General features: G+C 67.9%; 29 protein-coding genes. 21 read left to right on the top strand and 8 right to left on the bottom strand.

What is annotated here, in order from left to right:
* Window positions 1-375 precede the first annotated feature (375 nt).
* From AB0D28_RS25740 to AB0D28_RS25720, 5 genes are all read left to right on the top strand, one after another.
* Entirely contained in the window at window positions 376-699 is a 324-nt protein-coding gene (locus tag AB0D28_RS25740; RefSeq protein WP_084213234.1) for a hypothetical protein, read from the top strand.
* A 779-nt stretch (window positions 700-1,478) separates the two neighbouring features.
* Window positions 1,479-1,688, top strand: a complete 210-nt coding sequence (locus AB0D28_RS25735; RefSeq protein ID WP_030504821.1) for a helix-turn-helix domain-containing protein — start codon at window positions 1,479-1,481, stop codon at window positions 1,686-1,688.
* Window positions 1,689-1,691: 3 nt separating this feature from the next.
* Window positions 1,692-2,903 (top strand): site-specific integrase, encoded by a 1,212-nt coding sequence (locus AB0D28_RS25730; protein WP_357389789.1) that lies wholly within the window; start codon window positions 1,692-1,694, stop codon window positions 2,901-2,903.
* Window positions 2,904-3,913: 1,010 nt separating this feature from the next.
* Window positions 3,914-5,914: a hypothetical protein gene (locus AB0D28_RS25725; protein ID WP_357389787.1), complete on the top strand. Its 2,001-nt coding sequence runs from the start codon at window positions 3,914-3,916 to the stop codon at window positions 5,912-5,914.
* Between the two features lie 388 nt (window positions 5,915-6,302).
* Window positions 6,303-7,262: an HNH endonuclease signature motif containing protein gene (locus tag AB0D28_RS25720; protein ID WP_357389785.1), complete on the top strand. Its 960-nt coding sequence runs from the start codon at window positions 6,303-6,305 to the stop codon at window positions 7,260-7,262.
* A gap of 101 nt (window positions 7,263-7,363) precedes the next feature.
* On the opposite strand, the gene AB0D28_RS25715 is transcribed toward AB0D28_RS25720, so the two are convergent.
* The 5 genes from AB0D28_RS25715 to AB0D28_RS25695 all read right to left on the bottom strand — a co-directional run bounded on the left by AB0D28_RS25715 (window position 7,364) and on the right by AB0D28_RS25695 (window position 15,320).
* On the bottom strand, window positions 7,364-8,470 hold the full coding sequence (locus AB0D28_RS25715) for an AAA family ATPase (RefSeq protein WP_357389783.1): 1,107 nt from the start codon (window positions 8,468-8,470) through the stop codon (window positions 7,364-7,366).
* Window positions 8,467-10,275: a DUF1998 domain-containing protein gene (locus AB0D28_RS25710; protein ID WP_357389781.1), complete on the bottom strand. Its 1,809-nt coding sequence runs from the start codon at window positions 10,273-10,275 to the stop codon at window positions 8,467-8,469. The genes AB0D28_RS25715 and AB0D28_RS25710 overlap by 4 nt, the downstream gene beginning before the upstream one ends.
* Entirely contained in the window at window positions 10,272-13,415 is a 3,144-nt protein-coding gene (locus AB0D28_RS25705) for a helicase-related protein (protein ID WP_357389779.1), read from the bottom strand. Before AB0D28_RS25705 ends, AB0D28_RS25710 begins: the two co-directional genes overlap by 4 nt.
* A complete protein-coding gene (locus tag AB0D28_RS25700; RefSeq protein WP_357389792.1) occupies window positions 13,412-14,998 on the bottom strand; it encodes an NERD domain-containing protein in 1,587 nt (528 codons plus the stop codon). The genes AB0D28_RS25705 and AB0D28_RS25700 overlap by 4 nt, the downstream gene beginning before the upstream one ends.
* A gap of 88 nt (window positions 14,999-15,086) precedes the next feature.
* Window positions 15,087-15,320, bottom strand: coding sequence for a hypothetical protein (locus tag AB0D28_RS25695; protein ID WP_357389777.1), 234 nt, complete (start codon window positions 15,318-15,320; stop codon window positions 15,087-15,089).
* 99 nt (window positions 15,321-15,419) lie between these two features.
* Between AB0D28_RS25695 and AB0D28_RS25690 the strand changes: the two genes are divergently transcribed.
* The 3 genes from AB0D28_RS25690 (at window position 15,420) to AB0D28_RS25680 (ending at window position 18,303) form a co-directional block, all read left to right on the top strand.
* Complete coding sequence (locus tag AB0D28_RS25690) at window positions 15,420-16,247, top strand: sigma-70 family RNA polymerase sigma factor (RefSeq protein WP_357389775.1); 828 nt, start codon at window positions 15,420-15,422, stop codon at window positions 16,245-16,247.
* Window positions 16,248-16,500: 253 nt separating this feature from the next.
* Window positions 16,501-16,941, top strand: coding sequence for a very short patch repair endonuclease (locus AB0D28_RS25685; protein ID WP_357389773.1), 441 nt, complete (start codon window positions 16,501-16,503; stop codon window positions 16,939-16,941).
* 78 nt (window positions 16,942-17,019) lie between these two features.
* Complete coding sequence (locus tag AB0D28_RS25680) at window positions 17,020-18,303, top strand: ATP-binding protein (RefSeq protein WP_233579674.1); 1,284 nt, start codon at window positions 17,020-17,022, stop codon at window positions 18,301-18,303.
* A gap of 13 nt (window positions 18,304-18,316) precedes the next feature.
* Here AB0D28_RS25680 and dcm read toward each other — a convergent pair whose 3' ends face one another.
* Window positions 18,317-20,278 carry a DNA (cytosine-5-)-methyltransferase gene (gene dcm, locus AB0D28_RS25675; protein WP_357389770.1) on the bottom strand — a complete coding sequence of 654 codons (1,962 nt, stop codon included), beginning with the start codon at window positions 20,276-20,278 and terminating at the stop codon, window positions 18,317-18,319.
* Window positions 20,279-20,561: 283 nt separating this feature from the next.
* On the opposite strand from dcm, the gene AB0D28_RS25670 reads away from it, so the two are divergent.
* The 5 genes from AB0D28_RS25670 to AB0D28_RS25650 are packed head-to-tail and all read left to right on the top strand — an operon-like array spanning window position 20,562 to window position 27,793.
* Window positions 20,562-23,219 (top strand): Z1 domain-containing protein, encoded by a 2,658-nt coding sequence (locus tag AB0D28_RS25670; protein ID WP_357389768.1) that lies wholly within the window; start codon window positions 20,562-20,564, stop codon window positions 23,217-23,219.
* Complete coding sequence (locus AB0D28_RS25665) at window positions 23,216-24,208, top strand: PD-(D/E)XK motif protein (protein ID WP_357389766.1); 993 nt, start codon at window positions 23,216-23,218, stop codon at window positions 24,206-24,208. Before AB0D28_RS25670 ends, AB0D28_RS25665 begins: the two co-directional genes overlap by 4 nt.
* Complete coding sequence (locus AB0D28_RS25660) at window positions 24,205-26,097, top strand: hypothetical protein (RefSeq protein WP_357389764.1); 1,893 nt, start codon at window positions 24,205-24,207, stop codon at window positions 26,095-26,097. Before AB0D28_RS25665 ends, AB0D28_RS25660 begins: the two co-directional genes overlap by 4 nt.
* On the top strand, window positions 26,094-26,984 hold the full coding sequence (locus AB0D28_RS25655; RefSeq protein ID WP_357389762.1) for a hypothetical protein: 891 nt from the start codon (window positions 26,094-26,096) through the stop codon (window positions 26,982-26,984). Before AB0D28_RS25660 ends, AB0D28_RS25655 begins: the two co-directional genes overlap by 4 nt.
* Entirely contained in the window at window positions 26,981-27,793 is an 813-nt protein-coding gene (locus AB0D28_RS25650; protein ID WP_357389760.1) for a hypothetical protein, read from the top strand. Before AB0D28_RS25655 ends, AB0D28_RS25650 begins: the two co-directional genes overlap by 4 nt.
* A gap of 67 nt (window positions 27,794-27,860) precedes the next feature.
* On the opposite strand, the gene AB0D28_RS25645 is transcribed toward AB0D28_RS25650, so the two are convergent.
* Both AB0D28_RS25645 and AB0D28_RS25640 read right to left on the bottom strand, forming a co-directional pair.
* On the bottom strand, window positions 27,861-28,835 hold the full coding sequence (locus AB0D28_RS25645) for an aminoglycoside phosphotransferase family protein (RefSeq protein WP_357389759.1): 975 nt from the start codon (window positions 28,833-28,835) through the stop codon (window positions 27,861-27,863).
* Window positions 28,835-30,208: a tetratricopeptide repeat protein gene (locus tag AB0D28_RS25640; protein WP_357389757.1), complete on the bottom strand. Its 1,374-nt coding sequence runs from the start codon at window positions 30,206-30,208 to the stop codon at window positions 28,835-28,837. Before AB0D28_RS25640 ends, AB0D28_RS25645 begins: the two co-directional genes overlap by 1 nt.
* 849 nt (window positions 30,209-31,057) lie before the next feature.
* Between AB0D28_RS25640 and AB0D28_RS25635 the strand changes: the two genes are divergently transcribed.
* From AB0D28_RS25635 to AB0D28_RS25600, 8 genes are all read left to right on the top strand, one after another.
* On the top strand, window positions 31,058-31,795 hold the full coding sequence (locus tag AB0D28_RS25635; protein ID WP_357389755.1) for a GPP34 family phosphoprotein: 738 nt from the start codon (window positions 31,058-31,060) through the stop codon (window positions 31,793-31,795).
* Window positions 31,796-31,832: 37 nt separating this feature from the next.
* The gene (locus AB0D28_RS25630; RefSeq protein ID WP_357389753.1) at window positions 31,833-33,326 is read left to right on the top strand and encodes an APC family permease; all 1,494 of its coding nucleotides are present in this window, start codon (window positions 31,833-31,835) and stop codon (window positions 33,324-33,326) included.
* A 14-nt stretch (window positions 33,327-33,340) separates the two neighbouring features.
* The gene (locus AB0D28_RS25625) at window positions 33,341-34,039 is read left to right on the top strand and encodes a GNAT family N-acetyltransferase (protein WP_357389751.1); all 699 of its coding nucleotides are present in this window, start codon (window positions 33,341-33,343) and stop codon (window positions 34,037-34,039) included.
* A gap of 83 nt (window positions 34,040-34,122) precedes the next feature.
* Window positions 34,123-34,281, top strand: a complete 159-nt coding sequence (gene fxlA, locus AB0D28_RS25620; RefSeq protein ID WP_357389749.1) for an FxLD family lanthipeptide — start codon at window positions 34,123-34,125, stop codon at window positions 34,279-34,281.
* A 98-nt stretch (window positions 34,282-34,379) separates the two neighbouring features.
* Window positions 34,380-37,487 carry a lantibiotic dehydratase gene (locus tag AB0D28_RS25615; RefSeq protein WP_357389747.1) on the top strand — a complete coding sequence of 1,036 codons (3,108 nt, stop codon included), beginning with the start codon at window positions 34,380-34,382 and terminating at the stop codon, window positions 37,485-37,487.
* Window positions 37,484-38,764, top strand: a complete 1,281-nt coding sequence (locus tag AB0D28_RS25610) for a lanthionine synthetase C family protein (protein ID WP_357389745.1) — start codon at window positions 37,484-37,486, stop codon at window positions 38,762-38,764. The genes AB0D28_RS25615 and AB0D28_RS25610 overlap by 4 nt, the downstream gene beginning before the upstream one ends.
* Window positions 38,765-38,778: 14 nt before the next feature.
* The gene (gene fxlM, locus AB0D28_RS25605; protein ID WP_357389743.1) at window positions 38,779-40,839 is read left to right on the top strand and encodes a methyltransferase, FxLD system; all 2,061 of its coding nucleotides are present in this window, start codon (window positions 38,779-38,781) and stop codon (window positions 40,837-40,839) included.
* Window positions 40,836-41,960 carry a hypothetical protein gene (locus tag AB0D28_RS25600; RefSeq protein WP_357389741.1) on the top strand — a complete coding sequence of 375 codons (1,125 nt, stop codon included), beginning with the start codon at window positions 40,836-40,838 and terminating at the stop codon, window positions 41,958-41,960. The genes fxlM and AB0D28_RS25600 overlap by 4 nt, the downstream gene beginning before the upstream one ends.
* Window positions 41,961-42,071 lie beyond the last annotated feature (111 nt).

Raw genomic sequence — 42,071 nt, 5'->3', positions numbered from 1 at the left:
ACCCGCTACGACAAGTTAGCCGTCCGCTTCCAGGCCGTCCTGACCATCACCATCATCTGCGAGTGGCTCTGACCGGCTTATGAAACACGCCCTAGACCCACCACCGGCCACCTCATCAGACGCGGATACCTCGCCGCCGCCGTCGGCGGATCAACCGCCGCCGCCCTCTACGGCCTCGCCACCGGCACCGCCGTCCAGTTCGGCTACGAGCCATACCTGAAATGGACCCTCGGCTCCGCGCTCCCCCTCGCCGCCTGCGCGGCGATCATCGCCGCCACCGCTCCCCGCATCGCGGCTCCGCACCTGTCCAACTGGCTCGCGCGCACCCGTCCGGCGGCCCTGCCCGCCGCCGTAGCCGCCACCGGCATCTGCCTCATGCGCGCGGCGATCACCCTCACCCCACCGGTCGACCTGACCGGCATGCCCGGCCTCATCGGCAGCGCCGGAGCAGCACTGCTCGGCATCGCCACCGCCCTGACCACCAGCCGAAGCCGCACCACCCGCACCATCACGGTCCCCGGCCTCGCCATCGGCTACGCCATCGTCTTCACCAGCGACACCAGCAGCGCCCTGCTGGTCGGTTACCTCGTCGCCCTCACCTGGTGGGCCGTCCAACTCGCCGCCTACACATTGCGGCTCGCCTACCCCGGCGCCGGGCAGGCATTGCGCCGACTCGCGGGCAGCAGCCACACAGCCTGACGAGTCGTCAGAGCAAACACCGGCGCCAACCCTCGGGACTCACCGCTGTCCGGCCAATGACGGCGCCACCGGCGTGAGCACCAGGCAGCGCTCCAACAGATGACGGCCCGCCGAGATCGGCGGGCCGTCCATTCAATCCAGCCAGCCTGCCGAGCCTCTCGCTCGGCGGGCCAGCCACGCATGCCCTCTGACGCAAGGAGGTCACCGGTTCCACGCGCCCGGATATCGCAGACCACGACCAGCACCAACCCACACATCAGCCTGACCGAAAGGCAACTGACGATGAGAACACTCCAGAACTTCCCAATCTGCATCGAGATGACCGGGCGCACAAGCACCGCGACCCGGATCGCACGTTTCCACACCCAGCTCGGTACGGGGACGCACCGCGTCTCGCAACTGGCGAGCGAGGGCTCGACTGACGCCCTCTGCCCGCCATCCAGCGGTCCGCAGGACCAGGGGGACGCCGTCCGTCCGCGATCGATACAGAGCCTGCGATGCCTCTTCGAGGACAAGCCCAGCCCTTGGCTTGACCCCTGGGGGACACGACGGATGGATAGACGGCCACAGCTGTCAGATGCCGCACCCGCGGGTCGTAGCGACGACCCCGTTCACCCCCGGCCCCAGCAACGCCGGGCCAACGAAAGGAAGCACGATCCATGCCCGCCCCGACCCCGAACCGGCCCGGAATTCAGACCAGGTGCCGACGCACGCCGGCCGACTGCCAACCGCACGACGCGGCGCTGGCAGCCCGGTTCGACCGACGTCCTGGACGGGCGATGAACGGCCCCGCCGCCTCCGAATGGCGGCCAGACCCACTCCTGACCATCGACGACCTCGCGGCCTGGTTGGGCAAGCCCAAGAACACCCTCTACGCCTGGCACAGCCGAGGCAAGGGCCCTCGCGCCATCCGCGTCGGCAACACCCTGCGCTACCGGCGCAGCGAGGTCGAGCGCTGGCTCGAAGACCACACCGACGCGGAGCGGTGAACCATGGCCCGACCTGAACTGGCCATCGGCACCTCCGGAAAAATCCGGATCGAGAAACTCGGTCCGAAGAGATTCCGGGCACGCGCCCGGTTCCGCGACTACGACGGCATCACCCGCGACATCGAAGCCACCGACACCACAGGACCGGCCGCCGAACGGGCCTTGAAGGTCAAACTCCGCGACCGTGCCACCCCCACCGACGACGAGATCACCCGCGAAACGCGCATCAGTGCCCTCGCCGAACTGTGGGTCGAAGAGATCACCGCCGAGGAACGCATCGCGCCACAAACCATCCACCGATACGCGACCAGCGTCCGCACCTCGATCCTGCCCGCCCTCGGCAACCTCCGAATCCGGGAAGCCAGCGTCGGACGCCTCGACCGGTTCCTGCGCGACATCGCCAAGGACCGCCCTTCAGCCGCCAAAGGCGTGAAGGTCGTCCTCAGTCAGATGTTCGCTCTGGCCGTACGCCACGGCGCCATCCCCACCAACCCGGTCCGCGACACCGGCCGACTCCGCAAACCCCGCCGCACCGTCGTCGTCCTGTCCGCCGAGCAACTCCAAGCCGTCCGTACGGCGATCCGCGAATGGCAGCGACCTATCCCTGGTAAGCCCGGGCCTCGGCACCGCGGCGACCTGGCCGACGTCGTCGACCTCATGCTCGCCACCGGCGCCCGTATCGGCGAGATCCTGGCCCTCCGCTGGGAGGACCTGGACCTCGCCGCCGAACGACCAACCCTGACGATCTGCGGAACGCTGGTCTTCATCAAGAGCCAGGGCTTCTTCCGACAGCCCTGGACCAAGAGCGACGCCGGCTACCGGAGGGTCGTCCTCCCCCGGTTCGCGGTCGGCATGCTCATGGCCCGCAAACTCACCGCCGCGGACAACCCCCACGACGCGATCTTCGCTTCCCGACGAGGCACCTGGCTCTCCCCCAACAACGTCCGCCGTCAGTGGCGCCAGGCCCGCGCCGAAGCCGACCTCGACTGGGTCACCCCGCACACCTTCCGAAAGACCGTCGCCACCCTCATCAAGGAGGAGATCGATACCAAGAGCGCGGCAGCGCAACTCGGGCACTCCAGCGAGGAGGTCACCGACACCTACTACATCGCCAAGCCGGTACAAGCCCCAGACGTGTCCGGCATCCTCGAACGGCTCGGCAGCCACCCGAGCAACCAAGGATCGCCGTCAGGAGAGAACGATGCACACCGATGACGAACTTGGTTGCCGCACCGCGTAAACGGGGGGTTTTCGGGGGGCGGTTCAAATCTCCATCGAAGAAAATCAAAGCCCTGACCAGTGTTCCCGCTGGTCAGGGCTTTTTCTTTGTCGGGACGGCCGGATTCGAACCGACGACCCCTTGACCCCCAGTGAACTAGCAGGCCTACCGGCGGCTGCCGGACGATACCGCCTCCTGCCGAATATGCAGCTCATCGGCAGGAGGCGGTCCGAGGCAGGCCGGGCTCTACCGGGCCGTCCCGGGCCGTCCGTGAGACGATCGTGAGATCTCACGGCCGGCCCGACTGCGCAGCAGCGCTGGAGAACTGCACCAGCGACCCTCCGCCGCCGAACGCTCGTTCATCGACTACCACCCGTCATCTCAGTGAACGCTCGCAGATGCAGCCGTGCCGCAGCTCTGTCGGCAAACCAGGCGAGGAAGTCGTTGTCCGCATCAACTCCGGCGCGAACGGCGTCACACCAGTCCTATCGATCGACCAGCGGCAGGCCGCGCAGATGCTGCTCGACATCGTCGACCGGCTGCACGCCCTGCGTCCCGGGGCCGGTGCACTGGCGGCAGACACTCTCGGTCAAGTGGCGTTACACCGTGACCGCACTGGTCGAGACGCTGCCCGCCGACGACCGCCGACAGCTGACCGAGCACCTGCTAGGGCGCTGGTGGCCGACGCGCTGGTGGCTGCGGTGACCCGGGCGCAGGTAGTGGCCCTGCGGTCCTTCCTCGCCGAGCTGGACTGGGTCCGTGGCGTCGACCCACCGGTGTCGCTGAGAGCGCGAGATCCTGACCGTCTTGCAGGCTCTGGCTGACGCGTCAGGGCACGGTGTCGTCGTGACCCTTCAGCAACCGTGAACTGGGCGGAAGTCACGCATTGCTGCACGTCATGTCGGCCCGGCGTCCCACGCGGCGTTCCCGCCATGCGGCGTGTTGGTCAACGCATGTCTCCGAGTGTCTGATGCATGTGCATCGACGGAACCACTATCCTACGGTCGTGACCTCCACTGTGGCCGTTAATCAGTCCTTCGCCGCCTTTGATCCGCTGCAGGTAAAGGGCCGGCTAGAAAACAGCCTGGCAGCGCAGCGGGCCCTGAGGCGTGAGATCGAGAACATTTTAAGCTCGTACGTAGGATGGTACGACCCATTCTGCGAGCTAGTCCAAAATGGGCTAGACGCTCTGGAGAAACGGGCACGCGACGAAGAGTTGGCGGGAACAAGCGGCAACTACTCACAACAGCTGCGCATTATTGTTGACCTGGACGAGAATCAGTTGACAGTCTCCGACAACGGATGCGGCATGACCTATGAAGAGTTTCAGCGTTTCCTAGCGCCGAACTTCTCATTCAAAGAGGAAGCCACATCGCGTGGCCATAAAGGTGTCGGAGCGACGTACCTTGCCTACGGGTTCAATTATCTCCGAGTGCACACCCGAGGGCTTGGAAATGAGTCTTGCGGACGGATCCTAGGCGGCCGCGCATGGCTGAAAGGGCCGAGCAGCAGCGATGCTCCGCTCGTTGAACCCGATCCAAATCCCGACATCGATGACAGCTTCCGAGAGATGGATCGAGGCACATCTGTAACCGTTCGCTTCGACGGGCAAACGCAGCCGAGAAAACTAAGTTGGCTGTCTGCCAGAAACGCAGAAACATGGCTTACTATCCTGAGGGTGAAGACCGGGATCGGCTCTGTAGAACCGGCGTCGGACAAGAAGGTCGAAGTGGTTTGCATCGCCGGTGGGGAAATCTCGACTTCAACCACTGGCGGCATTTCTTATCTCTGGCTGCACGAGGAGAAGAGCAAGTCCGCTCGCATCAGAGATGTAGAGCAGAAGGCATCTGAGTTCTTCGAGAAATATGGGCCTTCAAAGCCGTTGCCGAACGCATATCGGCAGCTTGACTTCATATATGATGAGTATGACCCAATCGACTGCAAGAGAATTCTTGCCCCTGACGTGTTCACAGAGCACCAGGAGGTAATCGAAACACACAAGCCGACCATACGGGTTGAGTATGGCTACACCACCAAGCTCTGGAAGGTGTTCAACGAGAAGTTGGGCGTCCGAGGCAACATGCAGGTGCTGAAGGCAGGAATTCAGCTTGCTGCGAACGGGATGCCGCAGGGCGACGTAATTCAGGTTCCCTTAACCAGGTATACCGGTCGACAGAATCAGGTCCACCTCCTCATCCACTTTAAGAACTATACCCCGGACCTTGGCAGAAAGGGCTTCGCCAAGCCGCTTGTCGATTTCGCCACCGATGTCGCTGTTGCAATTGTCCAAGGGCCAATCACGCGGCTACGCTCCAGCATGAAGCGTGACTCCGGCATCGCCCCCGATCTCGATCGAGAGCTTAAGCTTGACGACTGGAAAGAGGAGATGATCAAACATGAAGCAGCTTCACCCCTCCTTCTTTCTTCTGAACACTTCTTCGCCCCAACGAAGCGAATTAGCATCACCTCCACCCCTACGCGTGAGCAAGATGCGATCGCCCTGTTTCATGAGATCATTTCCGGCGGGGTGGTGCGCGGCCTGTCCATCATGTCGACGAACGAGCGATTCAAGTACGACAGCCTTTTCCGGATCAATTTTCAGCACGATCGCGAGTTACTTGAATTCGACGAGGACAGCAATCCGCTGGGCATCGATGCACAGGTGCTTGATGGACTTCACGGAAAAGTTACTCAGCCCAAGGTGCTGGAATACAAATATTCTGTCGATGGTCTACTCAACGACCTAGATGCACAGGAAAAGAATCTCAAGGACATCGATCTGTGCGTGGCATGGAAGATGGGCGAGCAGTGGCGGGAGAGATTCGCAGTCACTTCCCTTCTGCTGCCGGAAAACGTATCTCAGCGTGAGTACCATGGAGTAACCCACGTTCTTCAAGATCCTGACTCTGGCGCACGTCACTGCGACCTCATTATCCTCGAAGACCTCGTGTCACTTCTCATGGACGCCCCAAGAACGCACGAAGTGCAAAGAGCGAACTACGAGTGAGCGGCGGCGCCCCTCCAAGAGAAACCATGTACTACTAAACGCCAATGTGCGCTGGCGATTGTACAGCCAGACCTTGCTCGTGTCACCGACTCTCCTCAGCATTCGCGCAGCTCGCAGCGCATTGGGTGGAACGGGTGACGCCCGCTGAGGTTATCCCACGTGGCGCAGTCGGTCCGTGCCGGATTGTGACTGACATGGAAAACATATACGGGCTGAGTTCAGCCGTTGGACCGTTCGATGGGTACACCGACTATCTGGCCCATGCTCATGATCACCACGCCCGCTCCGGCGGTCCGGCTCCGATCATTGCTCCGACCGTCTTCGGCGGGCCGGGCGAGTGTCGCAACCGTCAGATAGGTTCTCTCCCGCGCACGAAAGGGAGGCGACTGTGGCGGTGGATGCTGGTCTGCCCAGGGCATGGCTGATGCTTGCTGTCGGTGCGGATCGACAGCACGGCGGGAACGACGGCTACGACGACGACCCGGACGCCCACTACAGCTGGGACAGCACCGTTCCGAACGCCCGGACCGTGGCCGTTGGTGACCGGATCGTCCTGTGGGACAGGGAGGCAGTCATCGGCGCCTCCCTGATCGAGGAGATCGAGACCGGCCACGCTGAGAAGATCCTTTACCGGTGTCCCCGCTGCAACAGGGCGGACATCAAGAGGCGTAAGCGTCAATCACCGCAGTTCAGGTGCTTCCCGTGCTCGGACACCTTTGACGTTGCCACCACCCGCGTGGAACGTGTCGAGACTTTCAGGTCGCGCCACGACGCCAACTGGCTCGACCTCGGCCGCTGCCTGGACGGAAGGACTCTGCGCAGCCTCTGTGTCTCCCCGAAATCCCAGCTGAGCATGCGTCCGCTCGTGTGGGACGCTTTTGTCAAGGCACTGCGCAGTGCCGGCAGGGGAAGGGGTGCAACTTTCCTCGAGGACGCAACCCGGTGGGTCCAGTCACGTCCGGAAGGCCATCGACCGGCGAGAGTGCGCGTCCGCGTGGGTCAGCGTGGGTTCAGGCAACGCCTACTTGCGTCCTTCGGACCGGTATGCGCTTTCACCGGTCCCGGCCCCGTTGCGGCGCTGGAAGCGGCGCACCTGTACAGCTACGCAGCAGTCGGCCAGCATCACGACGATGGCGGGCTGCTCCTGAGACGGGATATTCACCGGCTCTTCGATCAGGGGGACATTGCCGTAGACCCGGGCACCCTCACGATCAGCCTGCGGGATGAACTGGCCAGATACCCGGCCTACACGCCTCTGCAGGGCCGGCCGCTCGCGATCAGGTTGGATCGCGGACAGATCGGCTGGATAGAGAAACACTGGCGGCAGCACCGGTCCGACTTCTCCTGAACAACCGCCGCCCGCACAACTTGGATCGAGGTAGACGTTGCCGGTGTACGTATCTCCTCACCGGGCCGTTCGAGATGCAGACAGGCCACGACCACCAGCACTCAGGGCGTGTATTGCGACAGGTCCAGCAGATGCTTCGGTAAGGCGTCCACGAGCGCCGGCTCACCCACTCCCGAATACATGAAGGTGAGGTGACGCCGCGCCCGTGTGACGAGCACGTACAGGTTCATCCGCATGCTGTCGCTGGCGACGTCGCCGGGAACGGTCTGGAGTTCCGGGACCACCACCGAGTCGAATTCGAGACCCTTCACGCTCTGCCAGGTGATCAGCTTGATCCCAGGGCCGCTGAAGGCGGGATCGGAAAGAGTTCCGGTACGGCGTCCGCTGACGTAACCCTGCAACGGATTGACGGTGCGTTGGTTCAACTGATGGTGGTAGTAGAACAGGTCCCTGCTGCGGTGGGACACCACGCCGATGGTCTCGTTCGGGTGCTGCTTCTCCTGTAGGAGGAGCTGGTCAGCCACGTCGGCCTTGTGCGGCACCCTGATCAGGCGAGGTGCAGGACCGTCCGGCAGCAGGTCCGTGGTCCTGCTGCCGGGGCAGAAGTGTTCAGCGAGGTCGCGGATCTGCCGACTGTTGCGCACAGTGCGTGGAAGGGCCACAGGCGGCTTGGTTCCTGCCGCGGCGACGATCTCTCGGAGGGTGCTCTGACGGAGCCCGATGCGTTGGTTCTCGTCGGCGAACACGGTCACCGACGAGGACAGGGCTCCGAGGGCGAGGTAGAAGTCAGCCGGCATGTCCTGGCCCTCGTCGACGACGAGGTACGGCCGTTGTTCCATGACCGGCGGATCGCTGACGATCTTGGTCAGGCAGGCCATCCAGTCGATGTCGTACCGGTCGAGCTTCGGCGGGCTCCGGCGGTAGTGCTTCTGCCAGAAGGCGTGGAGCCATTTGTGGTAGGTGGTCGCGACATCAGCCGCTCCGATCTGCGCCACTGCGGCGCGCGTGTAGGCAGACAGCACCTTGCTGTACATGAGCATGACGGTCGGTCTGCCTGATCGGTGCAGGGCCGCTGCCCGGTAGATCGCCGTGATGGTCTTGCCGGCCCCGGGACTACCGGTGACGAGGTGTGACTCCTCGAACGGCAGAGCGAGAACCTCCCGTTGAGCGGGACTAAGGTCCAGCAACGGCGGCAGTAGCAGAGTCACGTCGTGGCCGCCTGCACGGCGATGAGCTCGGCGAGGGGGTCACGCATGAACCCGTATTCGTCGTCGATCACGAGAGTCCGGTCCAGGAGCACGTTGCCCATGGTGCAACTGGTCTCGGGGACGAGCGCGCAGGCGTGGCAGGCCGCCATCGAGAGTCCGGCCGGGCCCTGGGCTTTCGACTCCCGGCACACCGGATCGAGCGAGCACCATCGGGCGGCGGCGAGGGTGGCGGCGAGGGTGGTGACGAGCCGCTCAGCCTGGCCGGATCGGGCGAGCCCACCGAGAGTGCCTTCGGCATCGCCGGCAGCGGTGTAGATCAGTACTCCGGCCATCGATGTGTCGGCATCCGGAGTGCTCGCGTAGATGCGTTCGCGCAGCGACGAGGAGGGATAGCCGGCGTCGAACGTCAGTTGCCGCATCAGAATATGGGCGATGGTGTGCAGAAGGATGAGTCGGGGTGTGGGTGTGCTCTCGATCCACCTGGCGTGCATGCTGCCGGCGAACCGCTTGTGGAGTGTGGCGGCGTTGCGCACCACCGGGGTCTGCAGTTCCCACCGCCGGAGGTTGTCCTCGTCGAAGACGATGAAGATGCCCTCGCCGTACACCTCTACGGCGGGTAGGGACGCACTGCGTGTTCCGAGGTCGGCCGGAATACGGACATCCATGGTGTGACGGCGGAAGCCCTTCAGAACCCTGACCTCGCGCAGGCGGTCGACGAGAACGATGTCGGAGATGGCCGACTTCATCTGATCGACGACGGGGTCCAACCGGCCGTGCCCCTCCGACGCCGGGAACGGGGTGCGCCGCGTGATGAAGCGGTCGTCCGGGTGGTGTCCGCCCCTGGGGTTGGTCAACGCATGCCACTCGCGCTCCGCCAGCTCCTCGGAGGTGCCCGAGCCGGCCTGGGCGCCGGTGACGCCGAGCCGGTCGTTCAGGATGGCGGTGACCTGTTGCTCCTTGACGTTCTCCTGCTCGGCGATCATGCGGATCAGGTGTTCACGGATACCGCTCTCGGGTTCCTTGTGGAGTAGAAGGAAGTACTGGTTCTGTTCGACCCGCGCAGCCGTGCCGCCCCAGGTGACCCAGTCGGAATCGGGCGGAAGGTCGATCGCGGATCCGGTATCCGGGAAGTAAACGCTCGATGCACCCCGCTGCAGGACCACGGGTGTCTGATCGCAGGTCACCGCCTCGGTATCACGCTGCCAGGGCTGCCGCCCGCGGCACTGGATGTTGATGCGTCCGAGGGCGCCGGGCGACGTGAGGTCCGCGAGGTTCCTGTCGGCCCGGCAGGTCCGGCACCGGACCCGGAGTGACTCCAGTCCGCCGCCCACGGTCGTCAGGTGATCGAACTGCAGCTCGGCGCGCCCGCACTGGCGTTGCTCGCGTCCCCGGCCGCCCCCGGAGTGGGCCCACCGCACCCAGGGGACGTCGTCGAGATGGCCGTTGCCGCACACCGCCACAAACCTCATAGGTACCAGCTGGGGATTACGTTTGCAGTGCTGGCAGCGGGGTATTCTCCCCGGCTGCTCCCGGCGGACGCTCCACTGCGTCATCGTGCGGCACGTGCCGCAGAACAGCCACTGCGGGAAGCGGTAGTAGGGTAGCCCACCGTCGCGCGGCGCCGGGGGAAGGCGTAGCTCCTCGACGCCGAAGTGTGCCGCGATGCGTGGGGCGGCCAGAGTCATCCGCCGCCCCTTCCAACGGGTTACGTCCTCCGCGACGAAGGATTCACCCAGCATGTCCACGATGGCGCCGACGCCGAACGGTGAGAGAGCCTGCATACGCCGCAACCGACGGTCCGTCACTGCCCCTCCCCCCGCACCAGCACCCGGGCGTCCGTGTCGACGTTGCGCATGGAGTCGAGTGTCGGCCATCCCGGCCCGGGCTTGTCGAACTGCCTCAGCAGCTGGATACGTTCACGCCCGCCGTCGGTATATCGGAGCCCTCCCAGCGGATGTGCCCGGTCGACGAGGCCGGCCCAGTGTTCCTCTAGCTGTTCCACGTGTCGTGCGACGTCGGCGGCCTCGTCCGGATCCGCGGCCCGCGCGCGCGTGATGAACTCCTCCACCAGGGCCCGCCAGGCGGGATCCTCCGGGTCGAAGGCGGCGGCAGAGCGGTCGTCACGCCAGATGTGCACATGGCGGGCCAGGATCACAAGTCCCGCATGCAACGCGCGGGTGCGGGCCGGCACCGAGAACGGTGTCACCGACGTGGGTTCGACAACCCGGTAGAGGGAGGTGTGGTACGGGATGAACGACTCGTAGTGTGAGCGGTCGCGGGGCTTGGACGGCGAGTAGAGGGTGACCACAAGGCCGGGGTGGCGACGCCCGACCCGGCTCGTGGCCTGGATGTACTCGGCGGTCGTCTTCGGCTGGCCGACGACCAGCATGAGGCCCAGTCGCGGGACATCGACACCGACGGAGATCATGTTCGTACTGGGCACAAACGACACCGCACCTGGCTGTCCGCGCTCCACGAATAGCCGCTGAAGGTGACGCGGGATGTCCGCCGGGGGAATGTTGCTGGTCAGTTCCATGATCTCGGCATCGTCGAGGTCACGTCGGTCGTCCTCGGCAGGTGCGATGACGCCGAGCCGCGCGGGGATGTCGTCGTGTGCCAGGGTGACCGTCTTGCCGAGTTCGCGGAGGCTGTTGTGATAGGCGACAAGGGTCCAGTAGGCATCCGCGGACCGCGGTCCGAGCGGTAGTTCGATGGGAGCGTTGAGCATCGCCGCCGAGAGGTGGACCATCGCGGTCAGAGGTGTGTGCCCCTGGGGCATGACCCCGGCGTAGAGCCGGCCGGGTCGGCCGTGGTCCGATCGGACGAAGTACGAGTCCTCCGCGTCGAGGCCGGAGGGCGGAAACAGGGCGATGGGGCGTCCGAAGACGCCGCGGGACTGGGCATCGGCGCGACGGATGGTGGCGGTGGAGGCGACGATCTTGGGGCGGGCGCCGTGACGGGTCATCGCCACGTCGAAGGCAGCCTCGTAGAGCCCGACGATGGTGCCGAGCGGCCCGGAGATGAGATGGAACTCGTCCTGGATTATCAGCGCCGGACCGGGATCGGCGCCGGCGCCGATGAACACGCCCGCCCGCGGTTCGCGGGTGAACCGGGCGAACTTGTCCACGGTGGCGACGAGCAGCGTCGGCGGATCCGCGTAGAGCGCGTCATCGACGGACGCGACCGGCAGCGATCTGTGGAAGTCGCAGTCGACGTTGGGGCAATTGATCCGGAAGCTGTTGTTGTCGGCGCGCACTCCCCACGCGTCCTCCGGGGCATCACCGGTCGGAAGGATCTGGGTGCCGCACCAGGGACAGCGTTCGACCTGGAAGCTTTTGGTCGTCGGCTCGCGATTCCTCACGGTCTGCAGCAGGTCGGCCGCGTCGGCGAAACTGTTCGGACTGTTGTTACCGCCGACCCAGATCCCGATAGAGACCGGCCGGGTCCCCAGTTCTTCGACGCGCTCCTGCCGGATCAGCTCACAGGCACAGATCAGGGTCGCTGCCCTCTGGAACTGCTGGGCCGTTAGTAGTCGCAGTGTGTAACGGGTGATGACAGTGGTCCCGGCGCCGGCGTCCCCGAGCGTCAGGCGCCGGTGGAAGACGGTGAAGGCGACCAGGCCGAGATACGCCTCGGTCTTGCCACCACCGGTGGGAAACCAGATCAGGTCGACGAGTTCGCGATCATCATGCTCCGTGTCGACGATGGAGGGCAGGGACAGGAGCACGAAGGCCAGCTGGAACGGTCGCCAGCGGCGCTGCGGGTCGTCGTACTCGGGCGCGGCGGGGAGACGGTCGTTCCAGGCGCGGCCCGTGCCGGCGAATTCAGGCCCGCCCCGGATCATCTGCATCAGCATGGCCCTGTTCGCAAGGACGAAGGCACGCCGGGCGGTGGGATCCCGCTGGAGCAGCTCCACACCCTCACGCATCCGGCCCCGGGCGCGATCGACGCGTTCGAGGAGCCGGTCAGCCGCCGCAACGAGGGGCTGCGCGAGCTTGTCCCGGCGTGTGTGGTTGCTCCGGGCCCAGACGTCGTAGTCGTCCACGAAGTTGTACAGCCTGCTGATGATTCCTTCCGTGTCCCGCTCGAGCCCGGTGAGGAGATTCAGACTCAGTACCTCCTGGTCACCCGGCAGTTCGAACGCGACATCGGGGACGACGTGGCTGGGCACGAAGGTCGTCTGCACCGACGTAGCGAGGTCACCTTCCGCATGCCAACTGGCGGCGGCGCCGTGGCCCAGGGCGAACACAGGAACCTTGCGGTAGAGGAGCGCGAGTTCCTCTTCCTCAGGGTCCGAATGGAGTCGCAGTGTCGACGGATACGGGGTTATGGCGCCCTCGACCGGGCTGCACCCTAGCGTCACCTGCAGCAGACAGTCAGCGGGGTCGAGTTTCCCCTGCTCCGACAGCTTCCGTTCATTGACGAGCGATACCGTGACCAGTACGCCGTCGCCGAACTCCCGCCAGACGACCACAACGGAGGCGTCCCCGTCGAACAGGTGGTGCTCGGTCCGCCGTCCCCTTGACGGCGGCTCGACGTACAGGGCGGCGCTGCCGGTTGCAGCCATCGGCTGACGTCGCCACGTCTGCCGGTCCTCACGCAGGTAGCGGGCGGCTGTCACCTCGATCCGGAGGGTCGACCTTCTGGAGATGACGAAGCTCAGTCCTACCGAGCTCGGCATCAGTTGCCCGGCCAGCGCCACGGGATCCTCGTCGCTCTCGGCCTCGTCGTTCGATCCGACGGCTGGATTGTCGTCCACGATGTCGTCATCGTGCGTGTCGAGGGGTACTTCACCGGGAAAGAGAATGCCGGCCAGGTAACGGCGGTCCGGTCGCTCGGCGAGAACCTCGTCCTCGCCGTACCAGGGACCGACAAGCTGCCGGCGGAGGTAGTCCAGGACCGAAGCCCGGTCCTCCGAGCCACTCTGAACGGGCGTCGATGTCACCGGTCGTCCTCCTGCCCCTGCTCCTGCCCACCGGCAGCCATCCAGAGTCCCACTCTCGCGCGTGTCATTCCTACGTAGAGGTTGCTGATCCGACGGGGATCGACCGGGCCGATGTCGGCCAGGAGGATGAACCGGCTCTCCAGTCCCTTGAAGTCCTCGATCCTGGCGAAGGCGATCCGGCCCCGTGCAGGTTTCCGCAGCGTGTGCAGGTCCAGCACGTCGATGCGGTGTCGCCAGCGGGCCGGCAGGTCGGCGAACAGGGAATCCGCCAGGGGCAGCGGTGACAACAGAATGATGTCCGTGTTCGGGATCCCGTTGTCGTGGAGCCGTTCGAGCTCTGCGGCGGCTGCCGCGGCCCGACGGGAGCGGTCCGGTTCCTCGACCACCACCACCGCGGGTCCTTCCCCCGCCGATGAGACACCGGTGTCCGCTCCGGTCATCTGCTGAGTCGACGTGACGATCTGCCGCGTGTTGCGGCAGTTGTCCTGCAGCCGCACCTGCGTGGGCCGTAGGGATCTGAGATATTCCAGTGCCTCGTCGTCGCAGGAGCCGACGAGACCACGCTGGTTGTTGCTGTCGAGCAGCATGTACCAACTGCCGTCGGCGAGGCCGCCGGCAAGCCTGCTGTCCAGGTACGACAGGTCGGCGAAGTTGATCAGGTCCTGTGCCTCGTCGACGACGACGGTATCGAAGGTCCCCTCGCTGCCGCCCGCGAGGTTGGCGAAGGGCACGACATGGACGTCCTGCATTCCGGGTTGGTGTCGCACGAACCCGGCGACCACCTGGCTGCGGCAGGTGAACAGGGTCCGTTTGCCGCTCGCGGCCGATCTACGGGACATCTCGGCTGCGAGCATCGTCTTGCCCGTGCCCGCGCCGCCCTCGACCAGTAGCCGCGGGTTGTCTCCCACGTAGTCGAGCGTGCGGTACTGGCTGGCGGTCAGGGCGACGAGGTCGGCCTCCGCGTCGGTGACGATCTGGCGCAGCGTGGGAACGGCGTCGAAGTCCGGCCGCAGGGCCTGCAGTACCTCCCGCAGGAGAGGTTCCTCGAGCACGGCCCGACGTCCTCCGGGCTTGGCCCGCCAGTAGTCCGCCATCCGGCCCAGGCTGCGTTGCAGGCCGTCGGTGCGGTCGAGCTGCCGACGGTCGATCAGGGTCTCCTCGTCCCACTCGACCGAGGGCTGCTCAGGTAGTCGGCAGTCCGGGCAGACGACGGCGAAACCGATGGGGATGTCACGCATCGTCTCGCGGCCGAGGCGGTCCTCGAGACGGCGCTGCAGGGTGAACATGGCGCCTGTCGCCTGCGCGAAAGGGCTCTCCCTCCGCCGTCGCTCCGTGCCGGTGCGGTCGCGGTAGGTCCAGACACCGTTGGCGCAGCCGACGTAGCCGCCCTTGACCTCGATGACGTACACACCGCGTCGTCCCGCCACCACGAAGTCGATCTCGCTGACGCGCTTCCATCCGTGCTCGGGAAGATTGAGGCTGTGCAGGGCGAAGCTCCATCCAGCATCCACAAGTTTGAGACGTCTGTAGATCTCGGCCTCGGCGGCACTCTTCATCGACGGGGAGATCGGCTCAGGAACCATCCGCACCCGCAGGATTGTGCACGATGAGGGAGCCTCCCGCCGAACCTCTCTGTTGTCCGTGGGGGCCACAATGGCCGGTGTGACTTGTTCAGCCGATCAGGAGGTTGTCGACACGTGCGTACAACTGATATTGGCGCACGTACGGGACAGGTCGGTCGGGGACTGGGAGGTCGACAGCGTTCTCGAGCTGGTCGGCGACCCACGTGCGACGGTGCGGCAGCAGGTCCTTGAAAGGCTGGTCAAGCTCGGTATCGCCGTCGTCCCACCGGGTGGCGACGAGCTCGATGGCCGTGGGCCGGCTCGACTGGTCGACCCGTCCCACAGGGAACGCTTCCTTTCCGACGCCCGGAGGCTCCTATGTAGGGACAGGACGTCGTCCCGGCCATGGGACCGCCTGCTCACGGCCTCCGAGGAGGTCGGCTTGGCGCTGCTGCTCCGTGGGGAACAGTACCGGCCGGACGAGGAGGTTCCGCACGGCTACCGCGCAGGTCTCGAGCTCCCGGACGAACGGGCGCGGGCATTCGACGCCATGGTGCTGCACAACCGGCGGCTCGTTGCTTCGGTCGCCGGCAGCCTTGTCGGACAGGGGGTGGAGAGCGAGGACCTGGACCAGCACGGCGTTGTCGGCCTGATGCGGGCGGTCGAAAGGTTCGATCCCACCCGCGGTCTGAAGTTCTCCACCTATGCGGTCTGGTGGATCCGCCAGGCCGTGACGAGAGCAGTCGCCAACGAGAGCCGCTTGATCCGCCTGCCGGTCTACAAGTCCGATCAGGTACGTCAGGTGGTTGCGAGCCGGAACCGGCTCTTGACGCATTCCGGCAGGGCGACGGTGTCGGAAATCTGTCACGAGCTCAGCCTGGAACCGGGCACGGTAATCGAATGCCTCAGGCTGCATGCCGGAGTGGTGTCGCTGGATCTGCTGATCGGGGACGGCAATGCGTCGCTGGCCGAATTCGTGACCCCGGACCGCGACACACTGCGACCCGACGTGGTTGCACAGCGTCAGGAGACACTTACTCTTCTCCGGGCCTCGCTGGCGGACCTCCCCGAACGCTCGGCGGCAATCCTGGCCTGGCGGGCCGGTGTCGGAACCGGCGTCCCCATGACCCTCGACGAGATCGGACGCCGACTCGGAATCACCCGCGAGCGTGTCCGCCAGTTGGAGCAGAAGGCACTGCCACAGCTCCGTGAGCGGATGAGGGCGCGCCTGGGTGGCGCAGCGCCGGACGCCGACGATCTGATGAACTGATGTCCGTTCTGCCACACATCCGAGGCGGGAGACAGCGCCCCGGCACCTCGCCGTGGGTTCGACGCCATCTCGTCGGTCGATCCCCCGGGGCCCGGCGCCCCACCGCCGTCCGCCGCAGGCATTCACGTGGGCGGAACGGGACGGGCAGTAAGCCCGGACCCGGAACATCCGAACGCGGCGGTACCACCGTGAAGGCCCTCCGGCCCGGGAACCACCGGCGGCGGGCGTGCCGCGTTGGGGTAGGTTGTCGGCAATGACGGGACGTCCCACCGCTCTCAACGCCGCCGTGTCGGCGCAGATGAGCCGGATGCCGCGGTCGCGGACGAAGCCTGAGATGTCGGTACGACGTGAGCTGCACCGACGGGGGCTACGGTTCAGGGCGAACCATCCCGGTCTGCCCGGCCGACCGGACATCGCCTTCACACGGGCACGTCTGGCCGTGTTCGTCGACGGATGCTTCTGGCACCTGTGCCCCGAGCATGCGGTGCTGCCGAAGAACAACGCCACGTGGTGGCGGGAGAAACTGGAACGTAACGTGCTGCGTGACCGCGAGAAGGACGAGGCCCTGACAGCACTCGGCTGGACGGTGCTGCACTTCTGGGAGCACGAGTATCCCGTGGCCGTTGCGGATGTCGTCGAGCAGCTCTGGCGGGAACGGTGCCGATCCCGGACCACAGCGTGGGCGGTCGGGTGAGGCAGGGTGGGTGTGGCATCCTGGTCCTCACGGACGACGTGAGCGGAGGTGCCGATGCCGGGTAGAGCGTGGTACGACGTGGCGCCCTCGGCCGCACGACTGACCGGGTCGCTGCGGGACATCGGGTACGAGTTCCCCACCGCTGTGGCGGACATCGTCGACAACAGCGTCGCTGCCGGGGCCACCCGCATCGACGTCACGGTCGAGTTCGACGGGGAGGACTCCCGTGTCGTTATCGCCGACGACGGCCACGGGATGTCAGCCGGCCAGCTCACGGAGGCTCTCCGGTTCGGCACCAGACGTTCGTACCGTCGCGGCGAGCTGGGGCGGTACGGCCTCGGCCTCAAGACCGCGTCGCTCTCCCAGTGCCGGACACTCACCGTGATCAGTCGCAGCAGCCGAACGGTTGCGCGGACGAGCGCACGGCAGTTGGACCTCGACCTTGTGGAGGAATGGGACCAGTGGGTCGTCGTGGACCCGTCCCCGCAGGATCCGGTGGTCGGCAGAGCCCGGCAATGGCTGGCCGAGGGAACCGGCACCGTGGTCGTCTGGCAGGCGCTCGATCGCGTACTGCCCGAGAAGCGCCCGGCGGGCGGCTGGGCCCGACGGCGTCTGGAATCCCTGGCAGCGCGCACGTCGGACCACCTGAGCATGGTCTTCCACCGCTTCCTGGAGGGGTCCGACGGACTCGCCCCGATCGTGATCTCGGTCAATGGACAGAAACTGCGCCCGTGGAACCCGTTCGCTCTGCAGGAGCCGCACACCTCCGAGCTGCCCCGGCAGCAGTTCGAGATCGAGATGGCGGGCACAGCGGGACTGGTTCAACTCCGACGCTTCGTTCTACCGCCGCGTGACTGCTTCACCTCAGCCGCAGAATTCGAACGGCATTCCGGCCCTCTGAACTGGAACCGGCAGCAGGGCCTGTACGTGTACCGGGCCAACCGACTGGTGCAGTGGGGCGGGTGGGGAGGGATCCGCGGTATCGACGAGCACACCAAATTGGCCAGGGCGGCGCTGGATTTTGACAACGACCTCGACAGCGCATTCAACATCAACGTCGCCAAGATGCGCGTCAGCCTGCCGGCCCAGTTGCGCCACATCCTGGAGGCGCCGGTCAACGAACTGTGCGTTCTCGCAAACGATGCCTACCGCAGAACCTCGCGGCGACAGGGACGACCGTTCCCGACGGACGTGGATGTATCACCTGAGGTGCGTGCAGCCACCCAGGCGGCCACGACCGCCGGCCTCGCTCTGCGGATGGCCGCCATGCAGGCGGATCAGTGGGGAGCATGGCAGCGCATCGAGGAGACTCTCCGCACCCAGTCGCCGGAGGTGGCCCAGCTCCTCGGGCTGGACCGCTGACCCGGACCGGAAGTCAGAACAGCTGAGGTCGGTCGATCCGCGCACCGGCGCACTTCTTCACCAACGGGCATTCCTGGCACAGCGGCTCGACCGGCCGGCACAATGTGTTCGCGAGTTCGATCAGGCCCAGATGCGCGGCGCGCGCATCGCTATCGATCCCGATCATGCGGGCGACTTCCAGCCGGCCGTCCGTCAGGCGGTTGCGTCGGTCGACGGGATGGCCACTGAAGCGGGCTGCCACCCGCAACACACCCTTCGTGACGAGTACCGGCTCCTCCGATTCGTCCTCAGCGCCCGCGGGAACGACCAGCACGGCCAGGTCAGCGATGGACTCGTTGAGACCGGGAACCCGCCGCAGTTCATCGTCGTCCCGCAGTGCCCGGGGATCATCGGCGAGTCGCTGGGCGAGCTCCACCACCGTCCCGGCCCGGTTCGCCCTTGAGATGAATCCGCCGGTGCGACGGAGATTCTCCTCCGCCGCCACCGTGTCCTGTGGCTGGCGCCATGTCCGTAGCAGGGTCCACACCTGGCGCATCACGTCCGGGTGGGCACGGTCGAGCAGTATCTCCGCCTGGATGACCTGCCACCGTGTCTCCGCACGCAGCCATGGAATGCCGCTCACCTGACCGGAGGCGAACCAGGTTGCGAGCGTCGAGGCGACCTCCCGCGTCGACACGTGTGCCGGCCGGGGGTTGTCGAGCGCACCGCGCACGGCCCGGGACAGGTGCTCACCGAGCAGCGGGGGTACAGCGTTGCCGATCTGCTTGAACGCGGCCGACGGCGGACCGGCGAAGCGGAACCAGTCGGGGAAGGTCTGCAGACGGGCTGCCTCACGAACGGTGATGGTGCGGTTCTGCCGCGGGTGGATGTACCAGTAGCCGTCCTTCGCGATGTGCGCCGTGATGGTCCGTGACAGTTCGTTCTCGCCAAGGCGCTTGTACTTGTCGTCGAAGATGTCGTCGCGGTACCGCTTTACCTCGTCCGGTAGATCGGAATACCGGGTCGACGGATCCATCATCTCGAACGCACGCAGGTCGTCCTCACGTACCGGGCGGGTGATGTGGTCGAAGACCTTGTGCGTATCCGGTTCAGCCACACCCTCCCGCATGCGCTTCTGGAAAGTTGTCAAGGGCACGTCGTAGGGGGCCCAACCCTCGGCACCCCCTTCCGGACGCCAGCCCCCCTCCACCTCCGGTAGATCGCCGATCGCGTTCCACACGGTGACCCGCTCCGGCTGCTCCCCTGGCCAGTCGAACGCCAGACCGTCCCGCAGGCCGACCAGAATGAGCCGTTGACGGAACTGCGGAACGCCGTACCGGAAGGTGTCGACCGCCTTCTCCTCCACCGCGTAACCGAGCGATTCCAGCTCGTGCACCATCGTCCGGAGGATGAACATCTCCTTGTCGAGAGCCATGTCCGTCACGTTCTCCATCAGCACCGCCGGGGGACGGGCAAGCCGGATGACCTCGAGGAACGATCGCCACAGATCGCGCCGTTCGTCATAGGGATCACGCAGACCGTGGCGCACCTTGTGGCGGATCATCGACCGGCCGGCTTTGGAGAACGGCTGACAGGGAGGCCCGCCGGCCAGCAACTCGACGCCTGCATGCCGGACGAGCTCGGCGACCTCCCGGATGCGCGCGGGGTCACCCAGGTCCCAGTCCACGCTCAGACCACCGTGGTGGTGGCGGTGGGTCTCGACCGCCTCCGAGTAGTGGTCCACCGCGAGGACCACGCGGTAGCCGGCGTTCTGCATACCGAGACTCAGACCACCCGCTCCGCTGAACAGGTCGACCGCCAACCGGTGCCCTCCCCTACGGGACGCCTGTGCGTACCGCAGGAGCTGGTCGCTGTCGGTGACGGCGTCGGGGTGGGGCGCCAGCTGCACGAACGGCCCACGTACCAGTCTGACCTTGTACTTGCCGCGACGGGCGGTGGGATCGGGTGCGTTGGGCTCGGCGGCGCGGTCGGTCACGTGCACGAACGTTACCGGTGACGGCGCCCGCAGCCCAGCACGCCCCGGCGCGGACGCCGGCGTCGGAATGCGGCTCTTTCCCTGGCTCGGACAGCGCGGAACCGACGACCGGTGTGGGATCGGATCGCTTCGGCGCGATCCTGCTGGCCGGCCGGACAACCGGACGGTCCCGGAGGAGGGTGACCTGCGCCACCCATGCTGTATACGTGGTTACCGGACAATGCTCCGCCGGGTGTCCCCACTGGAACCACCCCATCGGCACCACGAAGACGGAAGGGCACGGATGCACCGGATCAGCGACGAGGACCTCAACGATCTGGTCGAACAGATCGCCAGTGCCGTGTACGGCAACAGCACGATCCCGGCGATCCGTCGCCAATTGGGCAAATTCGTTCCGGCCGATATCCTCGACGTCGCCATCACGGAGTACCAGGCCCGGGCCGGGCGCCCCCGTGACCTGCACGAGCCCCGCTCCCTGACGGATCCATTGACACAACTGGAACCCTGGTACATCCCCCGGTCCGACGACGTCTTCTGGCCGTCGGTGAGGCGCCGCTTGGAGGGCACGGGTCTCGACGACGAGCCGATCAGACGTATCAACGACTCGTCGAGCAAGATCGTCTCGTTTGTTCCACCGCCCGGGACCGAGCGGTTCAGCAGTCGCGGCCTGGTTCTCGGACACGTCCAGAGCGGCAAGACGACCAACTTCATGTCCGTGGCGGCGAAGCTGTGCGACGCACGCTACCGGTTGGTCGTGGTGCTGTCCGGCATCACCGACAACCTGCGGTCACAGACGCAGCAGCGGATGGAACAGATTCTCGTCGGTGACGACCGCGGCCGTTGGCATCTGCTGACCGATGGCGAAACGGACTTCGACGACAGGCAGGCCCGCAATGCCGCCAACCTGCTCAGCAATCCCGACCAGCGGCTCCTCGCTGTGGTCAAGAAGAACCCGTACCGCCTCCGTAAACTGGCCCGTTTCCTGGAGGCCGCCGGCACCATCCTGCAGGACTGTCCCATCCTCGTCATCGACGACGAGGCCGACCAGGCGAGCATCGACGTGGGCAACAGGGGGCGGCAGTCGACCATCAACTCCCTGATCCGCCGCATCCTGAGCAAACCGAAGGTCGCCTACGTCGCCTACACCGCGACACCGTTCGCGAACCTGCTCGTGGATCCGACCGTGCCCGACGACCTCTACCCCGCCGACTTCATCGTCGACCTTCCCCCTTCCGACGACTACTTCGGTGCCGAGCGGATCTTCGGACGCGACCTGCTGACCTACGAGGCCGGGCCGGTCGACCGGGGCCTGGATGTCGTACGGACGGTCCCTGACGACGAGGTCCCCTCGGTCCGGCCGCCCGGCGCCCGTGCCGGCTTCGGCGACTGGAGGCCGACCGTCACCGGCAGCCTCGGCGACGCTGTCCGCTGGTTCATCCTGGCCACCGCCGCCCGCCGCTGCCGCGACGGTGCACCGGCCGATTCGACCATGCTGATCCACACGTCGATGCGCGCCGTCGCACACCAGCGGACGGCCGAGGTCGTGCAGGCGTACCTGGAAACGCTCCGCGGCGGCTGGTCGACCGCCACCCTCCGCGACCTGTTCCACCAGCAGTGGGAACGGGAGACGGGCCGGGTGCCCGCCGCCGATCTCGGACTTCCGGCCGTACCGTGGCCGCAGGTCTACGACCGGATCCCCGGCGTCATGGCCGACGTCCGGGTGGTGGTCGACAACTACCAGTCCGACGTCCGGCTCAGCTACGGAGAGGAGCCGGTCACCGCCATTGCGATCGGGGGCAACACCCTCTCCCGTGGGTTGACCCTCGCCGGCCTGGTGTGCAGCTATTTCGTCCGGGCGGCCTCGGCCTACGACACGTTGCTGCAGATGGGTCGCTGGTTCGGCTACCGCCACGGTTACGAGGACCTGCCCCGGATATGGATGACAGGCGAGCTCGCAGCATGGTTCGTGGACCTGGCGACCGTGGAGGCCGAGATCCGGCAGCAGATCCGCCGCTACGAGACGGAGCACAAGACGCCACGAGAGTTGGCGGTGATGATCCGTAAACACCCGGCCATGGCAGTGACGTCGGCCGCCAAGATGCGCGCGGGCGTCACGGTCCGCTACAGCTTCGGCTCCCAGGTCATGCAGACGATCAAATTCCACCATCGGGACGAGGGGTGGCTGCGACACAACATCGACGCCGGCGACCGTCTCCTCACCACCGCCCTTAAGCTTCCCGGAGTACGGGAGGTTCCCGTGCGGGCCGGCCGCACCGCATTGACCGGGGTGCCGGCCGCGAGAGTGATGGCCTTCCTGCGCGACTACCGCTTCCATGAGCGCAGCCCCAGCCTCCGCCCGGAAGCCCTGTGCGAGTACATCGCCAAGCAGAACGACTACGACGCATTGCGCACCTGGAACATCGTCGTGATCGACCAGGGCAGCGACCGCCTGGGCGGGATGGCGCTGGCGGGCCGCAAGTACCACATGATCAACCGCAGCCGGCTCAAGGTGCCGGAGGACTATGCCGACATCAAGGCACTGGTTTCGACCCTGGACCGCGTCGCCGACCTACCGGCCTCCATCAGAATCAGCGACATGATCGACGGAGACCCCACCGACCGGAGGTTACGGGAGCTGCGTGACGGGCAGCTGGGGGGCACCGGGCTCCTGTGTCTCTATCCCGTGAGCAGGAGGTCCACGGTCGAGCGCAGCAGTGGCAAACGCGGTTATCCGAGAACCGAACTCGCGGCCGTGGAGGACATACTCGGCGTGGGTCTGTTCTTTCCCGAGGCCCGGGGACCCGAGGACCGTGACTACGTCTCGGTCGACCTGTCCAGCCTCGCGCCGGTCGACGAGGAGCTCGAGACCGTCGACATCGACGAGATCGACGCCGCCGACGAACGGGCGGGTGAAGCCTTGACCGACGGCGCCGCGTCATGACAGGCAGCGCCGAGGAGATGTTCCGCCGACTGGAGGCGACCGATCCGCCACGGGAGATGCGCGTGCTGGACAGTGCGGTCGAGGTGGCCGCGGGGCCGGTCGCTGTCGGCGTCGACGCCTCCGGGCGCCGACATCTGCTCATCCCGCTGACCGACCGGCACCCCACAGTGCAGGACACCACCAGCCGCGGCGTCACCGTCACCACCCGGAGCCTGGAGGACGACTCCGGTCACCCGGGACGGTACGCGGATGTGGTCTGCCAGCTACCTGAGCTCAACGACATCTTCGCGGCATTCACCGACGACCTGAGCCGACAGTTGCAGCGCCGCCCCGGCGATCCCGGACGGGTCTGCCTGGAGCTCCTGCACCGGTGGCGCGAGCTGCTCTCCCCCGCACCCGGTCCGATACTCGGACCGGAGGCGCTGCTCGGCCTGCTCGCCGAGCTGCACTTCCTCGAACGGATCTGCGGGCTCGGTGGCCCCGAGCCGCTCCAGCTCTGGACCGGTCCCCACAAGGCACGCGCGGACTTCACCTCCGTCACCGCTGCCGTTGAAGTCAAGGCCACAACGCACCGCGACCGTCTGGTCGTCGGCGTACACGGCGCCGACCAACTGGAGGAACGCCCAGGCACCGATCTCTACCTGTACGTCGAGCAGTTCGAACGTGACAGCGCCGGCGACAGCGTCCCCGACGTCGTCGACAGGCTCCTCGGTACGGGACTGGACAGGCGTATCCTGCTGGACGCCCTGGCCACAACCGGTTACCGCAACGACGACGCCGATGCGTACCGCCGGGACCGGCACCGGGTGAAACGCGCCGCCGCGTACCACGTCAACAGCCCGGGTTTCCCCCGGGTGACGTCCGGGCAGCTCGATGCGTCACTGCAGCAGCACCTGGTCCGCCTGAACTACAGTATCGATCTGTCAGCTTTCGATCACCATCTCACCGACCCCTCCGCGGCAGCCGCCGCGCTTATGGAACAGCCATGACGCGCATCGCCATGTACGCCGAGCCGCTCCCACCATCAGGAGGGATCGACGCGCGGTCGGTACGCCGGACACTCGGCACCTACTCCATGGACTTCTGGGAGCTGTTCCTGCGCGAGACACTGCAGAACAGCTGGGACGCCGCCACAGAGAGCCGACCCGCCGAGTTCTCCGTGGACGGCTGGCCCCTAGATCCCGGGCAACTGCAGAGCCTGCGTCGTCTTCTACCCGGGGCCGACCTGGACAACCCGGGCCTCAGGGTCCTCACGGTCACCGACACCGGTACGAAAGGGCTTACCGGTCCCACCAGGGCGGACCGGGTGGGTGAGGATGATCCACGGAATTTCGTCGACCTCGTCCGGAACATCGGCCGACACCCCGACAAGGGGTTCGGTGGCGGAACCTACGGCTACGGCAAGGCCGTGCTGTTCGAGGCGAGCAGCATCGACACCGTGGTGATATTTACCCGCATCAGGACCAGCGCCGGTATCGAGTGCCGACTGATCGGCATGTCACTCACCGATCCCTACCGGGTCGGGCGACGTCAGTACACCGGACGCCACTGGTGGGGGGTTCCACACAGCGACGTCGGCGTGGAACCGGTGACCGGCCCGACGGCGGAGCACATGGCCCGGGCCATCGGACTGACGCACCTGTCCGGGGACGCAACCGGCACCTCGGTCATGGTCATCGCTCCCCGGACCGGAGAGGAGCACCTGTCCGACGTGGTCGCCGTGATGGCCGACACCGCCACGAGGTACGCGTGGGCCAACACCGTCGGGCAAGTGGGGTCACCTCCCGGGCTCACGTTGCGGTTCACCTGCGACGGGTCACGGATAGAACTTCCCGACCCGGCGACCGATGCACGGCTGCGGTACTTCGTCGAGGCGCACCGGCGCTGCCGCTCGGTCTTCGACGGCGCAGCAGGAGACCATCCATGGCCCTGGGCTGTCCAGGAGATCGTCGGCAGCCGTCCGGAGCAACGTCTCGGCGTACTGGCATGGCGGACGTACAGGGCGGCCGCCTCAGGCAGCCATGCCCGGCCACCCGCGGAGATCGCCCTCATGCGCCGACCGGGCCTCGTTGTCGAGTACCGCAACGTCACTCCGGATCCGTTCGGGCACGCCATCAGCGGCGTGTTCATCGCCGATCCCGAACTCGACGGGGATTTCGCCCGCGCCGAACCACCGACGCACGACAGGTGGCAGCCGAGGCTGGCGCAACGGCAGCGGTACGCCCGTAACCCGGTCAGCCAGGCACTCAACCGCATCGACTGGATTTTCAAGGAACGCCGTACGGACAACGCGACGACCCCCACCACCGAGGCCGCGACGGGGGTTTCACGGCTGGCGAACGTCCTCGGCACACTCCTCGACACACAGGCGGGTGGCACGGACATCCGCATCCCGGCCGGGTCGGACAACCCGGTGCACGATCCACCGACCACTTCGTCGGGAGCACCGGCAGGCCACAACGACACACCGACAGCGCACAACGGCGGCAAAGGACGCCAGCGGAGGCACCACGGGCGGGGGTCGCGCTCCACGACCGGTCCGACACTGCGTTTCCACCCCCGTCCCCGCCAGATCGTGTTGAGGGACGGCGGCCGTGCGGTTGAATTCGACTTCGACCTCACCGGAGCCTCCGGTGCGTCGCTGACCCTCATCGCCCAGCCACTGGTCGCGATCGCTGACGGAGCACCGGAGCCCGCCGACGAGACCACTCCGGTCGAAGTACTGCACTGGCGTGACCGGGACAACGGAGACCTCACGCCCGGTCCGCAACTGACCCTGACCACCGTGACGTCGGAACACTGGACCGTCACTCTCACCCAACCGGCTGATGCAGCCGTCACCGTGCGGATACGCCAGGAGGAGGTGACACCGACGTGAGCGCCCCGATCAGTGCGGGCCACCTGACCCCGGCGGAGGAGCGCATCCAATCCGGAACCGTGACGGTCACCGGTCCTCAGGGCATACCCGTCCCCGAGGGGGAGCCGGTGCCTGACTGGGACTACTTCACCGATCTCACCGCGAACTGGCCCCTGCATGTCGACCTGCCCGGGGTACTGCAGGACTGTGGCCTGTCGCCCGCCGCAGCCGTGCACTGTCTGGTCACCTGGCACAGCAGCAGCACCAACCGCCGCGACAATTCCACCCTGGTCAGACTGGTTGACGGCGAAAACCGACTGACGGTTGCGATCCCTGGCACCGAGATCGGCGGAAACCTCACCCTGACCGCCCGGTTGGTCCTGGCTGCACCTGACCCGACACCGATCTCGCCGCTGGCAGCCTTCCGACCCGGCGCCATCCTCTGGCAGGCCCGGCGGCGCTTCACCCTGGAAGGCAGCGGCAGCCGGTTCCCCGTGGTGGCCACGAGCTTCGCCGAAAGTGGGCTCGCCGAGGGACGCCGCTCGCTGTGGTACCTCTCCTGCGCCCCGGATCTCGACGGGTCGGACACCGGCAGCATCCGGCTGTACCTCAACTCGGACCACCCCGCCGTCACCACGATGCTCAACCAGCCGGAAGCGGAAGGCTCCAGGACACTCGCCGAGGTGCTCCGGCACGATGTCGTCCGTCAGCTCATACAGACGGCGCTACGCTGCGAGGACCTCCAGGACGAGCACGACCACGGCGAAGGCACACTCGGCGAGCTGTTCATCAACCTGATACGCAGGTACTTCCCCGACCGGTCGCTCTCCGACCTACGTAGTCAACACCGCAACGACCCGAGCGAACTGGAGGCGGTCATCCAAGGTCTCGACCGGGTCCTCGCATGAACCGGCTGTACGTCTACCCGCGTCTACCCGCACACGTCGCGGAACGGCTGCTGACCCTCCACACCGGCCGGGACCTCGTCGAACTGCGGAGGCTGTCGGCCACTGCCGATGCGCGCACCACCTGGTACCCGACGGCACCCCACCGCGTAGCGGAGGACGACCTCCGTGCCCTGCAGCAGACCGTCCGCGGGATCGCCGCGGAAGCCAACTGGCCGGCACCTCTGGGCAAGACGAACGGCACAGCCTTCGACCGGCTGCTGGCACCGGCCCTGTACCGGCAGATGACCATCGTGCCCGCCGACGCGGCGAGCGAAGAGGTCTGGTCATTTCTCAGCCTGGTCCTGTTGCCGGACATCGCGCTCTGGCGGTGGCCCAATCCACTACGGCGGCCAGGCTACGAACGCATCATCGGCCGTCCGCGCAACGTGTTCCGACGCCTCTGGACCCGTGTCCACAGCTTGGGCGAGGACCTCGGCGCCCGACTCTACGAGGACGAGGCCGTCGCGATCCTCGAGCGCCCGACGCTCGGTGCGCATCCCCGCGTCGCCCGCGCCATTGCCCATGGCCACCTGACCGTAGCCGGTGAGGCCGGCGCCGCAAGGACCGACATCCTGCGGATCACCGCGCGCAGACTCCGGCGACTTGCGGTATTGGTCAGCCTCGAATCGCTCGACGATGTACAACTCTCAAAGCTGGTGGACGACTACACGAAAGAGGCCATCGAGCAATTGCAGGCGAAGACAACTGGGAGCACGCCCGACCACGATCTGCCGAAGCAGGTGCGGGCGAGGTCAGGGGCCAGCCTGTAACGGCTGATGTTCCGACGGCCCTGTCGACGCGGGTGCCGCCTGCACGGGCACCGGTAGGGCCGGGCCCTTACCGGTAACGACACCAGGTCGCCTTCAGATCACCGGAAAAGAGTGACCTGAGTCGGTGGGCAAGCTGCTTGGCCACGTCTGGGCGGCCAGCGAGAGCATCAATCGTGCTCGTGACAAGTTGCAGCTCCCGAACGCCTCGTAGGACCGGCCAGCCCGTCCAGGTGGTGAGGTCCACCCCGTAGGCATCGACGAAATCCTCATAGTCGATCCGGGATCGCCCGAATCGGGTGGCGCCATGGGCGGTGGGCACGAGATCCCATTCCCGCGGACCGAGGCACACCCCGTCCAGGTCGCAGAGCAGAGGTGTTGGACTGCTCGCCCCTTGGCCCGGCAGAGGCAGGAGGATGTTCCCGGTGTGAGCATCGCCGTGGATCACACCCGGAGGCAACTGCCAAGCCACCCGATCGAGATCCTCTTCGGCACGGTCGCAGCGCCAGCGGAGATCACGCAACAGATCCTGGGCGCTGAGCCCCAACTCAGTCCTCGACCATCCCTCCAGGTCGTCAGCCTCGCGTGGCGGCAGCGATGCGGCGGCGTCCAGACGGCGGCGGAACTTCGGGATCGGCGACCAGCGCGGCAACGGCACATTGAGCTGTTCAAGACCGTGTAGGGCGCGCAACGGCATGGCCAGGTCGACAGGCCTGGGCTCATCGCGAACCGTGGGAACGTACTGCCAGGCCGTCGCGACCCACTCCCCGCTGAAGATCGGTTGGCAGGCGACGCCGGAAGAGATCCGCACAGTCGGCATCCCCGCCTTCTCCAAGCACTGAGCGACCGGGACCACGCGTTCCGCCAGCGTGAAGGCGTGGGGGCCGGCAGCAAGTCGGATCACGAACGGCGGCGCCTCGAACACCGCGTTCATCGTGTACTTCACGAGCCTGGCGCTATCCGGCTCAATGCCGAGCTGCGCACAAACGTCGGCCAGATGGACACGAAGCTCTGAAGCGACAGCGTCGCTGAGCGCGGTGGTCATCAGCCCGCCCGCAACTCCGTTAGCCGACTGCCGAGAGCGGCGAGCGCCGGCTCCCGCTCGGCCTTTGGCGCAGCAAGCGTCCAGAGCGCGTCCAGACGATCGTTGACACGGGCCGACCGCATTCCGTCCGCCACCAGCCCCACCGCCTTCGTGCCGTACTCGCCAGCGGTTGCGAGATCACCGGCAAGGATACCCGCTGTGGCGACGGAGATCGTGTCGAAGATGAACGATCGTCGGTCCTGGGGCCGGCGAAGCTGCACCGCCTGGTAGGAGTGCTCGGCGGCACGATCCACGTATCGAACGTGTTCCGGATGACGGGCGAGGGCGGAGTAGACGACGGCTGAGATCCCGTGTGCGTCAGCTTCGGTAAGCGCAAAGTGGGTCCAGGCGGGCGCCGTGTCCGGGTCGGCCCGGTCGAGCTCCCGCCGTGCCCGGGAAAGGCTGTCGACGACCTGGTGGTCGGCTCCGAGGAGGGCGTAGGCCCAGGCGGAGTTGGCGTGCAGTATGCCGACGCTGGCATGGCACCCGGCCTGCTGTGCGGCGAGCTGACCGAGGCCGAACAGCTGGAGCGCCTCCGCCGGTTGCCCTTGGTGGAGACTGACCCTACCCAGGCGGTACAGCGTGTTGGCCAGCAGCGGGAGCGAGTCGGTCTGTCGCGCGAGGACGAGGCTCTGGGTGAGGTGCCGGCGGGCCATGTCGTGATCGTCGAAGTCGTGCGCCACCCAGCCGACGAGGTTGTGCAGTTCGGCAAGCGCTGTACGGAGGTCGACAGCGACGGCATCGGCGCACTTCACCTGCAGGAGCTGAGTCGCCCATGCCACGTAGCCGCACGCGGATTGCAGGCACCGGCCGCCTCCGGCGGCGGCGTCGAGCCGGCGGTGGAAGGCGGTAACGGCGCGAACGGTAGCTACCTCGTCCGGACCGACGGTGGCCGGGAGGGCGGTCTTCTGGGAGTTGGGCAGCCAGCGTTCCACGCCTTCGGGTATCGCTCCTACCGCGATGCTGGCGACGACTCCGAGCAACTCGTGGGGGTCGAGGGGCCCAGCGCTTCGGGCCGGCTCAGGAGCGTCACCCCGCCGATGGTGGAGTGCCTGTTCGTCGAGAGCAAGCCCCATGAAGTGACGCGGGATGGACAGCCCCTCGGCGATCCGCTCCAGCACCGTGTAGTCGGTGACGATACGGCGCCCAGCTGCGATCTCTGAGACCCGGCTGGCGCCCAGCCCGGTCGCCGTCGCGATCGCAGACCAGCTGAAGCCCCGTTCCTTGAGGAAGCCGAAGACCGCCGCCATGTCGTGACGCGCGAGGTGTACGCGTATCGCCGCGCCGCGAAACGTGCCCTCGTGCCACCACTGCGGCCTGACGACCCGCTGCATGGATGGTCACTCCCTCCGACCGCGACTACTGCGCACAGTAGTCGCCCGCGGGTGAGATGTCCGGCCTGCCGCAGTTGACGCTGGCCGTCGTCTCACGGTGAGAGCCCCACCGTGGGGCGCTCACCGTTGGCTAGCTGAGCGACACAGCATCGACCAAGGTCATGCTGTGCAAGCCAGACGCCACCCCGATCCGAGGGTCCTCAGTCCGGGCTCCGTCGCCGACGGCGGGCAGGTTCCAACACTGGACCTCGTCGCCGACGTGGTTTCTCAGGTCGTAGATGGGCGCCGGCTTGGGGTGAGGGCTGCACGGAGCAGCATCGGCCGAGCGCGCGCCCACGACGGCCTACGCGCGTGCTCCGAATCCGAGACTGCTCATGTACATGAGCCGGGTGCGCGGTCGATGTCGGGTAGGGCCCGGCCGCGCACCTTGATGAGGAGGTGTCCGGATGACCCGCTTCGCATGGCCCGCCCCTCCGAAGCACTGCCAGTCGTACGAGTCGATCAGGAGCCGCGGCGGCGGAGCATCGTCCGCCGGAGTGACTGTAAAGGCGGTGACTCACATCCTCGTCCGGCCGCGCCGGGGATCGCCGCCGCAACGGCCAGGCCACACTCCCGCGCCGTGACTGGGGTCGAGGAGAGCGACCGGGCCGTCGACCGCTTCGACTCAGCCCGCAGGACGCTGCTTCAGCACGTCGCCGGTCGGATGTGTTTCCAGTGCCACGACGGCCGGTGCCTCCAGTACGAGTGGGCGGTGGCGGAGCTTTCCCGTCATCCCGCTGGCCTTCGCCTCCTCGTACAGCTCCAGCTTCTCGACCCCGTAGACGACACGATTCAGGAAGGCCGGCCGCGGTGAATCCAGCCCTCGGCGCCGCTGACGAGCACGCCGCCTCGTATGTCCGTTCCGAGCCTGTCCCGGTCCCCCGTCCGGTGCCCGCCGGCGCCGCCTCCGAGCGGACCAGCCGGATCGCGGACGAGTTCTTCTTCATGTGCCACGACGACCGGACCGGTCGCCCTCGGTTGTTCGACTCGGCGGTGGCGCACGGCCTGGCCGCTGGGCTGCTCGTCGAGCTCTACTACGGCGGGCGGATCACGTTCGAGCGCGGGCACGTGCGCGTCAAGGACATCCGGCCGCCGCAGGATTGGCTCCAGCACCTGGTCCTGGACCGGATCGCGGCCGAGCAGCAGCACACCGCGACACGGGTGTGGCTGGCCTTCCTCGGCTCGTCCGCCTACGAGCAGGTCGCCCAGCGGATGTGGCAGTCGGGTCTGGTGCGGCCGCAGCAGGCGGGCCCGTTCTGGCGGCAACGCACCCTGTACGTGCCGACCGACGTCAACACCGCGGCCTGGTCGTGGGCGCGGCTGTCCCAGCACCTGCGCAACGGCCGGAGCCTGAACGGCGTGGACCTCGCCCTGGCCGGCCTGGCGCTGCACACCCAGCTGGACACGACGCTGCTCGACGGCGCCTCGCTGGCGGTTCGCTCGCATCTGCGGCGGTTGGTCGAGCAGTCGTGGCCGCCGTTGCGGGATCTACTCGCCGATCTCGGCAGCGTCGTCGGCGGCGCGGTCCTGAGCCACCGCACCTCCTGACGGCAACACCCCATCCACTCTTCGTGAAAGAGACCTGATGTCGCATTCGACTACTGACACTGTTTCCGAGGTCCTGGCGCGCGGCCGGCTCGGGATCCCCTCGGTGGTGTTCTTCGTCATCGCCGCCGCCGCGCCGCTGACGGTGGTCGCCGGCGGTGCGACCACCGGCTACGCGGTCACCGGCGTGGCGGGTATTCCGGTGGCGTACCTTGTCGTCGCCGCCGTGCTGGCGCTGTTCTCGGTCGGGTTCGTGGCCATGTCCCGGCGGATCGTCAACGCCGGCGCGTTCTACACCTACGTCACCCGAGGACTCGGCCGTCCGGCCGGTGTCGGCGCGGCGATGGTCGCGCTGGTGGCGTACAACGCGATGCAGATCGGTCTGTACGGCGGGTTCGGCGCGGTCCTCGCGACGTTCCTGCGCGATCAGTACGGCCTGCACGTCACCTGGTGGGTGCCGGCGCTGATCGGGTGGGCCGTGGTGGCCGTGCTCGGCGTGCTGCGCATCGACCTCAACGGCAAGATCCTGGCGGTCATGCTCGTCGCCGAGTGCGCGGTCGCGCTGGTCTTCGACGCGGTGATGGTCGGGCACCCCGCCGGCGGGACGGTCACCTTCGACACCCTCGCCCCGTCGCACATCCTCGCCGCGGGTATCGGCGCCGCACTGGTCACGGCCATCACGGGTTTCGTCGGCTTCGAGGGCACTGTGGTGTTCTCCGAGGAGACCCGCGACCCACGTCGGACGGTCGCGCGGGCCACCTACATCGCGGTGGCCGCCACCGGCCTGCTCTACGGCCTGTCCGCCTGGGCGATGTCCGTCGCCACCGGCCCGGACAGGATCGTCGACGCGGCCCGCACCGACGGCACCGACCTCATCTTCAATCTCGTCTCACCGCACCTCGGGTCCAGCATCGTGACCGTCGGGCGGGTCCTGTTCATCACCAGTTTGTTCGCCGCGCTGCTGAGCTTCCACCACACCGTGGCCCGGTACCTGTTCGCTCTCGGCCGGGAGCGGGTCCTGCCCGGCGTACTGGGCCGGACCAGCCGCCGCACCGGCGCCCCGAAGGCCGGGTCGATCCTGCAGAGCATTCTCGCGGTGGTCGTCCTCATCGCCTACGCCACTGCCGGCGCGGACCCGATCGTGCACCTGTTCTTCTGGGTCACGGTGACCGGTGGCCTCGGCGTCCTGATCCTGATGACCGTCACCTCCGCCGCCGTGATCGGCTTCTTCGCCCGCATCGCCCACGGCGAGGGCTGGTGGCCGGCGTTCGTCGCGCCGCTGCTCGCCACGCTCACGCTGACCGGGTTCCTCGCCGCGACGCTACGGGAGTTCGACATCCTCCTCGGCGTCAGCGCGCACTCACCGCTGCGCTGGCTCTTCCCGGCCACCTACGCCATTGCCGCCCTCGCCGGCATCGCCTGGGCGTTGGTCCTGCGCGCAGTGCGACCGCAGGTCTATGACGCCATCGGACTCGGCGCCGACAGCGCCACCGCGCCCCTGCGCCGCACCGACAGCTTCCGCCTGCCGGTCTGAACAAGGAGCTCACCATGACCGTCCCCAGCACCGGCGTCAGCATCCGTCGCGCCACTCCCGCCGACACCGACCCCTTGGTCTCCGTACTCGTCGACGCGTTCTTCGACGGGCCGGTCGCCGACTGGCTGGTCCCCGACCACGACGACCGTCGCGCCGTCTACCGCCGGTACTTCACCCTCGTCCTGCGTCACGGTCTCACCCACGGCCACGTCGACACCACCACCGACCGGTCCGCCGTCGCGATCTGGTACGCCCGGCCCGAACCCCCACCCGCGGCGCCGCCGGAGCACCAGGCGGCGGTGGAAGCCGCCACCGGACCGTACGCGCCGAAGTTCACCCTCCTCGAGGCCATGTTCGACGTGTTCCACCCCCGCGAACCGCACCACTACCTCGCGTACGTGGCGGTCAGCCCCGACCAACAGAGCTCCGGCGTCGGAACCGCCCTGCTCGACAGCTACCACCGCCGGCTCGACGCGCTGGGGCTGCCCGCCTACCTGGAGGCCAGCAACATGCGCAACCGCAGGCTGTACCTGCGGCTCGGCTACCGGGCTGGACCGCCGCTGATCCTGCCCATCAGCGGACCCACGATCTGGCGAATGTGGCGCGGGCCGGCCGGAGCCGCCGGCACGGCGGCGTTTCCCGACACCGAGCAACGACCACGTCGGCGAACCCGGCCGACTGCCGCTTCAACCTCCGTCCGCATCGGGCGGTAGGGGTGACGCGTCACCGGGACGCGGCCACCCGGCACCACCTCGGGTCACCGCGGCCCGGGGAAATCTCGAGATTGGAGGAAGACATGTCCACCAGCACCGCGGAGCAGACCACGGCCACCGACGGCGGGGACTTCGACCTGGACGTCAACCTGCTGGAGGTGGCGGACGTCGCCGGCCTGGTCAACCTGACCGACGACGGCTGCGGCAGCACCTGCACCGCCTGCACCACAAACGTCGCCTGACCGACGAACCCTCCCCCAGGAAGGCCGGCCGGCGCGGCAACATGCCCCCATTCTCCGCGCCGGCCGGCACCCCGACCGACATCCACCCGAGGTGCAGCGTGCGCTCTCCCACAGGCTCTCCGGCATACCGGTCGACCGGTGCCGCGCTCGTCCGCGCGGCCGCCCACCCCGACATCGACCTGCCGCCGTGGCCCGACCTGACCGAACCACGCGACGCTCTCGTCCCCGGCTGGGTGGCATGGCTGCGGCAGGTGTGGACGAACGAAACCCTCGTCGACGCGATCAGCCACGCCAGCCCGGTACTCGCCGCGCAGGTCGCCAGGCTGTGCGCCGGCGAGGCCCTCACCGTCCGGGAGACCCGGCGGGTTATCCAGGCGGTCGCCCGCTACACGCAGCGCCTACGCGGCCGACCGACCCCGTTCGGTCTCCTCGCCGGGGTGGCACCCGCCGTGTTCGGGTCACGCTCGCCCACCCGATGGGGCACCGCACACCAGGCCATCGCCCGGGCGGGCGCCGCGTGGCTCGCCGACGTGATCACCCACCTGGAACGATGCCCGGACCTGGTCGCCCGGCTCCCGGTGGTCGCGAACAACACCATGACGGTACGCGACGACCGGCTCGTCCTGCCCTACCAGCCGCACGCTCGACCGCAGGGCACGACGGCTGTGGAGGTGTCGCTGCGGTACACCGCGCCGGTCCGCGCCGCGATCACCGCCGCCCACGCCCCGATCCGGGTGGAAGCACTGTCCGCGCGGCTGTGTGCCGCGTTCCCGCACGCCGCAACGGCGACCGTTGAGGGGATGCTCGCCGAGCTGATCACCCGCGGCGCGCTGATCACCAGCCTGCGCGCGCCCGGCACGGAACCCGACGCCCTGGCGTACCTGCTGCTCCAGCTCGACGACGTCGATGCCGGCGGCATCGCGGCGGTCGCCGACCTGGTCCGCGCCCTGCGCGACATGCACACCGCGCTGCGACGCCACCGCACCGCCCACGGCGCGGACGGCCGCGAGGCCCGCGCCCAGGTGACCTCCCGGATGCGCGCCCTCGGCGTCTCCGTCCACGAGCCTCTCGCGGTGGATCTCCGGCTGGACGCGTCGGTCACGCTGCCCGATCAGGTGGCGCGGGAGGTGGAACGCGCCGCCCTGGCGTTGACCCGGCTCAGCGCCCACCCCTACGGCACCGCGGCCTGGCGCGCCTACCACCAGCGCTTCTACGAACGGTACGGGATCGGCTCGCTGGTGCCGGTACGCGACGTCGTCGACCCGGACAGCGGTATCGGCTTCCCCGACGGATACCCCGGCACCCCAGCAGACGAGCCACGATCACCCCTGTCCCGCCGCGACGAGCTGCTCCTCGCCCTCGCCCAGCGCGCCGCCCTGGACGGCGCGGACGAGGTGCTGCTCGACGAGGAGCTGATCGCACAACTGGAGCTGGGGCCGCCACGGCTCCGGCTGCCGGCACACCTGGAGACGAGCGTCCGCGTGCACGCCGCCGACGAAGCCGCCCTGGCGCGCGGCAGGTTCACCGTCGAGGTGACCTCCGTATCCCGGGGCGCCGGCGGACTCACCGGCCGGTTCCTCAGCGTGCTGCGGGCGGTCGACGCGGCGAAGCTGGCCGCCGGCCTGACCGACCTGCCCACCGCCGATCACGGCACGGTGCCCGCCCAGATGTCGTTCCCGCCGCTGGATCCCGCGACCGCCCACGTCACCCGCGCCACGCAGATCCTGCCCACTGTCATCAGCCTGGCCGAGCACCGGCGCCCGAACCGGTCGGTACTCACCGTCGACGACCTGGCGGTGGGCTGCGACGGCCGACGCATGTACCTCGCCGCACCCGACCAGGGCCACCGCATCGAAGCCGTCGGCATGCACGCGCTCAACCTGCGCACCCACACCCCACCACTGGCCCGGTTCCTCATCGAACTCGGCCGCGCCCAGTGCGCCCAGGTCACCGCTTTCGACTGGGGCGCCGCCGCCCGGGCCAAGCTGCCGTTCCTTACCCGCATCCGCTACGGTCGCGCAATCCTCGCCCCCGCCACCTGGCGGCTGGAAGCTACCGAGCTACCCGACCGGCGGCAGCCCTGGTACGCCTGGGACGACGCCCTCGACCAGTGGCGGGCCCGCCGGCGCCTGCCCCGCCTGGTGCAGCTGGTCGAAGCCGACCGGCGCCTGCCGCTGGACCTCGACGAGTCCGCGCACCGCGTCCTGCTGCGCACCCACCTGCTCACCGCACCGCGAGCGGTCCTCGTGGAAGCACCCACCCCACAGGAACTCGGCTGGTCCGGCGGCCGCCCACACGAGGTCATCCTGACGCTGCACGCCACCGAGCGACCACCCTGGCCACCCTTGCCCACACCGATCCCGGCCCGCGTCATCGGACGAGACCAGTGCCTGAGCCCCGCCACCTCCCCGCTGCTGCTCGCGAAACTCTACGGAGACATCCGCCGACAAGACCTCCTCCTCGCCGAGCACCTGCCCCGACTGCTCACTGAGTGGGAGGTGCCGCCGGACTGGTGGTTCCTCCGGTTCCGCGACCCCGACCAGCATCTCCGCCTCCGCATCGCCCTGCCCGACCCGTCGGCATTCGGACCGGCCGCCGGACGTGTCAGCGCATGGGCCGACGATCTACGCCGACGTGGCCTGCTGCGGGAGATCCAGTACGCCACCTCCTACCCCGAGACCGGGCGGTGGGGATCCGGCGCGGCCATGCAGGCCGCCGAGGCGGTCTTCATCGCCGACTCCCACGCCGTCCTCACACAGCTACACCAGCCCGTCCGCCCGCGCCGACAGGCACTCGTCGCCGCGCAGATCGCCGCTATCGCCGTCGCCTACACCGGCAACGTCGACGCCGGCATGCGCTGGCTCATCGACCACGTACCCCCGACCGCGCCGCAGCCGATCGAGCGGCCGCTGTTCCGCGAAGCCGTACGACTCGCCCACCCCGGCGACGACTGGGCAGCACTGCGCGCTGTCCCCGGCGGCACCGCCATCGTCGAAGCCTGGAAGAACCGCGATATCGCCCTCGCCGTCTACCGGACCCACCTACCCGGACCGCACACCGACGGCATCAACAGCGACGACGTTCTCGGCTCCCTCATGCACGCCCACCACATCCGCGCGGTCGGCATCGACTTCGACGACGAAGACCAATGCCGCCACCTCGCCCGCGCCGCCGCCCTGGCCTACTTCGCCCGGAGCCGGCCATGACCCTTCCATACGAGAGCCACGACCTCGCTGTCGCAGTCGCCGACCTGCTCGCCCATCCCGACGACCCACGGCTGCCGATCCGGCAACCCTGGTGGCAGCAGTCACTCGCCCTCGGCGTACCCGGCATCGCCCTGCTCCACGTCGAGCTGGCAGCGGCAGGGCTAAGACCCTGGCAACGCGCCCACCAGTGGCTCACCGCCGCTACCAGCCGACCGGTAACGGCGGGCCCCGACAGCCACCCCTTCCACGGCGCACCCGCGCTCGCCCACGTCCTCGCCTGCGCCGCCACCCACCGGCCCGGCGCCTACGCCCGCGCGCTCGACGACCTCAACCGGGCGATAGCCGCGGACGCCCGGCGCCGCGTGACCGCCGCGCACGCCCGCATCGACGTCGGGGAACTACCGGCGCTCGCCGAGTTCGACGCCATCCGAGGATTGGCCGGGGTCGGGGCGTACCTGCTCCGCCGAGCACCCGACGGCGAGGCACTGGCCATGGTGCTCGGATATCTGGTCCGGCTGACGCAGCCACTCCGCGCCGGCAGCGAGGTGTTACCAGGCTGGTGGACCGGCAGCGGGCCCTCCGGCCGCGCCGACTCCCGATTCCCCGGCGGACACGGCAACAACGGCACGGCCCACGGCATCGCCGGACCCATGGCGCTACTGGCGCTCGCGGCCCTGCACGGCACTGTCGTCGACGGTCAGACCGCTGCCATCGCAACGATCTGCACCTGGCTCGACCGATGGCGCCACGACTCCACGACCGGTCCGCTCTGGCCGTACTGGATCACCAGAACGCAACTCCGGTCGGACCGCGCCGAGGTCCACCGCGTTCAGCGGCCGTCCTGGTGCTACGGCACGGCCGGGCTGGCGCGCGCCCAGCAGCTCGCCGCCCTGGCCCTGAACGATCCCGTCCGCCGCGCCGCCGCCGAAGACGCACTCGTCCGCGCTCTCGCTGACCCGTGCCAGCTCGCGGCGACCACCGACCCGTCGCTCTGCCACGGCCACGCCGGCCTGGCCCACATCGCGCACCGGATGACCGCCGACACCCTGCCCGACACCGCCGGGACGCTTGGCGTGCTGGTCCCTCGGCTTCTCGGCGCGCTCGACCCGGACGGCGCCGGGCCCCGGCGTACCGCAGCTGCCCTGGTCGCCGCGAACCCTGGCCTGCTCGAAGGCGCCGCCGGCGTCGCACTGGCGGCGCTCAGCTGCAGCAGCGCGGGCGCGCACACCAGCTCCTGGGACGCCTGCCTGCTCACCGCCCCATCGCCCATCCCCTGACGTGAGGACGCCGAATGCCAACGCCCGCCTGGCGGCAGTACACCATCGAGTTCCCCGACCCCACCGCAGCCGAGGACATCGCCGCCTCCGTCCTGGCCCCGGCGCTGGCCGCCGCACAGGACGAGGGCGTGCTGCACGGGTGGTGGTACGTCCGGAAGTACCCCACCTGGCGGTGGCGCTACCTTGCCGACGACCCGACCTCCCACCGCGTCGAGGATCTGCTGGAGACACTTGCGGGCCAGGACCGAATCACCAACTGGACCCGAGGCGTCTACGAACCGGAGACCCTGGCCTTCGGCGGGTCGGCCGGCATGCAGATAGCCCACGAGCTGTTTCATCAGGACAGCCGGCACCTGCTGCTCGACCTTTCTCCCGCCACCACGCTGGGAAGGCGAGAGCTCGCCGTGCTGCTGTGCAGCGTCCTGATGCGCGGCGCCGGTCTGGACTGGTACGAGCAGGGCGACACCTGGGCGAAGATCGCCGACCTGCGGCCCTCCCCCAGCCTCGCAGTGCCAGAGCAGGCCGCCGAACTGGCCCGAGCGATCAACCGGCTCATGACAGTCGACGCCCACAGCCTCGCGAAGACAGGCGGACCGCTCGTGGGGCTCGGCCCGTGGCTCGACGCCTTCGCAACCGCCGGCCAGGCGCTCGCCGACCTCGCTCGACACGGCCACCTTCGACGGGGGCTACGCGCCGTCATCGCACACCACGTCATCTTCCACGCCAACCGATGTGGCTTGTCCGTTCAGGACCAGTCCACCCTCGCCGCGCTCGCGGTCCGCAACGTCTTCCACCACACCACGAGGAGCACCGTGTCGATCGCAGAACCCACGCCCACGAGCACTAGCGTCGATCGAGTGACCAGCGACCCCGCCGACCTGCGCGCCGCGCTCACCGACGCACTGCGCGCCGGGAACATCATCCGCACGCCCGGCGTCGAGGCCGCCATCCGCGCCACCCCGCGGCACCTGTTCCTACCCGGCGTACCGCTGGAGCAGGCCTACGCCGATGCTCCCGTCTACACCAAGACCGACGGCCGAGGCGCCTCCATCAGCGCCGCCTCACAGCCACGAATCGTGGCAATGATGCTCGAACAACTCGACGTACGCCCCGGCCACCGGGTCATGGAAGCCGGCGCCGGCACCGGCTACAACGCCGCCCTGCTCGCCGCCCTCACCGGCGACAACGGACGCGTCGTCACCCTCGACGTCGACGAGGACCTCGTCGACGGGGCCCGCAAACACCTTGCCACCGCGGGCGTCACGAACGTGGACGTCATCCTCGGCGACGGAGCGCTCGGCTGCCCCGACGGCGCACCCTACGACCGGATCATCGCCACAGTCGGCGCCTACGAAACCCCGACAGCGTGGCTGGAGCAGCTCGCCCCGCACGGGCGACTCGTCGTACCGCTGCGCCTGCGTGGCGCCGCCTCCCGCTCGATCATCTTCGAGCGGTACGACGGCGGGTGGCGCGACCAGGGCAGCGAGCTGGCCGTCTTCATACCGCTGCGCGGCATCGGCGACGACGCCCGCCGGCAGGTGCCGATCACGCCCGAGCAGGACGTGATCCTCCAGGTGCACAAGGAACAGGACGTCGACACCGCGGCACTGGCCGGCGTGCTGGACACCGAGCGGCGCAAGATCTGGACAGACGTGTTCTTCCCACCGATGGTGCCGTACGAGTGGATGGACCTCTGGCTGGCCTGCCGGCTCGACAACGCCATCATGCGCATGAACGTCCAACCCGCAGCCATCGAACGCGGCGCCGTCACCCCGATGTTCCCGTGGGGCGCGATGGCCACCACCCGCGGCGCCGACCTTGCCTACCTCACCATCAGGCCAACGCCGACCAGACCCGGCGACAGCAGAATGTACGAGGTAGGCGTCATCGGTCACGGCCCGGACGGCGCAGGTCTCGCGGCTCTCGTCAGCGAGGAGATCCGCGTCTGGAATGCCACCTATCGCTCCCGGCGCGTCCGCTTCGAGATCCCCGACGCTCCCGTCGAGGCGGACCCCTCGGCCGGACGCTTCGTCCTTCCCCGGCCGCAGCACCCCATCACCGTCACCTGGCAGTGACCGTGGAGTCGGACAGCGCGCTGTTTCGGCGCTTCCCACTGGTCGCGCGACCACGGCCCATCGCCGGACCGTTGGCCGCCCGCATCGACGATCTGTGCGAGTTGGCGGAACGTGCCGCCCGAGAGGACGACCGAGCCGCGGCCTCGGCCGTCTACAACCAGGCCGCTCTCCTCGCCTCGGACTGCGGCCAGCCGAATCTGGCCCGTCGGTGGTGCCACGAGCATGCCGCCGCATACCTGCAGGCCGTTCCTCTGGATGCGCAGGCGGCACGCCACGCGTTGGAGCCCTTGCTCAATCTCGCCCGGCTGCACATTCGCGACCGCGACGGCGACGCCGCCCTTCGACTCCTCAAGACTCTTTTCGAGGCGGTGTCGTCACGGACGGACGTGGTGATCGACGGCCAGGCCCTGCCGGCGAGCCGGCTGACCCGCGGTGAGGACGACCACCGCGAGGTCAGGCGATGGCTGTGGAGCGTGCTCGTCGCGGAGGGTGCCCGCGCGTTGGCCGGCACGGGTCGATGGAACGAGGCGCATGAACATCTCCGGCGACATCACGGCATCGGCCGACGAATGCTCGACGGACGTCAAGTGGCGGTCATCGCGCGCTTGACGACCGGCGACATCGCGTCGGCCCGCTCGATGGTCGCGGCGACCGCCCCTGGCGAGCCCTGGGAGGACGCAGTCACCGCATGCCTGGCCTACCTGTGTGACACGTCTTCCCAGAAACACCTGAGACTCGCGATGGACGGTTACCTCAGACTGCAGCGAGCGAGGCCTCTCGCCATCTTCCAGGCCCGCCTCGGCATGACGCTCATCGACGCGGCCGGCGGAACAGCGGATGCACCGCTGCTGCGTCTCGCTGCGGCTCTGGTCGCAAACTGCGCCGCCTGGGGCGATGCTCGAGTCGCTCGGGAGATCCTCCGCCACCAGGGTATGGCGGCAGGCATCAGCCACCGCCAGGCAGTGCAGCTTGCGGGGATCGTGCTGAACAGCGGCCTCGGCCTCGGAGAGCTCCCGATCTTGGTGGAGGAGCGTCTCTCGAAGTCTCTCGCCCTGTGCTACGCGGCCTTGCGGAGCAGCTGTCAGCAAGAGGCTGAGAATCCCTCTGACGTCGAGATCTGACTACAGCTCGGGCCCTTTAAGAACTCCTAACGTTGGAGTTGGCGCCAGCAGATGAGGGCGCAGGCGAGGCTGAGGAAGGCTTCGTGGATGTCGTCGCGGATTTCCCAGCGG

The organism is Micromonospora sp. NPDC048169 (assembly GCF_040652815.1).
GTDB lineage: Bacteria > Actinomycetota > Actinomycetes > Mycobacteriales > Micromonosporaceae > Micromonospora.
Note: the sequence above shows the minus strand (reverse complement) of the source record. Positions and strands in the feature narration are given on the sequence as shown.

Bases quoted from the DNA above. Each gene is read 5' to 3' on its own strand.
- AB0D28_RS25610 (WP_357389745.1), top strand. From the start codon at position 37,484: ATGACCCTTCCATACGAGAGCCACGACCTCGCTGTCGCAGTCGCCGAC.
- AB0D28_RS25640 (WP_357389757.1), bottom strand. From the start codon at position 30,208: ATGCAGCGGGTCGTCAGGCCGCAGTGGTGGCACGAGGGCACGTTTCGC.
- AB0D28_RS25670 (WP_357389768.1), top strand. From the start codon at position 20,562: ATGCACCGGATCAGCGACGAGGACCTCAACGATCTGGTCGAACAGATC.
- AB0D28_RS25650 (WP_357389760.1), top strand. From the start codon at position 26,981: ATGAACCGGCTGTACGTCTACCCGCGTCTACCCGCACACGTCGCGGAA.
- AB0D28_RS25665 (WP_357389766.1), top strand. From the start codon at position 23,216: ATGACAGGCAGCGCCGAGGAGATGTTCCGCCGACTGGAGGCGACCGAT.
- AB0D28_RS25740 (WP_084213234.1), top strand. From the start codon at position 376: ATGCGCGCGGCGATCACCCTCACCCCACCGGTCGACCTGACCGGCATG.
- AB0D28_RS25645 (WP_357389759.1), bottom strand. From the start codon at position 28,835: ATGACCACCGCGCTCAGCGACGCTGTCGCTTCAGAGCTTCGTGTCCAT.
- AB0D28_RS25730 (WP_357389789.1), top strand. From the start codon at position 1,692: ATGGCCCGACCTGAACTGGCCATCGGCACCTCCGGAAAAATCCGGATC.
- AB0D28_RS25625 (WP_357389751.1), top strand. From the start codon at position 33,341: ATGACCGTCCCCAGCACCGGCGTCAGCATCCGTCGCGCCACTCCCGCC.
- AB0D28_RS25685 (WP_357389773.1), top strand. From the start codon at position 16,501: ATGACGGGACGTCCCACCGCTCTCAACGCCGCCGTGTCGGCGCAGATG.
- AB0D28_RS25630 (WP_357389753.1), top strand. From the start codon at position 31,833: ATGTCGCATTCGACTACTGACACTGTTTCCGAGGTCCTGGCGCGCGGC.
- AB0D28_RS25660 (WP_357389764.1), top strand. From the start codon at position 24,205: ATGACGCGCATCGCCATGTACGCCGAGCCGCTCCCACCATCAGGAGGG.
- fxlM (WP_357389743.1), top strand. From the start codon at position 38,779: ATGCCAACGCCCGCCTGGCGGCAGTACACCATCGAGTTCCCCGACCCC.
- AB0D28_RS25735 (WP_030504821.1), top strand. From the start codon at position 1,479: ATGAACGGCCCCGCCGCCTCCGAATGGCGGCCAGACCCACTCCTGACC.
- AB0D28_RS25700 (WP_357389792.1), bottom strand. From the start codon at position 14,998: ATGGTTCCTGAGCCGATCTCCCCGTCGATGAAGAGTGCCGCCGAGGCC.
- fxlA (WP_357389749.1), top strand. From the start codon at position 34,123: ATGTCCACCAGCACCGCGGAGCAGACCACGGCCACCGACGGCGGGGAC.